We start from the raw sequence: 55,950 nt of genomic DNA on the forward strand, positions 1-55,950 counted from the left end.
TACTGGGCGATCGGCGGCACCGATCCCGCGCTGCACGCCGGGGCGCTGCGCCGGGGATCCCTCTCGGAGGACGTCCCGGTCAATCACAGCGCCACCTTCGCCCCCGTTCTCCAGCCGACACTGGACACCGGCGTCGCCGCCCTGACGGTGGCAGCCCTCGCCTGGCTGGGCCACTGAGACCGGCGGGGTCCCTGGCGTCGGCCCCGGGTCCTCAGCCCTCGGCTCCCGGCTGTCGGCGCTCGGCTCTCGGCTCGGCCATGTCGGCGGAGGGGTGCGGTCGGATGTGGGTACCCGCCTGTCGCACGGCCGGAAGGGCGCGGTGGGCGCCGTGTCCGCAGACCGGACGGCCCGGGAACGACGAGGGGACGGCAGCATGAACACCACGCGGGTGGTGTCGGAGCCCGACTTCCCGCAGGCGGTGCTGCGCGACGCGGGCGTCGGCGTCCTCACCACGGACGGCTCCGGCCGCATCACGTACGTCAACCCGTGGGCCGAGCGCCTGCTGGGCCGGACGGCGGGGGCGATGCTCGGCCACGACGTGCACGACCTGCTGCACCGCGACGCCGACGGCGGCCCGGTCCCCCGGGAGCAGTGCACGATGCTCGCCCCGCTGGACCGCGGCGGGGCCGCCGACGAGGACGGCCCGGCCGCCGAGGAGGGCAACCGCGAGTACCTCCTGCGGGCCGACGGCTCGGTCATGCCCGTCCACTGGGCGACGACGCCGCTGCGGACGGCGGGCCGCCCGGACGGCCTGGTGCTGGCGTTCAGCGACTACACCGCGGAGCGCGAGGCGGAGGAGCAGGCGGCGGCGCACACCGCCGGGCTGGAGGCGCTGACCGGCCGGCTGCACCTGATGGAGGACGCCTCCGAGGTCCTGATGTCCCCCGACGACGCCCCGGCCCGGATCCGCCGGCTGCTGCGGCTGCTGGTCCCGGCGCTGGGCGAGTGGGCCGCCGTCGACGTGTACTCCGAACAGGACGGATCGCTGGAACGCGTCGCCGTCCGCAGCCGTACCCACCCCCGCCGGACGCGCCGGCTGGAAGGATCCCTGCCGCCCGGGGTCCGCCCGCCGGCGATCCGGGCCACCGGGGACGACGAGCCCGTCCGGGTCGACGCGGAGGAACTGCGCGCCGACCCGGACGGGCCGTTCGCCGCCACCCACCGGCCCCTGTTCGAGCGGCTCGGCGGTCACACGGCCGTCGCCGTGCCGCTGCGGGCCCGGCGGCGCCCCTACGGCCTGCTGACCGTGGCCCGCACCTCGCGCGCGCCCGCTCCGACAGACGAGGAGGTGCGGGTGCTCGCCGACCTCGGCCGGCGTCTGGCCCTGGTGCTGGACAACGCGCGGCTCTACCACGAGCAGCGCAACGTCGCCGAGACCATGCAGCGCCAGCTGCTCACGCCGCTCCCGCAGGTGGACCACCTGCGGATGGCCGCCCGGTACGTGCCCGCCCAGAGCGCGCTGGAGGTGGGCGGCGACTGGTACGACGCCTTCCTGCTCGCCAACGGTGTCATGGCGCTGGTCATCGGGGACGTCGTCGGCCACGACCTGGAGGCGGCCTCCCACATGGCGGAGGTGCGCAACATGCTGCGCGCCCTGGCCTGGGACCGGCAGGCGCCGCCCAGCACGATCGTGCACGGCGTGGACGAGGCGGTGACCAACACCAGCGACGCGCCCATGGCCACGCTGGTCTTCGCCCGCATCGAGGGCCCCGTCGGGGGACCCTGGCAACTGCACTGGTCGAACGCGGGGCACCCTCCGCCGCTCCTGGTCACCCCGGAGGGCGGGACGCGCTACCTCACCGACGGCCACGGACCCCTGATCGGCATGAGCGCCGCCCTCCGTCTGGGCCTGCGCTGGCCCGACGCCCGCCAGGATCTGCCCCCGGGGTCCACCCTGCTGCTGTACACCGACGGTCTCGTGGAGAGCCGGGGCCGCCCGATCGACCTCGGCATGGCCACTCTGCGCCACCACGCCTCCATGCTGGCCCGGCACACCGTGGACGACTTCTGCGACGCCCTGCTGGACCGCATCGCCCCCAGCGGCGACGACACCGCCCTGCTCGCCCTGCGGGTGCCCGAGGCCGGCATGGGCACCCCCGGCGACCGCCACCCGCCCCCTCCCCCGCAGTCCCCCCGCAGCCCCGCCGCCCCGCACCGCGCCGCCCCGGGCTCCACCCAGGAACACCCCCGCGTGCAGGACCCCACCCACGCCCCGGGGACCCCCGGGGCGGAGTGAGCGACCTCCGCAACGGGCCCTGTTTGCCGGCCGGTTGACCGCACCCGCGGCCGCGGCTCCACTACGCTCGTGCAGGGGGTGTTGATGTGGATGCCGGGACGGTGGCTCTGCGGGTAGGGTCGGCGGCGATCACACCGCTGGTCAGGAAACTGTTCCGGGGTGACCAGCCCGGCGCGGGCCTGGTGGCCGAGCCGGTGCGCATCGGGTCGCTGGTCTCCTTCCGGGGGGAGAAGCGTTCACTGACCGCCGAGGATCTCGAGAAGCTGGTGCGGCGGCTGCTTCAGCGGGCCGTCGAAGCGGCCGGCCCCCGCGAGACACCGGCACCCGGCGAGCACGAGGCGGTGGTGCAGGCCCTTACACGCTCCCTGCTCCGGCTCGGCGACCTGGAGATGGACGACGTCCAGGCCGTGGCCCTGGGACCCGAGAAGCTGGCGGACGCCCTGAACGCCCGTCCCCCGCTCGGTCTGTCCGCCGACGCCGAGCAGCTCCACGACCAGTTGCTGCGGGTCGCCTGCCTGCACATCGTCGACTTCTTCACCAGGCGTTCCACGTTCGTGGCCCGGACCCTCGTGGAGGAGGCCCGGCAGACCCGGCTCCTGGTCGAGGCCGTCGACACCCTCGTCGGGCGGCTGCCCGCCCGGCAGGCCGAGGACGCCGATTTCGAGGACCGCTACCGCAGGCACCTCGTCCACCGGCACGGCCGGCTCACCATCTTCGGCATCGACATCGACGACGACTGGCCGCTGGACGACGCCTACCTGGGCCTGGAGGCCGTGGACGGCCGGGCCCGGCAAGCGGTCGCCGAGCCGGAGGGCGGGCACGGCCGCCGAGCCGCCCTGCCCGAGCGTGCCGAGCAGGCGCTCGCGGGCCGGGAGAGGGTCCTGCTGCGGGGTGTCGCCGGGGCCGGGAAGACCACCCTGGTGCAGTGGCTGGCCGTCACCACCGCCGAGTGGCGCCCGAGCAGAAGCCTGGCCCACCTCCTCGGACGCGTCCCGTTCGTCCTGCCCCTGCGGTCCCTGACCCGCGCCGGGCGCGAACTGCCCGCGCCGGCCGAGTTCCTGACGGTGGTCGGCTGCCCGCACACGCCACCGGCCGGCTGGGCCGAACGTGTGCTGACCGCGGGGCGCGGCCTGCTCCTGGTGGACGGCATCGACGAGGTGCCGGAACCGCTGCGGGACGGCACCCGCCGGTGGCTGCGCGACCTGCTCGGCGCCTTCCCCGGCAACGTCTGCGTCGTCACGGCCCGGCCCTCGGCGGTCCGCGAGAACTGGCTGGAGGCCGACGGCTTCCACGAACTGTCCCTGGTGCCGATGAACGGCGAGGACGTCACCACCTTCATCCACCGCTGGCACGCGGCGGCCGGGAGCGACCGTCAGGAGGCTGACCGCCTGATCAGGGCGGTGCGCAGCAGACAGGATCTGTCCCGGCTGGCCACCAACCCCCTGATGTGCGGCCTGATCTGTGCCCTGCACCGCACCAGCCGGGGCTTCCTGCCCCGCGGGCGGGAGGAGTTGTACGAGGCGGGCCTGCGCATGCTGCTGGAACGGCGCGACCGGCAGCGGAGCGTCGACGACGGCACGCAGATGGACTACCGGTCCCAGGTGCTGCTCCTGGAGCGGCTGGCCTACTGGCTGATCCGCAACGGCCACTCCCAGATGGACCGTGAGGACGCCGTCGCCCTGATCGACCAGGTGCTGCCCGCCATGAACCGTGACGTGATCGGTCCGGCCTCCGCCGAGGAGGTCTTCCGGCGTCTGCTGACCCGTTCCGGCCTCCTGCGGGAACCCGCCGAGGGGGTGGTCGACTTCGTGCACCGCACCTTCCAGGACTATCTCGCGGCCCGGGCCGTCATCGAGCACCGCGACTTCCCCCTCCTGGTCCGCAACGCCCACCTGGACCAGTGGGAGGACGTCGTCCGCATGGCCGTGGCGCACGGCCGACCCGACGAGCGCAAACGCCTGCTCACGCAGTTGGTCAAGCGCGGCGACAAGGTACGCAGACACCGCGTGCGGCTGCATCTGCTCGCCATGGCCTGCCTGGAGCACGCCACCGAGCTGGATCCGGAGGTCCGCCGGGAGGTGGAGGGGCGCGCGGCGGCCCTGTTGCCGCCCAGGACCTACGACGAGGCGAAAGCCCTGGCCGACGTGGGGCACGTGGCGCTGGAACTTCTGCCGGGGCCTGAGGGGTTGACCGTCCAGGAGGCGGAGGCCGTCGTCCGGGTGGCCGTTCTGGTCGGGACGGACGCCGCGCTGCCGAAACTGGCGCAATTCCGCGACCACCCCTCCGCAGGCGTCCACAACCCGGTTTTCCTCGGGTGGGGGGACTTCGACCCCGCCCTCTACCAGCAGACAGTGCTGTCGGGCGTGTCGCTGGAGCACAAGCCGCATCTCCAGGTGCGCACGCACACCGAGCTGGCGGCCCTGGCCCGCTTCCTCAGCCACCCCTATCTGTCGCTGTTCGGCGACTTCACCGAGCAGGACATCACCGAGGCGCTGGGCGGCAAGCAGATCAGCGAGCTCTCCCTCGCCTGTGAACGCCTCACGGACGTCCGCTTCCTCACGCGGTTCCGCCCGCTGGACCGCCTCGCCCTGATCGAAGGCCCGGCCACGCTGACCGACCTCTCCCCCGTGGCGGAACTGGCCGTGACGAACCTGCTCCTGCGGCAGCTGCCGGGCGTCCGGGACTACCGCTGTCTGAACGCGCTCACCGGATTGCGCTACCTCTATGTGGGCGACGGCATGGTCTGCCGCGATCTGGGGTCTCTGCCGGCCGACGCTCCCCTGGAGGACCTGGGAATCCCCAGCAGTGTCACCGACCTCTCGGGGCTCCGGGCGGCCTGGCCGGGACTCACCTTCCTGCGCCTGATCGACACGGATGACGGGCCACCGCCACCGCCGCCCGCCGGGCTGCGGACCCTGGCCGACATGCCCGCGCTGACCAAGCTGCTGTTCAGTGCCCGTCTCCTGCCTGCGCTCGCCGCCGACGGCATCGTGCTGCCCCAGGTCGACACGCTCTGGCTCACCGAGACCGAGGACGGGCAGGACCTGCGTGAGGTCGTCGCCGTTTTCCCGCGGCTGCGGGACCTCTCGCTCCGGGCATGGGAGCGGCGGTCTGCGGTGGACGTGGAACCGCTGCGGGAGATCGGCTCCCTGCGCACCGTGAAGGCCGAGGGCCTGGTGCGTCTGGTCAACGCGGACCATCTCGACCAGGCGCCCGTGCAGCAGCCGCTCGAATCCCGGTACTGACGCAGCGCGCTGCCGACCCGCGCCTCGGACTCCGGGGCGGAGCAGCGGGCTCGCGCTCTTCCCTGCGCTTGCACACCGTCCCGACACCCCTCAGAAACTGGCCGGAAACCCACTCTTCACACAACCATTGACTATGGACATCCCTGTACCTACGATCTCGCTTGTACATGGTTGTCCATACACAAAGTGGTGTGCCGATGAAGATCGCGGTGGTCGGAAGCTATGGAGCCGGGCTCACCATGCGGGTGCCGAAGGCGCCTGCGGCGGGTGAGACGGTGTCGGGCGGCCTGTTCGACTCGGGCCCGGGTGGGAAGGGAAGCAATCAGGCCATCGGCGCCGCCCGGCTGGGTGCCGAGGTCTCGCTCCTGACCGCCGTCGGCGACGACGAGTTCGGCCGCTCGGCGCGCGAGCTGTGGCAGCACGAGGGCGTCGGCGCCGAGCACGTGGTGACCGCGCAGGCGCCCACCATGGTCGGCTTCATCATGGTCGAGCCGTCCGGGGAGAACCGCATCGCGATCGCGCCGGGCGCCCTGGACGAACTGGACGCCTCCGCCGTCGACGCGTTCCGCGCGGAGATCGCCTCCGCCGACGTCCTCGTCGTCTCCATGGAGATCCCCGAGGAGGCCGTGGTCGCCGCGCTGCGCGCCGGCCGCGAGACCGGCACCCGCACCCTGCTCAACCCGGCCCCCGCCCGGCCGCTCCCCGAGGAGTGCTGGCCGCTCATCGACGTCCTGACGCCCAACCAGACGGAGGCACCCGTGCTTCTCGGCCTCGGTGACGGGCACGGACTCGGCGACGAGCAACTGGCGGACGCCCTGCGCGAACGCACCGGCGGGACCGTCGTCATCACCCGCGGCGGCGCGGGCGCACTGGTCGCCCGCTCCTCCGGCACCAGCACGGTGCCCCCGCACCCGGCCCGGCAGGTCGTCGACACCACGGGCGCCGGAGACTCCTTCACCGCGGCCTTCGCGGTCGCCCTCGCCGAAGGACAACCCGTCGAACAGGCCGCGGAGTTCGCCGCCGTCGCGGGCTCCCACACCGTGACGATCGCGGGCGTCGTCCCCGCCCTCCCCACCAGAGCCCAGCTGAACGCCCTGATTGGAAACGCCTCGTGACCTCGACCCTTTCCAAGCCGCCGGTCCCTGCCCCGCCCTCCCCCGCCGAGAGCTCCGGGCGCTTCCCACACGCCCTGCGCAGGCTGCTGCACGCCCGGGAGTCCGGCGTCTTCGCCGCCCTCGTCGCGCTGTTCGTACTGGGCACCGTGCTCTCCCCGACGTTCGCCCAGTCCGACAACCTGCTGTCGGTGGGCCAGCAGATCGCCCAGATCGGCATCATGGCCATCGGGGTGACCTTCGTCATCCTCAACGGCGAGATCGACCTGTCCGTCGGCTCCATCTACGCGCTGTCCGCGATCTCCACCGGCATGCTCATCTCGGACGGCTGGAGCTGGCCGGTGGCCATGCTCGTGGGGCTGGCCGTGGGTGTCGTCGCCGGACTCCTGAACGGGCTGGCCGTGGTGGTGCTGGGGGTGCCGTCCTTCATCGTCACCCTGGGCACGCTGAGCGTGTTCCGCGGCGTCGCCCTGCTCATATCCGACGGCGCCCCGATCTCCCTCAGCTCCTCCCAGCCCGGCGTCGCGGAGTTCAACCTCCTCGGCCAGGGACGGCTGTTCGGGCTGATCCCCATGCAGTTCGTGTTCTTCGCCGTCGTCGCCGCCATCGGCGTGATCCTGCTGGCCCGTTCCCGCTTCGGCTTCAACACCTACGCGGTCGGCGGCAACCAGGAGGCCGCCCGGCTGGTCGGCGTCAACGTCAAACGGGTCAAGCTCACCGCGTTCGTCCTGTCCGGCTTCACCGCCGGCCTGGCCGGCGTCCTCGGCCTGTCCTTCCTCTCCTACGTGCAGGGCGTGACCGGCCAGGGTCTCGAACTCACCGTCATCTCGGCCGTCATCATCGGCGGCGCCGCCCTCTTCGGCGGGTCCGGCACGATGTGGGGCACCGTCATCGGTGTCGCCTTCATCGGCCTGCTCCAGAACATCCTCAACATCAAGGGCATCTCGTCCTTCTGGCAGACCGTCGTCACCGGTCTCGTCATCGTCGCCGCCGTCGCGGCCGACACCTGGCAGCGCAAGCGCAAGTCCCGCGCCTGACCGCCACCGCAGCCTCCCGCCCCGTACGGGCCGCCGCCGGAGCGTTCCGCCCTCCGCCGCGCCCGGCCCGCGTCGCACACCCCAAGGAGCCACGATGTCCTCGCGCACCCTCCGCAGATCCCTCGTCGCCGCCACGACCGCCGTCGCGGCCCTGTCCCTCAGCGCCTGCGGCGCCGTCACCGCGGCCGACTCCGGCGGCGCCGCCGACGGCTCGTTCGAGCTCGCCCCGTACATCCAGCAGCGGCTCGACGACGACAAGCCGATGCGTATCAAGCTGAGCTACCACGACCCGTCCCTCGCGTTCGCCACCCCGATCGGCGCGGGCATGGAGAAGGCGGGCAAGGAGTTCGGCGCCGACGTCGCCCTGATCGGCCCGACCGGCGGTGACGCGGCCAAGCAGGTCTCCGAGATCCAGACGCTCATCCAGCAGAAGGCCGTGGACGGGCTCGCCGTGTCGTCCGCGTCCAGCGACGCCCTCAAGCCGGTCATCAGCCAGGCCTACAAGGCCGGCATACCGATCATCTCCTTCAACACCGACAACCCCGACTCCGAGCAGATGGGCTTCGTCGGCCAGGACCTCAAGGGCTCCGGCAAGGCGCAGGCCGAGGAACTGCGCAAGAAGCTCGACGGCGACGTCAACGGCAAGTCCGTCGTCGTCTTCTCCGTGGACACCGGCGCCGGCTGGTCGCACGACCGGTTCAGCGGGTTCAAGGAGGGCCTGGACGGCAGCGGCCTGAAGATCGTCGGCCCGGTCAACGTGGGCAACGAGCCCAACAGCGCCTACAACACCGTGGAGTCGAGCATGTCCGGCCAGTCCGGTGTGGTCGCCGTCGCCGGCCTGGACTGCTGCTCCACCACGGCCGCCGCCAAGTGGGTCGCCCAGTCCGGCAAGGGCGACGCCATCACGATGGGCGGCTTCGACCTGCTGACCCAGACCGCCGAGTACATCGAGCGCGGCGTCCTGGACTTCACCATCAGCCAGAACCCGGCCGAGCAGGGCTACCAGGCCGTGAAGGTGCTGAACGACTTCCTCACCCAGGGCACCGAGATCAAGGGCGTGGACACCGGGGCGCAGTTCATCACCCGCGACAACCTCGCCGACGCGACCGTGGAGGACTGATGACCGCCGCACCCCGCGACGCCGCTCCCGGGGGCCCGGACCGCACGACGGACCCGGGCACCGCCGGCCCGGCCGTCCGCATCCGGGGCCTGACCCGCAACTTCGGCCCGGTCCGCGCCCTGCGCGACGTCTCCTTCGACGTCCCCGAGGGCGAGGTCACGGCCCTGCTGGGGGAGAACGGCGCCGGAAAGTCGACCCTGTTGAAGATCCTGGCGGGTCTCCAGCCGCCCAGTGGGGGCAGTGTCACCGTCTTCGGCGAGGAGGTCTCCTCGTACGAGCCCAGCACCATGCTCGGCCGGCACGGTGTGGCCATCGTGCCGCAGGAGCTGTCGCTGCTGCTCGACCGCACGGTGGCGGAGAACGTGCTCAGCGGGGTCGAACCCGGTCACCGCTGGTTCCCCTCCCGGCGGCGCATGCTGGACCGCACCGCCGAACTCCTCACCGAACTCGACCTCGACCTGGACCCGAACGCCTCCGTGCGGACCCTGGACCTGGCCACCCAGCAGCTCATCGTGGTGGCCCGGTCCGTCGCCCGGGGCTGCCGCGTCCTCATCCTGGACGAGCCGACGGCCATGCTCACCCCCGCCGAGGCGGACCGGCTGTTCGCCCTCATGGCCAGGCTGAAGGCGGCCGGGACGACCATGCTCTACGTCTCGCACCGCATGCCCGAGGTGTTCCAGCTCGCCGACCACATCCAGGTGCTGCGGGACGGCGCCCACGTGGCGTCCTGGCGGGCCGAGGAGACCGACCCCGACCGGGCGGTCGCCGCGATGGTCGGCCGTGAGCTGGGCGGGTTCACCCGCCGCGCGGACCAGGGGTCCCGCCCGGACGCCTCCGCCGAACCGGCCCTGAAGGTCCGGGAACTGAGCGGCCGACGGCACCACGGGGTCTCCTTCGACCTGCGGCCGGGCGAGATCCTCGGGGTGGCCGGCCTGCCGGACTCCGGCCGGGTCGAGCTGCTGCACAACATCTTCGGCGGGGACCCGGGCACCGGCGGCAGCGTGGAACTGCTCGGCCGGCCCTACGAGCGGCGCAACCCGGTCTCCAGCGTCGAACGCCGGCTGGCGTTCGTGCCCGGGGAGCGCCGCGCGCAGGGCCTGCTCACGACCATGAGCGTCGGCGAGAACATCGGCGCGCTCACCGCGAAGACGTTCAGCCGCCTCGGACTCGTCCGGCGCCGCGCCTTCGACGAGGCGGCGGCCGAGCAGGCGCAGCGGCTGCGGGTGAAGACGGCCGGCCTCGGCCAGCCCATCACCAGCCTGTCCGGCGGCAATCAGCAGAAGGCGGTCCTGGGCCGCTGGCTGGCGATCGACCCCGGGGTGCTGATCCTGGACGAGCCCACCCGGGGCGTGGACATCGGCGCCAAGGCGGAGATCTACGCGCAGTTGTCCGCGCTCGCGGACAGGGGTCTGGCGATCCTCTGCTCGTCCTCCGACCTGCCCGAACTGCTCACCCTGACCGACCGCATCGCGGTGATGAGCCAGGGCCGTCTGGTGGCCGTGGTCGACACCGCGGAGGCCACCGAGGAGTCCGTGATGACCCTGGCCACCGGCGCGACCCCGGCCGCCGCCTAGGCACCCGCCCGATCCTTCCGGGCCTGGCCCGTCCCAGGACCCGGCGCACCACGCGGGCCGCCCGACGGCCCGCTCGAGAAAGGCAGAACGACCATGAAGCGCTCCGGCATCCTCAACGCCGAACTGAGCGGCGTCCTGGCCACCCTCGGCCACACCGACCTGCTGCTCGTCGTGGACGCGGGCTTCCCCGTGCCGCGCGACGCCCACCGCATCGACCTCGCCCTGGCCGAGAACCTGCCCGACCTGCGTACGGTCCTCGACCTGATCGCCGACGAACTCGTCGTCGAGGGCGTGGTCCGCGCGGAGGACGTCCCCACCCACAACCCCCGTCTCGACGCGTGGCTCCAGGAACGCTTCACCGGCGCCGAGTTCACCACCCGGCCGCACGCCGAGGTGCTCGGCGGCCTGGCCCGCCAGGCCAAGGCCGTCGTGCGCACCGGTGCCTTCGAACCGTGGGGCAACATCGGCCTGTACTGCGGTGTCGACGCCCCGCGCTGGTTCGGCCGCAAGGACATCGTCGTGCCGGAGGAGTACGCGTCCAGGCTCTGACGCCCCGCGAGTCCCCCCGAGCCGGGCACTCGTGCCCGTCCCGGTCACCCGGCGGCGCCCTCCACGAAGAACCCGGCGGCCGGACCGCCGGATCCCCGCCGCCCACCACCCCCTAGGGAGAACCCCGTGTCCAGTACCACCACCTCCAACCCCGCCGATCTCGACCTCACCCCGGCCGAGCTGGCGTCGTACATCCAGCACACGAAGATCGACCCGGACGCGACGCGCGACGAGATGGTCGCCCACGCCCGTGAGGCCGTCACCCACGGCTTCAACGCCGCGATGGTGCCCGCTTCCTGGCTGCCCGTCGTCGTCGCCGAGCTCAAGGGCACCGGGGTCGAGGTCGCCACGGCCCTGGACTTCCCGACCGTCGGCGTCATGACCAGCGCCGGCAAGGCCGCCGAGGCCGAGGAGATCGCCCGGCTGGGCGCGGACCAGCTCGACATCGGCGTGCAGATCGGCTGGCTCAAGAGCGGCCGCTACGACGACTTCCGCGACGACATCGCGGGCGTCGTCAAGGCCTCCGGCCTGCCCGTGAAGGTCATGCTGGAACTGCCGCTGCTCACCGACGCGGAGAAGGAGGCCGCCGTCGAACTCGCCATGGAGGCCGGTGCCTCGTTCCTGAAGAACGCCAGCAGCGGACAGATCGAAACTGCGAATCCGACGAGTGTTCGTTACCTTGTTGACCGGGCACGGGCCGGGGTCCGGGTCAAGGCCTCCGGTTCGATCAAGAGCTACGGTCAGGGGCTCGAACTGCTGAGGGCGGGCGCCTCCCTGCTGGGGACGAGCGCCGGTCTGGCCATCATCACCGACAGCGGGGACGAGTCCACCGTCAGCTACTGAGCGGACACCACCGCCGCGCCCCGGCCGCCCACCGCGGCCGGGGCCCGGCCCTGACGTCCGGAGCGACACGGGTCCTCCGGTGAGAGCGGAGAAGGAGATGCGACGACGGTGACGGCCGACGAACGGACACCCCCGGGCATCAAACGGGACGTCCCCACGGCGATCCACGTCCAGATCTCGGAACACATCCGGCTGCGCATCGCCAGCGGTGAATGGCCGGCGCACTACCGCCTCAAGAGCGAGCCGGAACTCGCCCAGGAGTTCGGCGTGAGCCGCGGCACCCTGCGGCGGGCCCTGACCACGCTCATCGAGGAGGGCCTGCTGCGGCAGGTGCGCGGGCGGGGCACCTTCGTCACCTCCACGACGATCGAACCCGCGATCGCCCAGAAGCTGAGCACCCTCTCCGAGGACTTCGCCAGTCAGGGCATCGTCACCACGACGTCGGTGCGCGAGTGCTCCCTGATCGTCCCGCCGCGGCCGGTGGCCGCCCTCCTGGACGTCACGCCGGGCACCCACGTGCTGCGCCTGGTGCGGGTCCGCCGCACCGACCAGGGGCCGGTCGCCCTGCTGTTCAACTTCGTCCGCACCGACCTCGCGCCCGGTATCGAGGAGGTGGACTTCACGTCCGCCAGCCTCTTCGGCACCCTGGAGGGCACGTACGGGCTGAAGATCGCCACCGCCCGCCGCACCTTCAGCGCCGAGGCGGCCACCACCGACGTCGCCACCGCCCTGGAACTGGACGAGGGCGCCCCGGTGCAGTACCTCCAGCAGGTCACCTACCTGGCCGACGACCGGCCGGTGGAGTACTCCGACGTGTGGATCCACAGCGGACGCCTGCGGGTCACCTCGCTGCTGCTGCGCCGCTGACCCCGCCGGCGCCGGCCCGCCTCCCGCCGCCGCAGGGCCTCCTGCGGCGGCGGGAGGGCTCAGGCCAAGGTGGAGTACAACGCGTTCTTCGCAGCATGCCCCGGCCGACAGCTACTCGACCGAATCTCGAACAAGTGGGTCGTCCTGATCCTGTGTGCGCTGGGCGGCGACCACAACCCCGGACCCTCCGGTGCAGCAGACGCAGACGCCCCGAAGGCGATGCGTCAAGAAGACCGTGACCACACAGGCCGGCGACCTCGAGCTCGCGATCCCGAGACTGCGGGCCGGAAGCTTCTTCCCCAGCCCGCTGGAACGCCGGCGGCGCATCGACCACGCCCTCTTACGCGGTCATCATGGAGGCATACGTCCACGGCGTCTCCGCCCGCCCCGTCGACGACCTCGTCAAAGCCCTCGGCTCGTTGAACCGAAACTGCATCAGATGCCCACACACGGGCTATAGGAGAGACGCGCCTTCGCCGGAACTTCGCCATGAGCACGAGATCCTGAGGCCATGAAGCCGACGGACAGCGATGCCTGGTACCTGGTGGGACTGTTCGCGCTCACGGTTGCTACTGGCCTCGTGGACGCCGTCAGCTACCTGGCGCTGGACCACGCCTTCACCGGGAACATGACCGGAAATGTACTGTTCGTCGGCTTCGGGCTCGCCGGGGCCGGGGAAGTGCCGCTGCTGAACAACGCGGTCGCCCTGGTGGGGTTCCTCGCCGGCGCAGTCGTTGCAGGACGCCGCGTGCACGGGCGCACGCACGTCACGCGCCTGCCCACCGCTCACCTGCTCGTCCTGTCCGGCACCGCTGCCACGGTCCTCGTGATCGGAGTCGCCTGGCTGCTGCTGGGCGCTCCGGCCGGAGGATGGCTGATCGGGCTCACGGCTCTGCTCGCCGTGGCGATGGGTATGCAGGCGGTGGTCGCCCGCGGGGCACGGATCCCCGACGTCACCACGGTGGTCATCACGAGCACGCTGGTGAACTTCGCGCTGGACAGCCCGCTCGCCGGCGGCACCGGCGACAAGTGGGTCCGCCGCGCGGGAGCGGTTGTCTCGATGGGTGCAGGAGGCGCTCTCGGCGCGCTGCTGATCAGCGCCTGGTCCGGAGCCGGCGCGCTTCTCGTGGCCGGTGCGTGCATGACCCTCGGGGCAATCGGGCTCGGGGTGGCGCGGCACCGGGAGGGAGGCCGGGCGGCCAGCACTCCAACGATCCCCGAACGACCCGGATGAGAAGCCGGACGATGAACGACAAGGAGTCAGAAAGGGACTGCTGCAGGGTTGGGTGACACCTGACCTGGCTTGCTGAAGCGGCCTGGAAGGATGCTGCAGTGCCCAAGCCCTGTCCGAAGGAGTACCGCGAGGACGTCGTGCGGTTCGCGCGCAACCGCGAGCCCGGCGTCACGCTGGAACAGATCGCCGCCGGGGGGTATCAGTCCAACGCGTCCGTGCGGCGCCCGGATTCCCGGCCGTCCCCGCCGAGACGTCGGCCCCCGTCGACGGCAGCGGCGGTGCCGGCGCGGTCCGGACGGGTGACCGGCTCAGTCGGTTGCCGGCTCACCTGCAGTCCCTCGCGTCGGACGAACCGCTCCGTGTGGTCGGCGACCAGGGTCCGCAACCTCCGGGATGCGTCCCGGCCCGCGGCCTCGACCCGCAGCGTCAGCACACCGGGTGCAGCCTGCGGACCGGGCGGACGCACCATGACGTGACCAGGGCGCGGGCGGGGGCCCGGACCCCGGGCCTGCCGTACGGTCAGGTCAGCCGTGAACGCCGGTCAGCGGACCCTCCCCCGCGGCTTCAGCGGCAGCGGCGGCAGTTCGGGGGCCGGCAGCGGAGCCCCGTCGTATCCCTTCACCTCTCCGAACCGCGTGCCTTCCATCCAGTCCCGGCGGGCCTGTTCGATCTCCTCCTGGGTGCGGCCGATCCAGTTCCAGAACATGATCAGCTCCTCCTCGAACGGCTCGCCGCCGAGGAGCATCAGGCCGGCGTCCGACTCGGCGCGCAGGGGGAGTTCGGTGCGGCCGCAGCCGAGGTAGAGCATGGAGCCGGGCAGGACCGGGACGCCGTCCACGTGGGCCTCGCCGGACATGGAGAGCACGGCGTACTCGAAGTCGGGCTCCAGGGGCAGGCGGACGTCCGCGCCGCGGGCGAGGGCGAGGTCGGCGCCGACGATGGGGGTGTAGGCGGTGCCGGGCGAGGCGGCGCCGTCGAGGGTGCCGAGGATCAGGGTGGCCTCGACGCCCGGGGCGGTGACGACGGGCAGGTCGGTGTGGTGCTCGAAGCGCGGGTCGGTGTGGCGGTGGCCGTCGGGGAGGGCGACCCACAGCTGGGCGCCGTGCAGGAAGCGTGCGTGCGGGCGGGGGCTCTCCTCGGAGTGGCTGATCGCCCGGCCGGAGGTCATCAGGCCGAGTTCGCGGGGGCGGATCGTCTGCAGGCTGCCCGTGGAGTCGCGGTGCAGCACCTCGCCCTCGTGCAGCCAGCTCACCGTCTGCAGACCCATGTGCGGGTGCGGGGGCACCTGCATGCCGGGCTCGTCGGCGATGTCGTCGGGGCCGTAGTGGTCGACGAAGCACCACGCGCCGACCATGCGGCGGCCCAGGTTGGGCAGCAGCCGCCGGACCTCGGTGGACTCGCCGAGGGGGACGTGCCGGGGGCTCAGGAGTTCGCGCACGGGCTCCGCCACCACGAAGCCTCGGCCGCCGCACAGGGCGGGGACCGCCTCCCGCTCGAGATTGCTCATGGCGCCAAACCTAGCCCGGGAATGCTCCCGCGTCAGGCGTCGGACGCCGTCACGCACCGGAGGAGTGGCACGGGGAGCCCGAAGGGGTGGTGGAATTTTCAACCACCCGGGTCGGTTGTCGCCCCCGAAGGAGGTCACGTGAAGACCATGTACTACGACCACGGAACACCCGCCGAGCGCTGGGAGCGCGCCGGGATGTTCTTCGACGCCAAGGACTACACGCGCGCCGCGTACGTCCTGGGCCGCCTGGTCGAGGAGGTGCCGGAGCAGACCGGTCCCCGGCTGATGCTGGCACGGGCCTACTACCACTCGGCTCAGCTGCGCCGCGCCGAGGCCGAGTTGCGGACCATCGTGGACCGTGACCCGGTCGAGGGCTACGCCCGGCTGCTGCTCGGCCGTACCCTCCAGCGGCAGGGCCGGGACGCGGAGGCCGAGTCCCACCTGCGGATCGCCTCGGCGCTCGCCGGCGAGTTCGACGACGCCGGCCGGGAGTGAGCGGACCTCCGCGCTGACGCCCCCGCACGCGAGTACCGGTGCCCGGTTCCCCTCGGGGAGCCGGGCACCGGTACGTCGGGTTGTGGCCAGTCCTGTGGCCGGGCGGGGCATGGGCACGTGGGACCCTGACGGGATGGAGACGTCGAGTGAGCGCGCGCCGCTGGCCGAGCGGGTGGAGGAACTTCTCGCCCTGAACGGGCCGTTGCCCATCGTCGCGGCCGGCGATCCGGTGCTGCGACGGGCCGCCGACCCGTTCGACGGCCAGTTGGAACCCGGCCTGCTGGCCCGGTTCGTGGCGGCGCTGCGCCTGACCATGCGGGCCGCGCCGGGGGTCGGTCTGGCCGCGCCGCAGGTCGGGGTGGGGCTGCGGATCGCGGTGATCGAGGATCCCGCGCCGGTTCCGGAGGAGGTGGGGCGGGTCCGCGGGCGGGTGCCGCAGCCGTTCCGGGTGCTGGTCAACCCGTCGTACACGCCGGTCGGTTCCGGGCGGGCCGCCTTCTTCGAGGGCTGTCTCAGCGTGCCCGGCTACCAGGCGGTGGTGGCACGTCCCACGGTGGTGCGGCTGACGGGGCAGGACGAGCACGGGCGGGCACTGGACGAGGTGTTCTCCGGGTGGCCCGCGCGGATCGTCCAGCACGAGACGGACCATCTCGACGGCACCCTGTACCTGGACCGCGCCGAGCCGCGGTCGCTGTCGTCGCAGCAGGCGGTGGCGGACCGCTGGGCGCAGCCGTCACCGGAACGGGCGGCCCGCGCCCTGGGGTTCGACCTGCCGTGACGTCCGGGCGACCGGCGCGTCCGGGGCGGGCGACCGGCACGTCCGGGGCGGGCGACCGGCACGTCCGGGGCGGGCGACCGGCACGTCCGGGGGGCGCGGTCCGGCGCCGGTCAGCCGCCCGTCCGGTCGTGTCCCGCCACTCCCCCACCCGGTCCGCGCCCCGGCCCACAGGTGGCCGCCGGTTCGTGGCCGCCGCCCCGTACGGCCCGCGCGCCTCAGGCGTCCCGGTACGCCTCCAGCAGCCGCAGCCACACCTCACTGACCGTCGGGTACGAGGGCACCGCGTGCCAGAGCCGGCCGACCGGGACGCGGGCGGCGACGGCGATGGTGGCCGCGTGGATCATCTCGCCGACGCCGGGGCCGACGAGGGTGAGGCCGCGCAGGACCTCGTCCTCCAGGTCGACGACCATGCGCGCACGGCCCGTGTAGCCGTCGCCGTACAGCCCGGCACCGGCGATGGAGCCCAGGTCGACGTCGACGGCGCGCACCCGGTGGCCGGCCCGTTCGGCCTCCGCCAGGGAGAGGCCTACGGAGGCCGCCTCCGGGTCGGTGAAGACGACCTGGGGGACGGTGGCGTGGTCGGCGGTGGCGGCGTGCGCGCCCCACGGTCCGGTGTCGACCGGCCCGCCCGAGGCCCGGGCGGCGATGGCGGCGCCCGCGATGCGGGCCTGGTACTTGCCCTGGTGGGTGAGGAGGGCGCGGTGGTTGACGTCGCCGACGCCGTACAGCCAGTCGTGGCCGGTCACCCGGAGGCTGTCGTCGACGGGGAGCCAGGAGCCGGGTTCCAGTCCGATCGTCTCCAGGCCGATGTCGTCTGTGCGCGGGGCGCGTCCGGTGGCGAAGAGGATTTCGTCGGCCTCGATGCGCTCCCCGGTGTCGGTGCCGACGACGACGGTGCCGTCCTGGCGCCGGACGGAGGTCACGGACGTCCCGGTGCGGATGTCGGCGCCTGCCGCGGTGAGCGCCTCGGCGACCAGTTCCCCGGCGAACGGCTCCATGCGGGACAGCAGGCCCTTGCCGCGCACCAGGACGGTGACGCGGGAGCCGAGCCCCTGCCAGGCGGTGGCCATCTCGGTGGCGACGACACCGCCGCCGACCACGACGAGCCGTCCGGGCACGCTCTTGGAACTGGTGGCTTCCCGGCTGGTCCAGGGTGAGACGTCGGCGAGTCCGGGCAGGTCGGGCAGGAGGGCGCGGCTTCCGGTGCAGACGGCGACGGCGTGCCGCGCCGTGAGGACCTGTTCCCCGCCGTCGGGCCCGGTGACGGTCACCGTGCGCTCCCCGGTGATCCGGCCCCGGCCGCGGTACAGGTCGGCGCCGGTGCTCTCCAGCCAGTCGACCTGTCCGTCGTCGTTCCAGTCGCTGGTGAACCCGTCCCGGCGGGCGAGGACGGCGGCCGCGTCCAGGGGGTCCTGGACGGCGTGGCTCAGTCCGGGCAGCCGGCGGGCGTCGGCCTGGGCGAGGACCGGCCGCAGGAGGGCCTTGCTGGGCATGCACGCCCAGTAGGAGCACTCGCCGCCCACCAGCTCGCTCTCCACGACCGCCGTGGACAGACCCGCGGCGCGCGTGCGGTCGGCGACGTTCTCCCCCACGGGTCCGGCACCGAGGACCACGACGTCGTAGGTGTTGGATCGTGCTGGCGTTTGCGTCATGACGTCAGTCTGGTGGGTGGTGTGCGTGCGGGCCACATGGGTAGGGGCGCGGAATACGTGACCGGTCGGCCGTGTTGACCGCGAGACCCCGCCCCAGAAATCCAGGAAGTAGGAACACACCCATGAGCAGCACCGTGGAGCTCACCAAGGAGAACTTCGACCAGATGGTCACGGACAACGAGTTCGTCCTGATCGACTTCTGGGCGGACTGGTGCGGACCGTGCCGTCAGTTCGCACCCGTGTACGAGAAGGCCGCCGAGGACAACCCGGACCTGGTGTTCGGCAAGGTCGACACCGAGGCGCAGCCGGAGCTGGCCGCCGCGTTCGGCATCCAGTCGATTCCGACTCTGATGATCGTCCGCGACCAGGTGGCCGTGTTCGCCCAGCCGGGTGCCCTCCCGGAGGCGGCCCTGACCGACGTCATCGGGCAGGCCCGCAAGCTGGACATGGACGAGGTCCGCAAGGCGGTCGCCGAGCAGCAGGCGCAGAGCGGCGAGGGACAGGCTCCCGGCCAGGGCGCGTGAGCCCACACCCCGGGCGGCACCCGGCCCGGCGGAAGGCACCGTCCCGCGGGCGCGCCGAGGGCTGAGCCCCGGCGGGGCGCGTGACGACAGCCCGAGCCCCGGCGGGGGGGTGACGACAGCCCGGCCGACTGCCCCTCCGGCACCGGCCCCGTCGCGGGCCTGCGGCCTGCGGGCCTGCGGGCTGCGCCGGACGGGCTGGAGGGCGAGGGGCGGGCGGCCTGGGGCCGCCCGGCACCCGGCCGTCAGCAGCCCTCTCCCCCGCCCGCGCCGCCGCTCATCGCGGGCCGCGCGGCCGGCTCATCCGGACTCCCGGTGCACCGCCGTCGCCTCTCAGCCGGACTCCCGGTCGTCCCTCAGCTGGACTCCCGGTGCACCACCGTCGCCCCCAGCACCTTGTGCGCCTCGGGGGTCGCGGACGGGTCCCGCACCGCGCGGTCGACCCAGTCGGCCAGGTCCCGGCCGGACGGCAGTTCCAGGTGAACGGTGCTCAGCCGGGGGCGCAGCAGGCGGCCCAGCATGAGGTTGTCGGCGCCGACGACGGCCGTCTCCTCGGGGACGCGGACGCCCGCGTCCTGCAGGGCGCGCAGCAGCAGCATCGCGTACTCGTCGTTGTACGTGAACACACTGTCGAGGCCGAGGTCCCGCCAGCGGGCGGCGAGCCCGGCCGCCTCGTCCTCGTCGAGGGCGAGGGGAAGCTCCGTGACGGTGGCGTCGGTACCGCGCAGCGCCTCCCGCACCCCGCTCAGGCGCGGCGCGGAGAACGTCTCCAGCCCGGCCTCCCGGGGCAGCACCACACCGACGCGGCGCCGGCCGCGGTCGAAGAGATGCGCGCCCGCACTGTGCCCGACCACGTCGTGGTCCATGAGCAGGGCGTGTGCGCCCTCCACGGTCTCGGGGCCGAGTGTGACGACGGCCCGGGCGCCGGAGCGTTTGAGGACCTCCACGCCGCGCGGCCCCAGCCCGGAGCCCGGGACGAGGACGGCGACCGGCCGCAGTTCGGCCCAGGCGCGGGCCGCCTCGTCGTCGTGGGCGCCGACCGTGCCGTACTGCACGACGGTGTAGTCGAGGCGGGACAGCGAGACCTGGAGATCGGTGATGAACCGGCTGTAGAGCGGCCCGACGGGGAAGTCCGGCGCGGGCATCAGCACCATGCGGCTGTGGCCGGCGCGCAGGCTGCGGGCGGCGGCGTGCGGCACGTAGCCGAGCTCCTTCGCGGCCTCGCGCACGCGACGCCGGGTGGGCTCACTGATCCGGACCGCTCCGGCGTTGTTCAGGACGTAGGAGACGGTGGCACGCGAGACGCCCGCGAGGCGGGCCACATCGGCGCTCGTGGGGACGGAGCGCATGGGTCCGGCAGGCGCGGGCGTGGGCGTCGGGGGAATCTTCACCATGACGACGGCATCCTTGCAGAAGCCCGAACGCGGCCTGCGGCGGGGTGAGTTGAACGGTCCGTCGGGTCACTTCCGCGCAGCTCGCGCGGGCAGCCACGAAGAGCCCGCCGGGCCGGTCAGTCCTGGTGGCCGGCGCCCTCGGTCCCCGCGGCACCGGCGGCCTGCACGGGAGCGGCGCCGTCCGCGGAAGCGGTGGCACCCGCGGCGCCCGTGGCGTGCCCGGTGGCGGTGACGCGGTCGACCAGGTCCTTCCAAGCCGCTTCGAGGCGGGCCAGGGGCATGCCGCACTGCCGGGTCAGGTGATGGATCAGCGCGGCGTCGAGCTGCGCCATCAGGGTGTGGGCCAGCAGCTCGCAGTCCGCGTCCGGGACGGCCTCGCGCAGCAGCAGCGTGACGTGCTGGTGCAGGACACGGCGCGCCGGGTGCACGAAGCGGCGGCCGGCGTCGGCCTCGGCGGCCAGTTGCAGGTCGAGTTCCTCGACCCCGCGGCGGAGTACGGCGGCGCCGAAGGCCCGCAGCCGTTCGGCGGGCGGGGCGCCGGGGCCGAGCGGTGGCGGTCCGGTGAGGAAGGCGGTCTGGAGCTTCCTCTCGGAGTGGTCGAGCAGCGCCGACAGCAGGCCGGTGCGGTCGCCGAACCGGCGGAAGACGGTGCCCTTGCCCACATGGGCGGCGACGGCCACGGCTTCCATGGTGAGGCCGTCCGCGCCGCGCTCGGCCACCAGGCGGGCGGCCGCCTCCAGCAGGCGCGCCCGGTTGCGTGCGGCGTCGGCACGCAGGCAGGTCTCCTCGGCGCCGAGGCCGAGCTGCAGCAACTCCTGCGGCTCGATGGGCTCCTGGGGGGCCGGAACGGGCGGCCGGGCGGTGGACATGAAGCCAGGGTAAAGCATCGGGAAGAAACTGGACCGCGGTCCGGTTAGGGTGCTAGAACATTAACCGGACCCCGGTCCGGATGCTCCGCCCGAGTTCCCTTTCCTGTTTCTCAAGACCACCCCCTGGGAGTACGTCATGTCCGCTCGCATCCTCGCTCTCGTCGGCAGCCTGCGCGCCGGTTCGCACAACCGGCAGCTGGCCGAGACGGCCGTGAAGCTGGCCCCCGCCGGCGCCGAGGTCGCGCTCTACGAGGGGCTCGCCGAGATCCCCTTCTACAATGAGGACATCGACGCGGAGGGCAGCGTCCCGGCGGCCGCCGCCCGCCTGCGTGAGGCCGCCGGCGGCGCCGACGCCCTGCTGCTGTTCACCCCCGAGTACAACGGCACCATCCCCGCCGTCCTGAAGAACGCCATCGACTGGCTGTCCCGTCCGTTCGGCGCCGGCGCCCTCTCCGGCAAGCCGGTCGCGGTGATCGGCACCGCCTTCGGCCAGTACGGGGGCGTGTGGGCGCAGGACGAGGCCCGCAAGGCCGTGGGCATCGCGGGCGGCACGGTGGTCGAGGACATCAAGCTGTCCATCCCCGGCTCCGTCACCCGCTTCGCCGAGCTGCACCCGGCCGACGACTCCGAGGTCGTCGGGCAGCTGACCGACGTCGTCACGCGCCTCCAGGACCGGGCCACCACTCCGGCAGCCGCCTGACCGGCACGCACGCACGACCGGAGCGACGCTGCACGAGCGGCGCACCCCGGCCGACCCGCACGACCCGAAGGGGCCGGAGCACCCGCTCCGGCCCCTTCGTCCCGTCCGGCGCCCCGCGGCCGTGTCGCGGCGCGCGGGGGCGGGTGTCCTCCGCGGCCCGCCGCCCGATCAGGCCACCACCGTCGCCGCCAGCTCCCGGAGATCCGCCAGGGCAGCGGCCACCGCCGGGCGGGTCTCGTCGCCGCCGCGCGTGCAGGTCAGCAGCTTGCGGTGCGGGTCGCCCGAGCAGCGCACCCGCGTGACGGGCAGGTGGTCCGTCAGCCGGGCCAGCCGCGGGATCAGGGCCACCCCGAGGCCGTGGGCGACGAGATGGGCGGTGACGTTCCAGTCCAGCGCGTGGTGGACGACGTCGGGGGTGAACCCGGCCGCCCCGCAGGCCGACATCACGTGCGGCCGGCAGGGGCTCTCCGGCACCGGCGCGATCCACTGCTCGCGGGCCGCCTCCGCGAGGTCGATCCGCTCCCGCCCGGCCAGGTGATGGCCGTCGGGGACGACCAGGTCGAAGGGGTCGTCGAGCAGCGGCTGCTGGTCGAACCGCTCGTCGCCCGGCGGCGGATTGCGCGGGGTGGCCTCCACGACCGCGAGATCGGTGGCCCCCTCGAACAGCAGGTCGAAGCTCTCCGGTACGCCGGCCTCCTGGATGCGCACCGACAGCCGCGGATGCCGCTCGCCCAGCCGGGCGGCCATCGGCGCCAGCAGCACCGACACGGCGACCGGGAACCCGGTCACCCGCAGCAGCCCGGCGGGGGCGCCGTGGTCGGCCCGCAGGTCCCGCTCGGCCTGCTCCCAGCGCGCCTGGATGGCGTCGGCGTGCGCGAGCAGGCTCTCCGCGGCCGGGGTGAGCCGCACACCGCGCCCCTGCGGCTCCAGCAGGACCACGTCCAGTTCGCGTGCCAGCTGACGGATCTGCTGGGAGGCCGCGGACGGGGTGAAGTGCAGCGCGCGGGCGGCCGCGGTGACCGTGCCGTAGTGGGCCACCGCCCTCAGGACGTGCAGCCTGCGCAGATCAATCATGAAGGTCACGCTTCACGGTCAGGTCCATAAAGTCAACCTGGACGTGAACGGACCGGACGGCGCACGCTGGCTGTGTCGCGACGAGAGGCCGTACCCGTGAAGGAAGAACAGTCAAGGAGCCGACATGACCAGCACGGCCGGCAGCCCGCGTGGGACGGGCGCCCTCGGCACCGCCTGCCCGTTCTGCGGATGGCCCGACGGCGCCGAGCCGTTCCGGGTGGTATCGCGTCACCTCACCGGGGCCGGCAGCACGCTGTGGACGCGCTGCGGCTGCGGTTCGCTCCAGGTCAGGGTCACCGACGACCGGGGCACGCGTATCGTCTCCCGCAGCAGGCCCGCGGACGCCGGAACCGGCCGCACGGGCCGCTGAGAGCGGGCGGGACGGGCCTTCTGCGCCCGCCGTCCGCCGCACGGGCGGAGCGGATCGGGGCGGCGGGTCCCGGGAGAGCGGGAGGCATGGGAGCGCAGCGGTACCCCTTGGCGGGCGTCACGGTGGTCAGTCTGGAGCAGGCCGTGGCCGCTCCCTACGCCACCCGCCAGCTCGCCGATCTCGGCGCCCGGGTGATCAAGGTGGAGCGGCCGGGCGGGGGCGACTTCGCCCGCCGCTACGACACGACCGTGCACGGTCAGTCCAGCTACTTCGTCTGGCTCAACCGGTCCAAGGAGTCCCTCACCCTGAACCTCAAGGACCCGCGGGGCCGGGAGATCCTGCACCGGCTGCTCGACGACGCCGACGTCTTCGTGCACAACCTCGCGCCCGGCGCCGTCGGCCGGCTCGGTCTGGGCACCGCCGACGTCACCCGGGACCGCCCCCGGCTGATCCCCTGCACCGTCTCCGGCTACGGCACCAGCGGGCCGTGGGCCGACCGCAAGGCGTACGACCTGCTGGTGCAGTGCCAGACCGGGCTGGTGTCCCTTACCGGGACCGCGGAGGAGACCGCGCGGACGGGCATCTCGGTCGCCGACATCGCCGCCGGGATGTACGCGTACAGCGGCGTCCTCACCGCGCTCTACACCCGGGCGACCACGGGAGAGGCGCACCCGGTGGAGGTGTCCCTGTTCGAGGCGCTCGCCGAGTGGATGGGCCAGCCCGCCTACTACACCCGGTACGGCGGCAGCCAGCCGCCCCGGCTGGGCACGCAGCACGCCACCATCGCCCCCTACGGGACGTTCCGCGCCGCCGACGGCCGCGAGGTGCTGTTCTCCGTCCAGAACGAGCGCGAGTGGGCGGTGCTGTGCACGGAGTTCCTGGGCAGCCCCGGCCTGGCGGACGATCCCCGGTTCGCGACCGGCCCGGACCGGGTGGCGCACCGCGAGGAACTCAACGCGCTGATCGCCGAGCGCTGCGCCCGCTCCGGCGCCGACGAACTGCTGAAGGACCTCGAATCGATCGGTATCGCCTGCGCGGGGGTCAACGACGTCGCCGCCTTCCTCGACCACCCGGTGCTGGCCGCCCGGGACCGGTGGCGCGAGGTGGCGGTGCCGGGCGGCACGGTCGAGGCCCTGCTGCCGCCCGCCGACCTCGCGGGGACGCCGGCCCGCATGGACCCGGTCCCGGCGGTGGGCGAGCACACGGAGGCGATCCTGACGGGGCTCGGTCACTCGGCCGAGTCGATCGGGCGGCTGCGCGCGGACGGGGTGGTCTGAGCACACGGCGGGACGGTCCGGGCCGGCCGGGGCGGGGGGCGTCGTAGGCGGGGGTCCCCGTCTCGTCCGGCCGTCCGCGGGGCGCCCGGTCACCGCCGGGCCGACGTGACCTGCCGCCGTACACCGACGCATGCGCGCCGACAGCCAAGCCCTCGCAGTGCCGCCACGGAGGAGGCGCCGTCACCTGCCCCATCCGGCAGAGCACGGGGCGCCGTCGCGCCCACCACGTCCCGCCGCCCGCCGGGCGCCCGGCCACTGCCGGGCCGACGTGGCCGGCCGCCGTACGCCGGCCGGTCAGGCCCCGCCAGTGCCGCCCCGGCGGGAACCCTCACCCGTGGCACCCGGTCCGGCGGCCGGGTGGAGGGCGGCCAGGACGTCCTCGTCGGACAGCTGGGCGAAGTCGTCGTACCACTCGCCGACCGCCAGGAACCCGGCGGGCCGGTGCAGGCAGACCACGTCGTCCGCCTCACCGGCCAGAGACACGGCGCCCTCCGGCGAGCAGACCGGCACCGCGAGCACGATCCGCGCGGGTGCCCGGCGCCGTACGGAGCGCAGGGCGGCACGGGCCGTGGCACCGGTCGCCAGCCCGTCGTCGACGACGATCACCGTGCGGCCCGCCGGGTCGGGGGCCGCCCGGCCCTGCCGGTAGACGCGTTCACGGCGGCGCAGTTCGGCGCGCTCCCGCTCGACGACGGCCGTGAGGTCGCCCGGGCCGAGGCCGAGCATGCGCAGGGTGCGCGGGTCGAACAGCGGGACGCCGTCACCGGCCAGCGCGCCCACGGCGAACTCCTCGTGCGACGGTGCGCCGATCTTGCGGACGACGATCACGTCGAGGGGAGCGCCGAGGGCGTCGGCGACCTCCCGGGCCACGGCCACGCCGCCGCGGGGCAGGGCCAGGACGACGGGGTCGGGCAGGGCGCCCTCGTCGGCCAGGGCGCGCAGCCGCCGGGCCAGCGCGCGTCCGGCCTGGCGGCGATCGGAGAACCGCACCTCCCTCTCCTCCTCCCGGGCGGCGTCAGTGGGTGGGGGCCGCCCGGCCGATGCCCTGCAGGGCGGAGTGCGGGCGGTCGGCGGTGGCGAGGTCGCCCAGGCTGACCATGCCCACGGGGCAGCCGCCGCGTTCGACGACGGGAAGGCGGCGCACGGCGTGCTGCCGCATGAGGTCGGCCGCGTGCTCGGTGGTGTCGTCGGGGCTGAGCGTCACCAGGGGCGGACGGGTGCAGACGGAGCCGACCGTGGTCTCGTGCGGATCGCGTCCCTCGGCCACGGTCCGCAGCACGATGTCGCGGTCGGTGAGGACCCCGAAGAGATCGCAGTCGTAGGCCACCAGGACGTCGCCGACGTCCCGCTCGCGCATCAGGTGGGCCGCCCGCGCCACCGTGGTCATGGGCTCCACGGACGTGGTGTCCGACGACATCACGTCCCGTATCAGCCGGGTCATGGGTACCTCCGGGGGCTGGTCCGGCGAGTGGTCCGTGTCCGCCGCGTAGCCCTCCGGGCGCCGGATAAACGGAGGGCCGGGCCGCGTGCGCGGGCGGCCCGGCCCTCCGCCCTCGCCGCGGGGGGACGCAGCACCCGGCCGGGCCGGCGCTGTGCCGTCGCCGACCGGGTGCCGTGAGGTTCTACCGGGCCGCTCCCGGGACCTCCTCGGTGACACCGTTCAGCGGTGAGGCAGGGTCGGTGCCGTACGGGCGGGTCAGCACCTCCAGGCCGTGCCCGGCGGGGTCACGGAAGTAGACGCCCCGGCCGCCGTCGTCACGGTTGATCCGGCCCGGACGGCGGCCGTGCGGGTCGGCCTGGACGGGGACTCCGTCGGCCACGAGACGGCCGAGGACCGCGTCGAACTCCTCCTCGGTGACGAGGAACGCGTAGTGCTGTACGGGGATGTCGTGATCGACGGTGGCGAAGTCCAGCGTGACGCCGTTGGCGGTGGTGACCGGCAGGAACGGTCCGGCAGGTTCCCCGACGTCGAGCCCCAGGACGTGGGCCACGAAACGGGCGGACCTCTCCCGGTCACGGGTCAGGACGATGGTGTGGTTGAACTCGACAGACATGTCGACAATGCCTCCATGGGCATCCGCGGCGCCTCCATGCCTCACCCGGCCGGTGACCGGCACGCGATGCCGCGCGAGGGAGCATAGACACGCCGGCCGGAGGCGGTCGAGCCCTTTTCCCCGGCGCGCGGACGGTGCGGCACGGTCCTGACATCGGTCAGGGACCCGTCGGCCGCGGCGTTCCCCACGGTGCTGGACACCGGCCCACCGGGACGAACCGCCCCGGGACCGCCGGACGTCCGCAGTCACCGTCCATTGTTTCCGGGGGACTTCTCACCCCGGTCGGTCGCCCGGCAGTCCAGGCGTCCCCTACGGGTCGGCCGGCTCGCTCACCGGGGCCCTTCACTCTCCCGGGCGGTCTCCTCCACACGGGCGGCCACCCAGGTCAGGAAGGCTCGCACGTCGGCCGCCGGCAGGGGGCGGGCGGCGCGGCGCGGACGGTCGTAGCCGGCCAGCGCGTCCTCGATCAGCGGCCGGAAGGCGGGTTCGGTCTCCGCGACGGCGTGCCCCGCGCGCCGCTTGGCCGTCCAGCGGCCGGTGCGGCAGAACACCACGCTGCGGCAGCCGTTGAGCACCCTGTTGTCGGCCAGGTGGCCTTCGCCGTCGGCGTGTTCACGGACCGAGGCGCGCAGCGCCCGCAGCAGGTCGGGGCGGTCCGGCTCGGCGATCACCTCCCGCGCCGGCCGGCCGTGCAGGCGGAGCCCGGCGCGGGCGGCGACGGAGCGGTCGATGACGTACCAGAAGGGCGCGGACCCGTCCGGGTCGAAGCTCACCTTCTCCGGCAGGCCCGGGCCGGTGTTGAGGTCGAGCAGGTAGCCGGCCCGGGCGGACGGGCGGGCGGCGAAGCCGGCGCCGTAGACGACGAGTTCGAGCCCCGCCGCGGGGCACGGCAGGACCGGGTGGGCGAGGGCGGCGGCCAGTTCGGCCAGGGCAGGACGGGGCAGCGAGGGGTCCACGACGACCGTCACGTCGATGTCACTGCGCCCGTGCCGGTAGTCGCCGAGCGCGAGGGACCCGACGGCGAGCACGCTCACCGGGCGGGGACCGCAGACCGTACGAATGCGGTCGACCAGTTCCGTCAGATAGGGGCGGACCTGCGGCGGGAGGAGTGCGCCCGCCGGTGACCCGGAAGGGGCGGCGGAGCCGGACTCCAAAGGAGCGGAAGCCGGAGGGGCGGAAGCCGGGGGCGGGGGCTCGGGGCCGTCCGCCCCGGGGTCCGCCGGGCTCACGGGCCGTCCGCCCGGCCGTCGACCGCGTCCAACGCCCCGTCCTCCGCCGCGTCGTCCGTGTCGGTCCACAGGTCGTCGCTGTCGCACACCCGGGCGCCCATGTTGCGCTCCATCATGCGCAGGGCGGCGTCCGCGAGGTCGGCGTGGATGTGGGCGACGGCGTCCCGGGGGACGACCACCTGGAAGTGGCGGATGTGCGCGTCGAGCGACGAGTAGAGCACGCACTGCTCGGTCACCTGGCCGCAGAGCACCAGCCGCTCGATGCCCTGCTGGTTGAGGAGGTAGCCGAGCGGGGTCTCGAAGAAGATCGAGTGGCGGGCCTTGACGACGAACAGGGAGGAGTCGTCGGGACGCAGCGGCTCCACCAGCCGGGCGTGCGGCCCGGACAGCGCGCTGTCGAGCAACTCGCCGTGGTGGGAGCGCCATTCGCCGAAGTTGTCGTTGACGTAGATGACCGGGACGTCCCTCTTCCTGGCCCGCTCCAGCAGGCCGGCGACGACCGGTACTACGGACTCAGCCGAGGGCAGCAGCAGCTCGGCGTCCGGGTGGTCGTACGTGTTGATCATGTCGATGACGATGAGCGCGCTCTTGGGCATGTGACCAGGGTTCCCCGTGCGCGGGGATCGAGCGACCCGAGTGCGGGGGGCGCGCCGGCGCCGGCCAGGGCTCACCGCGTTCTCCGTATGGCAGGGCTGCCGAGGCGGGGCGGCACGGCCCCGCGGGTCAGCCGCCCGCGGTGGCCGCGGTGCGGGCGGCGGCGGCCGCGCGGCGGGCGAGGGCGCGGCGGACACCGGTGGCGGTGTAGGCCAGGGCGGCGGCGGACACCAGGCCCAGCAGGATCAGGCCGAGCGCGTAGTCGTCGTAGGCGCCGTACACCGAGCCCATGACCAGCGGCGGGAGGAAGCCGCCGAGGCCGCCCGCGGCGCCCACGACGCCGGTGACCGAGCCGACCTGGCCCGCCGGGGTCATCAGGGCCACCAGCGCGAACACCGCGCCGCTGCCCGCGCCGAGCGCCGCCGCCATGGCCAGGAAGGCGATGGTGCCGACCGGGGCCAGCGGGGGCGTGGCGGCCTGGACGAAGGCGCCGGCGACGACGGTGCCGAGGGCGCCGACGAGGACCCGTACGGGCCCGATGCGGTCCGACAGCCAGCCGCCCACCGGCCGCATGGCCACCGCCAGCAGCACGAACCCCGCCATGCGGTTCGCGGCGTCGGTGTGGGTCAGCCCGTAGCCGGACTTGAGGTAGGTCGGCAGGTAGACGGAGAAGGCGACGTAGCCGCCGAAGGCGACCGCGTACAGGGCGGACGCCTGCCAGGTGACCGGCAGCCGGACCGTGCTCGCCAGGCGGCGTGCCAGCGGCTCCGCGGGCACCGCGCGCCCCGGTGCGTCCCTCAGCAGCAGCCAGGCGGCGACGGCGTAGACCGCCAGCACGACGGCGGTCAGGACGAACGGGGTCGCCGTGCCGTTCGCGTCGACCAGTTTCACCGTGGTCAGCGCGCTGATCGCGGTGCCGCCCATGCCCATGCCGAAGATCCCGATCGCCAGGCCGCGCCGCTCGGGCGGGAACCAGGCGTTGACGAAGGGCACGCCGATCGCGAAGGCGGTGCCGCCGACGCCGAGGAAGAAGCCGCCGATCAGCAGGGCGGAGAGCGAGGAGTGTCCGGCGAGGCCGAGGTAGAGGACCGGCACGATGGTCACCGCGGACACGAGCGGGAACATCGCCCGGCCGCCGAACCGGTCGGTCAGCGCGCCGACGGGGATCCGGCCCAGGGAGCCGACCACGACGGGCACGGCCACCAGGAGCGACGACTCGAACGACGACAGGGCGAGCTCGTCGTGGAACCTCGGACCCAGCGGGCTCAGCAGCGCCCACGCCCAGAAGTTCACGGCGAAGCCGACGGTCGCCAGGGCCAGCATCAGCCAGGCGCGCCCGGGGACGCGGGCGGGGGCGGTCTTCTCCGTGGCTCTCGTCGACGGCTTCGGCATGCCGTCCTCCCTCGTCGTCTGCGGGATGTCCGCGCCGGCCGCGCACCGTCCGCGGTGAGCCGGCCGGAGGACCGGCCGACAGGGCGCTCGCGCCTTCCCTCACACGATGACGGCCCGGCCCCGTGCGCACCATGGGGCCGTTCTTCCCGGGGGCCCGCCGAAGGGCCCCGGGGGACGGGGCCCGACCGTCCCCGTCGAACCCCGCCGGGTCCCGGGTTGCCCACCGGAGCCCGTTCATGCGGACGGCGGGAGTCGAGCCGCCGCGATGCCGGGCCCGTAGCGCCGCCACGGCCCCCAGAGCGGCGAGCGAGCGTCGCCCGCGTGGCTCAGCCGGGCGACGGCCGGGCGCGGGGCGTACGGACACGGGGCGTCCGGGCGCCCTCGGGGCCGTAGCCGAAGCGGATCAGCAGGTGCGGACTGCACCGTCGCCGGGGCCCGGCGACGGCCGCCCGGAGGTCGGGCCACTCCATCGCCTGGTGCAGGATCGAGGTGCGCACGCCGTGCGCGGTGGCCACCAGCAGGGTCCGTTCCAGGGCCTGCCCCGCCCGCAGCCAGTCCTCCCGCCGGTCCCGGGCCGTCCACAGGAGCCCGACCTGGGCGTGCCGTTCGAACCGCAGGGCGGGCAGCACCAGTCCCGGCAGGGGGCCCGTGAAGTCGCGCATCGGCATACGTCCGTCCGTGTCCCGGGGGGCGACCGCGGGCAACGGCATGCCGTACGGGACGCCGGTGCCGGGGGCCGTGACCCAGGCCCTGGTCTCGGCGGTGCGGCCGGGGTGAGCCCGGTTGCGGGCCTCGCCGGCACCGGTCAGCCGGAGCAGGCGGCGGGTTCCGGGGATGTCCGGCACGTCCAGGCGGGCGCCCTCGGCACGGGCGGCGGCGACCATCTCGGCGACGATCCCGTCGGGCACCGGGCGGCCGGTGAACGGCATCCGGCTGGTGTGCCGCCGCCCCACCGCCTCGTGCAGCGCGGCCAGGCCGGGAGGCGGCCCGTCGGCCGGCTCGGCCAGCAGCACGGTGGCCAGCAGGTCCGGCTCGTACGGGTCGGGCAGCAGGCGCACCACCGGGTCCCAGCCCTCGTGGGCGGCGGCGACCCGCAGGTTGAGCACGGCCGCCCCCACCGAGAGGTACTGCGCCCGCGCCTGCGGATCGGCCAGCGGCAGGATCCGGCGGCGGTCGGCCCGCACCTCCACGGTGCCGGTGGCCGCGTCCAGGCCGAACCGCCACGGCTGGGTGTTGTGGATCGAGGGTGCCGCGACCGCGGCGGTGAGCAGTGCCTCGACGACCGTCGCGTCCACGGGTCGACTCTGCTGCATGTCGGCTCCTCCTCCCTTCCTCCCGCACGGCCCACCCTGCGCCGCGTACGCGCCGGGGACGAGGGTCGACCGGTGCCGCTCCGGGGGGCCACTTGGCCCCCCGGCCGCACGTCCGAGGCCGGCGGGGCCGGGTACGGGGCAGGCGGGACCGGCCGGGAGGGCGGCGCGTCGACGGTGCCGTGGTCCTGGGACACGGGAAGACACGGACCCGGCGGACGGAGACGGCCGTCCCTGAATCCCTCCCGGCCGGCCGCACCCAGCATCCCGGGGCCGCGGCGGGCGGGCACAGGGCCGAAGGGCCCGGACCACAGGACGGTGGTCCCGGCGCGGGGTGTCCGTCGGTCCTCCGGCCGGTGCTCAAGTCGCCGTGGTGTGCCGTACGGTACGGCTGTGACCGCGTACAGCCCCGAAAGCGTCCCGGGCCGCCTCGGCCCCTCCGCCACCACCGAGGCCGCACCTCATGAGGTGGGGCCGGTGCGTACCGAGTACGCGCCCGTGCACGACGGCGACCCGGATCCCGGGGAGATCGTCTGGACCTGGGTGCCCTACGAGGAGCGTGACGGCCGGGGCAAGGACCGGCCGGTGCTGGTCGTCGCGCGGGAGGCGGGCGGGACCGTCCTCGCGGTGCAGTTGTCGAGCAGGCCCCACCAGGGGGACCGGGACTGGGTGCCGATCGGCTCCGGGCCGTGGGACCGCTCGGGCCGGGACTCGTGGGTCGGGATCGACCGGGTGCTGCGGCTGCACGAGGAGGGCATGCGGCGGGAGGCGTGCGCCCTGGACCGGATGCGGTTCGACCTCGTCCGGAAGCGGCTGCGGGAGCGGTACGGCTGGAGCTGACCGGGCTCGCGCGGATGCCGCCCGGGCCCCGGGCGCCCCGCGCGGCCGGGCTGCGCCCCGGTCAGGGGCGGGCCGCGGCCTCCGGGTGGTGCGCTGCCCCCGGGTGGTCCGCTGCCTCCGGGTGGTCCGCTGCCTCCGCGGAGACCGCCAGGCCGGCGAAGGCGTCCTCGAACGCCGCCCGGGTCCGCCCCGCCGGAGTGCGGTCCAGGATCGCGAGGACCACGTGTTCGAACGCCCCGGCGAAACGCCCCCCGGGCCCGATCAGGGCCCGGAACGCGCCGGCCACCTGGACGGGGTCGTTGCGGAAGACGCCGCAGCCCCAGGCGCCGAGCACCAGGCGCCGGTGACCGACGGCCGCCGCCGTCTCCAGCACGCGCCCGGCGCGCTCGGCGAGGATGCCGGGGATCTCGGCGGCCCGCTCCGGTGTCCGGCGCAGGATCACGCCCGCGTTGGGGGCGGGCGAGGTGAGGAAGCCGGTGGTGAACGGCTCGTCGAGCAGCCGTCCGCGGTCGTCGCGGAAGACGGGCACGGCGGGCGAGTGGATGACGCGGTCGGTGTAGAACGGGTCGCGGTGGGCGCGGTGGTGGGCGTAGAACTCCGGCGCCCGCAGCAGGCAGGTGTACAGCGCGGAGGCGCGGCAGAGGGCCTCCTCCTGGGCCTGGGCGCCGTTGAGGTAGCCGCCGCCGGGGTTGCGGGCGGAGGCGAAGTTCAGGACGGCGGTCCCGTCGCCCGGGGCGGCCTGCCCGCTGCCGGGCCGGGCCGGTGCGGCGGCCAGCCGCCGGGCGGCCTGCAGGCTGCTCTCGCCGGTGACCTCGATGCGTGTGGCCGTGGCCCTCGGGGCCGGGGCGGGGACCGGCTGCGGCCCGAACATGCGGGTGCCCTCCCGCGCGGCCTCGGCGGCCGCAGCGATGCGGTGCTCGCGGCCGTCCGGTGCGCGGTAGCAGCCCGCCGCGACGATGTTCTCCGTGTCGCGTGCGAGGCCGCGCAGACGCGCGCTCACGCCGCGACCCCCGTACGCGCCGTGACCGCACGCCGCGCGGTCTCCCCCGTTGGTGCCATGCGGGAATCCTGGGCGATCCGGGCGGTGCGGTGCAACGGAATTTTCCCCTCCCGCCGACGCCGCGGGACGGACGGAAATCCCGCCGCGAACGGGCGGAACACGCGGAGGAAAGGCCGTGTACGCCCCTTCAGGCACTCTTGTGTCCTGGCGGTACCAGGGGTTTGAGTGGACGGATCGAAGCCGGTCCGGGGGGCTCGGATCCCCGACCGGTGGCATCGTGGACCCTCAGGAGGAGTCCGATATGTCCGATCCAGCAGGTGGCACCGGCGCCCCGCGCGCCGTGGTCACGGAAGCCGACGCGGAAGCCCTGGTACGAGGCATCTGCTTCAAGACGGGACCGCCGCGCCGCCTGGGCGTCGAGGTGGAATGGCTGGTCCACGAGCTGCGGGAACCGCGGCTCCCCGTCACACCCGAACGACTCGAAGCGGCCTACGAGGCCCTGCGGCCCGTGCCCCTGAGGTCCGCGCTCACCGTGGAACCCGGCGGTCAGCTGGAGCTGAGCTCGCCGCCCGCCGCCACGCTGATGGAGTGCGTCACCACCGTCTCCGCCGACCTGGACGCCGTCCGCGCGGTCCTGCGCCGGGACGGTCTGTGCCTCGTCGGACTGGGCCACGACCCCTGGCACACCCCGCGCCGCTTCCTGCGCGCGCCGCGCTACGACGCCATGGAGGCCTGCCTCGACCGTGCCGGGCCCGCCGGCCGGTCCATGATGTGCACCTCCGCGTCCGTGCAGGTGTGCGTCGACGCCGGGCACGAGGAGCCGGGACCACTCGGTCACATCCGGCGCTGGTGGCTGTCCCACCTGCTGGGCGCGGTGCTGGTCGCCGTGTTCGCGAACTCGCCGCTGGCCGGCGACCGGCCGACCGGCTGGCGGTCGACCCGGCAGCTGCGCTGGGAGCAGATCGGCCGGGACCGTGCGGGCGGGCCCGCGCTGGACGCGGATCCGCGCGGCGCGTGGGCCCGGCACGTCCTGGACGCGCCGGTGATGTGCGTACGGCAGGACGACGGGCGGCCCTGGGACGTGCCGGAGCGGCTGACGTTCCGCGAGTGGACCCGGTCGCGGGTGCCGCGGGCGCCGACCCGGGACGACCTCGACTACCACGCCACGACGCTGTTCCCGCCGGTGCGGCCGCGCGGCCACCTGGAGCTGCGGATGATGGACGCCCAGCCGGGCGACGACGGGTGGATCGTGCCGCTCGCCGTGACCGCCGCCCTGTTCGACGATCCGCAGGCCAGCGAGACGGTCTACCGGGCGGTGAAACCGCTGGCCGAGCGGACCCTGGGCCTGCCCGCGCCGCACAATCCGCTGTGGCGGGACGCGGCCCGTACCGGCCTGGCCGACCCGGAACTGCGCGAGGCGGCGGTGGTCTGCTTCGCGGCGGCCCTGGAGGCGCTGCCCCGGCTGGGCGCGACGACGGAGGTGGTCGACGCCGTCGCCGCCTTCCGGGAGCGCTATACCGCCCGGGGCCGATGTCCGGCCGACGACCTGCTCGACGCGTCCCTGCGCACCCTCCCCTCCGGTCTGTCCGGCCCTCCGGGCGACGGCCTGCCCGGTCCTGGGGGCGCCGCCTCGCCCCCCGCCCGGCCGGCCCCCTCGCCCGCCGGCCCGCCCGCCGCCCCGGACGCCACGGCGTACGACGACGGCCCGCCGGCCGGCGCACCCGGCGGCAGGGCTCCGCACCCTCCGCTCGACGGCCCGCCGCGGCAGGAGCCGCTTCCGCACGGGAAGGACACCCGCTCATGACCGACCCCGCCCTCGACGCCGGTACGACGCGCGAGCGCGCGGTCGCCTCGCTCGTCGCCGCCCGGGACCGCACCACGCTGCTCACCAGCTGCGTCGACGGACCCGACCTGACCGCGCAGCACTCGCCGCTGATGTCGCCGCTGGTGTGGGACCTCGCGCACATCGGCAACCAGGAGGAACAGTGGCTGCTGCGGGCCGTGGCCGGGCAGGAGGCGCTGCGCCCCGAGATCGACAGCATCTACGACGCCTTCGAGCATCCCCGCGCCGAACGCCCGCGCCTGCCGCTGCTGCCTCCGGAGGAGGCCCGCAGGTACGCCGCCGAGGTGCGGGCCCGGGCCCTGGACGTGCTGGACCGGGCCGCGTTCACCGGCACGCGGCTCACCGAGGCCGGGTTCGCCTTCGGGATGATCGCCCAGCACGAACAGCAGCACGACGAGACCATGCTGATCACCCATCAGCTGCGGCGCGGCCCGCAGGCGCTGACCGCACCGGATCCGGAGCCGGTCCCCCTGTACACCGGGCCGTCCGAAGTCCTGGTGCCGGGCGGGCCGTTCACCATGGGCACCTCGACCGAGCCGTGGGCGCTGGACAACGAACGCCCGGCGCACCGGCGGGAGGTGGCGGCGTTCCGCATCGACACCACCCCGGTGACGAACGGGGCGTACCAGGCGTTCATCGAGGACGGCGGCTACGACGACCCGCGCTGGTGGACGGCCGACGGCTGGGCCCACGTCCGCAGGACGGGCCTGACCGCCCCGCTGTTCTGGCAGCGGGACGGACGGCAGTGGCTGCGGCGCCGCTTCGGCGTCACCGAGGTCGTCCCGGCGGACGAGCCGGTGCTGCACGTGTGCTGGTACGAGGCCGACGCCTTCGCCCGGTGGGCCGGACGGCGGCTGCCGACCGAGGCCGAGTGGGAGAAGGCGGCGCGCCACGACCCGGCGGGCGACCGGTCGAGGCGCTACCCGTGGGGGGACGCGGAACCGGGGCCCGAGCACGCCAACCTCGGTCAGCGCCATCTGCGTCCGGCGCCCGCCGGCAGCTATCCGGCCGGTGCGTCCCCGCTCGGGGTGCTCCAGCTGATCGGTGACGTGTGGGAGTGGACGGCCGGCGACTTCCTGCCGTACCCCGGATTCCGGGCGTTCCCGTACCGGGAGTACTCGGAGGTGTTCTTCGGGCCGGAGTACAAGGTGCTGCGGGGCGGTTCGTTCGCCGTGGACCCGGTGGCCTGCCGGGGCACGTTCCGCAACTGGGACCTGCCGGTGCGGCGGCAGATCTTCTCCGGTTTCCGCACGGCCCGTTCGGTGGAGGGCGCCTGATGTGCCGTCACCTCGCCTACGTCGGGCCCGAGTCGCGGGTCGGCGACCTGCTGGTGGATCCGCCGCACGGCCTGTACCGGCAGTCCTGGGCGCCCCGGCGGCAACGGTACGGGACGGTCAACGCCGACGGCTTCGGGGTCGGCTGGTACGCGCCGGACGACCCGGTGCCGGCCCGTTACCGCCGGGCCGGACCCGTGTGGGCCGACCTGTCGTTCGCGGATCTCGCCCGGGTGGTGCGCACGCGGGCGCTGCTCGCGGCCGTGCGGGACGCGACGCTGTCGGGTGCCGACGCGGAGGCCGCCGCCGCCCCGTTCACCACGGGCGCCTGGCTGTTCAGCCACAACGGCGCGGTGCCGGGCTGGCCGGACTCGCTCGCGCCGCTGGTGCCCACGCTGCCCGCCGGCGACCTGCTGTCCCTGGAGGCCCGCAACGACTCGGCGTTCGTGTGGGCGCTCGTGCTGGCCCGGCTGCGGGCCGGGGACGCCGAGGGGCAGGCCCTGGCCGACACGGTGGTGGAGGTCGCCGCGGCGGCCCCCGCCGCCCGGCTCAACCTGCTGCTCACCAACGGTGACACCATCACCGCGACGGCTTGGGGCGACACCCTGTGGTACCTGTCGCGGCCCGGTGGTGGCACGGTGGTGGCGTCCGAGCCCTACGACGACGATCCGCACTGGTGCGAGGTGCCGGACCGCACGCTGCTGGCGGCGAGCGGCACCGATGTGCTGCTCACCCCCCTCAAGGAGCCGGCGGCCGCCCCGCTCCCCGACGCCTCGCACTCCCCCGGCACCACCCCCGACCACCCCACCGAGGAGCCCCGCACGTGAGTCCGTTCCAGCTGACCCGCACCCTCCCCGAGGACGCCACGGACGCGGCGCTGCGCGCCGACGTCCGCAGCGGCCTGACCGCCAGTCCGCGGACGCTGCCTCCGAAGTGGTTCTACGACGCGCACGGCAGCGAGCTGTTCGAGCGGATCACCGAACTGCCCGAGTACTACCCCACCCGCGCCGAGCGGGAGATCCTGCTCGCCCGGTCCGGGGAGACAGCCGCCGCCTCCGGCGCACGCACCTTGGTCGAACTGGGCTCGGGTTCCTCTCAGAAGACGCGGCACCTGCTCGACGCGCTGACCGGCCTGCACACCTACGTCCCCGTCGACGTCAGCGAGAGCGCGCTGACCCGGGCCGGGCAGGCGCTGGCGGCCGAGCGGCCCGGGCTGCGGGTGCACGCGCTGATCGCCGACTTCACCACGTCGCTGACGCTGCCCGAGTCGCCCGGCCCGCGGCTGGTGGCGTTCCTCGGCGGCACCGTCGGCAACCTGCTGCCCGACGAGCGGGCCGCGTTCCTGTCCTCCCTGCGTGCCCTGCTGGCCCCCGGCGACACGCTGCTGCTCGGCACGGACCTGGTCAAGGACGAGGAAGTGCTGGTCCGGGCCTACGACGACGCGGCCGGGGTGACGGCCGCGTTCAACAAGAACGTCCTGGCGGTGATCAACCGCGAGCTGGGCGCCGACTTCGACCCGGCCGCGTTCGCCCACGTGGCGGTGTGGGATCCCGAGCGCGAGTGGATCGAGATGCGGCTGCGGTCCCGTACCGCGCAGACGGTGAAGATCCCGGGCGTGGGTCTCGTCGTCGACTTCGCGGAGGGCGAGGAGCTGCGCACCGAGGTGTCCGCCAAGTTCCGCAAGGAGGGCGTGCGGGCCGAACTCTCCGCCGCCGGGTTCGCGTTGTCGCGGTGGTGGACCGACGAACAGGGCCGCTTCGCGCTGTCGCTGAGTGTGGTGCGCGACGACGGGTGACCGGGCCGGCCGGGCCGGCCCGGCCGGCGGGTCACCGGGCGCCGTAGGACAGGGCGTCGGTGATGCGCCGTGAGGCACGTCGTGCCTCCTCGGCCGGGTCGGCCCCGGTGAGCACCTTCGTCATGAAGTCCTTGATCGGGTTGTCGGCCTCGACCCGGCCCCATCCGGGGGTGCTCGGGGTCGCCCGGCCCCGGGCGGCACCGGCCGCCATGGCCGCGACGGCCTCCTCCCCGGCGACCGCACCGGCGAGGGTGGTCTTGTTGGGGACGTAGTTCATGGTGCGGGCCAGGTCGGTGTTCCACTTGGTGCCGACGAGGTCGGAGACCACCGCGATGGCGGCCTCCCGCTGGTCGGTGACGGCCGGGATCACGAGGTCGGAGCCGCCGGTGAAGACGGCGCCCGGCCGGCCCGCCGTCCGGCCGGGCACCGGGAAGTAGCCCAGCTCGTCCTCCAGGTCGGGGTTCTCCTGCAGGACGGCCCGCACCACGCCGGGGACCGCCACGATCTGCGCCACCTCCTCCCGGGCGAACACGCCGGCCTGGGGCGGGTGTTCCTCGTCGGCGTCGAGGGGTCCGTCGCCGAGGGCCTGCAGGCGGCGGTAGAAGTCCATGCCGCGCAGGGCCGCGGGGCTGTCCAGGGTGCCGCGCCAGCCGCCGTCGCGTTCCTCGGCGAGTTCGCCGCCCTCCTCCCAGATGAACCCGGAGAGGGTGTACCAGTCCTGTCCGGCGAGGTAGATGCCCTGGGTGCGGCCGGTGTTGAGCTTCTCGGTGACGGCGAGCCACTCGTCGCGGGTCTTGGGCGGTGCGGTGATGCCCGCCTGCCGGAAGAGGTCCTTGCGGTGGATGACGACCCGGTTGGCCGCGTACCAGGGGATGCCGTACTGGTGGGAGCTCCACTGCCCCGGTTCGGCGAGGCCGGGCAGCCAGTCCTCCCGGCCCCAGTCGCGCAGGGACTCCAGAGTGAGGTCGAGCAGTTCGTCGCCCTCGGCGTACTGGGCGACCTGGGTGTTGCCCACCTCGATGACGTCGGGCCCGCCCGGCTTCTTGTCCTTCAGGGCGCGCTGCACCTTCTCGCCGATGCCGGTCCACTCCTGGACGCGGATGTCGACGTCGACGTCGGGGTGCCGGCGTTCGAAGTCCTCGGTGAAACGGTCCAGGTAGTCCTGGGAGGCGCTGTGCTGCATCAGCCAGACCGTGACGGTACGCCGTTCGGACCCGGATCCGCCGGGCATCAGGCCGCAGCCGGCCAGAAGAGTGGCTGACACACAGAGGAGGGCGAGCGGACGAGGTCTCACGGAGGGTCCTGTTCTGTCTGACGGGACAGTGCGGGGCCCGGCGTGGGGGGACGAGCGGTGCTCGGACGGGTACCGGCATCTTGGTATGGACCAATGAGAACGGTCAAGGGCGGTGGGTACCCGTCCGCTGTCTCGCGCTCCGCCGCGCCGTGGGGCACGGTGGAGTGACCTGTGTTGCAGGCGGTGTCCGCGCCGGGACGCGGAGCCGCCACGGAGAGGAGCCCCCCGCATGTCGAACCACACCTACCGCGTCACCGAGATCGTCGGCACCTCGCACGACGGCGTCGATCAGGCCATCCGCAACGGCATCGGCCGGGCCGCGGAAACCCTGCGCAACCTGGACTGGTTCGAGGTGACCCAGGTGCGCGGACAGATCGAGGAGGGGGAGATCAAGCACTACCAGGTGGGTCTGAAGGTCGGCTTCCGACTGGAGGGCTCGGAATAGACCGTCCCACCGGTGTGTCCGGTGGCGGAGCGGAACCCGGGGCGCGCCCGGCTCAGGTGCGCCCCTCCCGCTCCTGAGCCGCCTTCAGGTCGCCCGAGGGGGCCGCCCACCGGGCGTGGAGCACGGTGAACCCGGCCCGCCGGGCGTCCTCGCAGACCAGCTCGTCGTCGTCCACCAGGACCCGGACCTCGCGGCCCCGCGCGAGGCGGCGCAGCACGGCCAGCTTGGTGACCCGGGCGGGCCGGCGGTCGGCGTTGCCGCGCATGTGCAGCGGGCCCTCGGGCAGCCCTTGGGCGGCGAGCCAGTCCAGTGTGTCGCGGCGGCAGCGCTCGGGGCGTCCCGTGAGGTAGACGATCTCGCATTCGCGCGCGCTCTCGTGCACCAGCGCGATACCCTCCGCGAGGGGCGGGTCGTGGGGGGCGCCGGCGAAGAAGGCGTCCCAGTCGCGCGGCCTGCGCTCCAGGAACCGCTGACGGTGTGCGGTGTCGGCGAGGGTGTTGTCCAGGTCGAACACGGCCAACGGGCGGCGGCTGCTGTGCGTCACACGCCCAGCCTAGAGGCCGGCCGCCCCGTCCCGCCGCCCCACCCGGAGGCCCCCGGCCGGCGGGGCCGGCCGGGAATGAAGGGCACACGCAGGCGTTGAATCCGGTGTGACCTCCTTGCTCGCGCGCACCCGCTTCTCCGTCCTGGACCGCTCCCGCACCCGGGAGGGACACACCGATGCCGAGGCGCTGCGCGACACCGTGCGGCTGGCGCAGGAGGCCGAGCGGCTGGGCTATCACCGGTTCTGGGTGTCGGAGCACCACGGCGTGCCGGGGGTCGCCGGCTCCGCGCCGACCGTGCTGGCCGCCGCCGTCGCCGGGGCGACCCGCACGATCAGGGTGGGGACCGGCGGCGTGATGCTGCCCAACCACCGACCGCTGGTCGTCGCCGAGCAGTTCGGGGTGCTGGAGGCCCTGTACCCGGGCCGCATCGACATGGGGCTGGGCCGCTCCGTCGGCTTCACCGACGGGGTGCGCAGGGCGCTGGGCCGGGACAAGGAGGACGCCGAGGACTTCGGGGCGCAGATCGAGGAGCTGCTGGGCTGGTTCCGGGGCACCTCCCCCACCGGTGTGCACGCGCGCCCCGCGGAGGGCCTGGTCGTGCCGCCGTTCGTGCTGGCCGTGGGAGAGGGCGCCCGGGTGGCCGCACGGGCCGGGCTGCCGATGGTCATCGGCGACCTGCGGGACCGGGACCGGATGCGCCGCGGTGTCGACCGCTACCGCGCGGAGTTCAGGCCCTCACCGTGGGCGGACGAGCCCTTCGTGGTGATCTCCGGGACGGTCGCGGTGGCCGGCGACCCCGCGAGCGCGCGGCGGCTGCTGGTGCCCGAGGCGTGGTCCATGGCGCACGCCCGCACCCGCGGCACGTTCCCGCCCCTGCCGCCCGCCGAGCGGGTCGAGGCCATGACGATGACCGCCAGGGAGCAGGACCTGTTCACCTCCGGGCTCGCCGGGCACATCGCCGGGACGGAGGAACAGGTGGCGGCCGGACTGGAGTCGGTGCTGAAGGACACGGGCGCCGAGGAGGTGCTGGTGACCACCAGCACCTACGACCGTGACGCGCTGCTGGACTCCTACCGGCGGCTGGCCGCCGTCGTGGGCACGGTCGACGGCGCACACCGGTGACACCGCACCGGCGGGCGCCGTCGGCCGCCGGTCACTCCGTGCGGCGCTGGTTGTGCGGCAGGTCCTCGACACCCTCCGCCTCGATGCGTTCCTTGCGCACCTGGCCGCGGACCGTCTCCTCCTCGGTCTGCTCCTCGGTGGTCAGGCGTACCCGTTCCACCGGGACGGCCTCGGTCTCCACCACCGGCCGTTCCTCATGGAGGGTGACCTCGTGCTCGGCCTCGCCGATCTCCGGGCCGGAGAGTGCTTCGCCGCGGTTCTCGTCGGTGATGGGCTCCCGTTCGACGCGGACCTCCTCGTGGCGCACGGGTACGGTCTGCTGGACCTCCTCGGTGACCACGTACTTGCGCAGCCTGGCCCGGCCGCTCTCGCGCCGCTCGACGCCGACGTGCATCTCCTCCTCGGACCGCGTCATGGCGTCGTCGCCCCGCATGCCCGTCCCGCGCTCGGCGGTACCGGGCGCTCCGGCCGTACCGGCCATGCCCGCCGTACCGGCCGTACCGGCCGCCATGCCGCCCTCACCGGTCTCCCCGGTGTCGTCGGACAGCACGTTGTCCCAGTTGACGCCGTAGTAGTCGTACAGGCGGTGCTCCTCGGACGCCGACAGGTGGCCGCCCGCGTCGACATCCACCTTCGGGGCGCCCTTGACCTTGTCCTTCCCGTACGGGACCTCGAGGTGGTCCTCGACCAGGGAGGCGTCGTGGATGGGGACGAACGACTCGCTGGAGCCGAACATGCCCGTCTTGACGCTCACCCACTCGGGGCGCCCGGTCATGTCGTCGAAGAAGACGTGCTTGGCATCACCGATCTTGTTGCCGTCACCGTCGTAGACGGGGTGATCCAGAAGGATCGGGATCTCATCGCGGGTGATCATCTGACTTCACCCTCCTTTCGGAGCTACTCCCTTCCGGTTCTCCGGCAAACCAGTACAGAAACTGACATGTGGAACAAAGAGCACTTAATTTCTCGCAGTGCTCACCTGCGGCGACCGCTCCCGACCGCGCGTCGGGCGGCGTACGCCAGGTCGCGGCGGTCCGTGTGCGGGCCCGGCGGCAGCGGGGCGCACATCTCGACCTCCGCGATCAGCCCCCGGGCCGAGACGACCCGCCACACGCAGCGCAGCAGGGTGTCGTCGCCGACGAACGCGGCGGCCGTGGTGGGGGTTTCCCGAGGACCGAGGTAGCGGATACGGACCGGCTGCACCGGTACCCGAGCGTCGAGCGCCGCCTGGAACACCGCGTGCCGGAACGGGCCCCGCTCCCGGCCGCACCAGGTGCTGCCCTCGGGGAAGGCGGCGACCGCCCCGCCCGCCCGCAGCACTCCCGCGATCCGCTCCACCGTGCCGGGCAGGGCGCGCAGCCGGTCCCGGTCCAGGAACAGCACTCCGCCGCGTGCCGCCAGCGGGCCGGCCACCGGCCAGCGACGGATCTCGGCCTTGGCGACCATGCGCGCCGGGCGGACCGCGGCCAGCAGCGGGACGTCCAGCCAGGACACGTGCGGGGCGACGAGCAGCAGGCCGCCCGACGGCGCGGCGCGGCCCGCGATCCGTACCCGCACGCCGGCCGCCCGCACGACCCACCGGCACCAGCGGCGCACCGCCGCGGCCGGGACGCGCCGGCCGCACGGCAGCAGCGCCGCCCCGGCCGCCACCAGCGTCAGGACCGCGGCCAGCCGCAGCACCGCCCGCACCACGCCGGCCCGGTCCGCCGTGCCGCGCACGCAGTCCCGCGGGGTGCACGGCGCGACGGGCAGCCAGGCGCTCACCGCGCCGGGGCGAGCGACAGGAAGTGCCGCAGGTAGCGCGGGCCGACCCGGTTCATCGGCAGCAGCACGTACAGGTCGGCCACGCCGAAGTCGACGTCGTGCGCGGGCTCCCCGCAGACCCAGGCGCCCAGGCGCAGATAGCCGCGCAGCAGGGCGGGCAGGGCGCTGCGGGCGGCGGGCGCGTCCGCCGCCACGGGCCGCCAGGGGAGCAGGGGCCGGACGCGGTACTCCTCGGGCGCCAGGTGCCGTCCGCGGACGGCGGCCCAGGCGGCGGAGGCGAGGGCCCCGCCGTCGGCCAGCGGCAGGGAGCAGCAGCCGGCCAGCCAGGCGTGGCCGCGGTCGGTCATGTAGCGGGCGATCCCGGCCCAGATGAGGCCGATGACGGCTCCGTCGCGGTGGTCGGGGTGCACGCAGGAACGTCCGACCTCGACCAGGCCGGGCCGTATCGCGTCGAGCCGCGACAGGTCGAACTCGCTGTCCGCGTACAGCCGTCCGGCGACCGCCGCGCGTTCCGGCGGCAGCAGCCGGTAGGTGCCGACGACCCGGCCGGTCGTCGCCTCGCGGACCAGCAGGTGGTCGCAGTAGGCGTCGAACGGGTCGATGTCGTGGCCGGGCTGCGGGGTGGCCAGCAGGGCGCCCATCTCCCCGGCGAAGACGTCGTGCCGCAGCCGCTGCGCGGCCCGTACGTCCTCCTCGTCGCGGGCGAGGGCGACGGTGTAGCGGGCCGGGGCGGCGGGCGGGGCGGGGTCGGGAACGGTCAGCACGGTCATGGCGTCTCCTGGTCACGCGCCGGGGCGGGGCCCCTGCTGCGGAGCCCGGGGCCGGGGTACACCCCAGTTCTGCCGACCGGGGTTGGCGGGTGCGTGACCGGAGGCGGGAGCGCGGGTGTGGGACGGCTGAATGCCCGGGGCCGGCGCCGCCGCCACGGCCCGGACGGGCGGGCAGGCCGGCGGGTGGGCAGGCAGGCGGGCCGGCGGGTGGGCGGGCAGGCGGGCGGGCACGGGAAACACGAGACGGGACCGGGGATGAGCACCACTCCCGGTCCCGTCCGTCCGCCCGCTCGGCGAACGCAGTGGGGCGGCGTTACCGCTTGGCCGCCTTGCGGGTGGCGCGCAGCCACTCCTTGTTCATGCCGGTGATGGAGGTGAGCGGGATGCCCTTCGGGCAGGCGGTGGCGCACTCGCCGGCGAGGGTGCAGCCGCCGAAGCCCTCCTCGTCCATCTGCGCCACCATGTCCAGGACGCGGGTCTCGCGTTCGGGGGCGCCCTGCGGCAGCACGTTGAGGTGGTTGACCTTCGCCGAGGTGAACAGCATCGCCGCGCCGTTGGGGCAGGCGGCGACGCAGGCGCCGCAGCCGATGCACTCGGCGTTCTCGAAGGCGAGGTCGGCGTCCGGCTTCGGCACCGGGGTGGCGTGCGCCTCCGGCGCGGAGCCGGTGGGCGCGGTGATGTAGCCGCCGGCCTGGATGATCCGGTCGAAGGCCGACCGGTCGACCACCAGGTCCTTGATCACCGGGAAGGCGGCGGCCCGCCACGGCTCGATGTCGATGGTGTCGCCGTCCTGGAAGGACCGCATGTGCAGTTGGCAGGTGGTGGTGCGCTCGGGCCCGTGGGCGTCGCCGTTGATGACGAGCGAACAGGCGCCGCAGATGCCCTCGCGGCAGTCGTGGTCGAAGGCGACCGGGTCCTCGCCCTTGAGGATGAGCTCCTCGTTGAGGGTGTCGAGCATCTCCAGGAAGGACATGTCGGCGGAGATGCCGTCCACCTCGTACGTGGACATGGTGCCTTCGGCGTCGGCGTTCTTCTGCCGCCAGACGCGCAGGGTGAGCTTCATGCGTAGCTCCGCTGGGTGGGGTGGACGTACTCGAAGACGAGGTCTTCCTTGTGCAGGGTGGGGGCGGTGCCCGTACCGGTGAACTCCCAGGCGGCGGCGTAGGAGAACTCCTGGTCCTTGCGTTCGGCCTCGCCGTCGGGGCTCTGCGACTCCTCGCGGAAGTGACCGCCGCAGGACTCGGTGCGGTGCAGTGCGTCGAGGCACATCAGCTCGGCGAGTTCGAGGTAGTCGACGATGCGGTTGGCCTTCTCCAGCGACTGGTTGAACTCCTCGCCGGTGCCGGGGACCCTGATCCGCCGCCAGAACTCCTCGCGGATCTGCGGGATGCGCTCCAGCGCCTTGCGCAGGCCCGTCTCGTTGCGGGCCATGCCGCAGAACTCCCACATCAGTTCGCCGAGTTCGCGGTGGAAGGAGTCCGGGGTGCGGTCCCCGTCGACGGACAGCAGCAGGTTGAGCCGGTCCTCCGTCTCGGCGAGCGCCTCCTGCACCGCCGGGTGGCCCGCGTCGACCTCCTCCTTGTGCGGGTTGCGGGCGAGGTAGTCGTTGATGGTGGCCGGCAGGACGAAGTAGCCGTCCGCCAGGCCCTGCATCAGCGCGGAGGCGCCGAGCCGGTTGGCGCCGTGGTCGGAGAAGTTGGCCTCGCCGATCGCGAACAGGCCCGGGACGGTGGTCTGGAGGTCGTAGTCGACCCACAGGCCGCCCATCGTGTAGTGCACGGCGGGATAGATCCGCATCGGCACCTGGTACGGATCCTCGTCGGTGATCCGCTGGTACATCTCGAACAGGTTGCCGTACTTGGCCTCGACGGCCCTCCGGCCCATCCGCTGGATGGCGTCCGCGAAGTCCAGGTAGACGCCCTGGCCGCCGGGGCCCACGCCGCGGCCCTCGTCGCAGACGTTCTTGGCGGCGCGGGAGGCGATGTCCCGGGGGACGAGGTTGCCGAAGGAGGGGTAGATGCGCTCCAGGTAGTAGTCGCGCTCGTCCTCGGGGATCTGCGCGGGCGGGCGGGTGTCGCCCTTGGCCTTCGGCACCCAGATCCGGCCGTCGTTGCGCAGCGACTCGCTCATCAGGGTCAGCTTGGACTGGTGGTCGCCGGTGCGCGGGATGCAGGTGGGGTGGATCTGGGTGAAGCAGGGGTTGGCGAAGTACGCGCCGCGCCGGTGCGCCCGCCAGACGGCGGTCGCGTTGGAGTTCATGGCGTTGGTCGACAGGTAGAAGACGTTGCCGTAGCCGCCGGTGGCGAGGACGACGGCGTCCGCGAAGTACGTGTCGATCCTCCCGGTGATCAGGTCGCGGGCGACGATGCCGCGGGCCCGGCCGTCGACGACGATCAGGTCGAGCATCTCGGTGCGCGGGTGCATCTCGACGTTCCCGGCGGCGATCTGCCGGGACAGGGCCTGGTAGGCGCCGAGCAGGAGCTGCTGGCCCGTCTGGCCGCGGGCGTAGAAGGTGCGGGAGACCTGGACGCCGCCGAAGGAGCGGGTGTCGAGCAGGCCGCCGTACTCGCGGGCGAAGGGCACGCCCTGGGCGACGCACTGGTCGATGATCTCCACCGAGATCTCGGCCAGGCGGTGCACGTTGGACTCGCGGGAGCGGAAGTCGCCGCCCTTGACGGTGTCGTAGAAGAGGCGGTGGACCGAGTCGCCGTCGTTGCGGTAGTTCTTGGCGGCGTTGATGCCGCCCTGCGCGGCGATGGAGTGGGCGCGGCGCGGGGAGTCCGTGTAGCAGAACTGGATGACGCGGTAGCCCTGTTCGGCGAGCGTGGCGCCGGCCGAGCCGCCCGCGAGTCCGGTGCCGACGACGATGACGGTCTGCTTGCGCCGGTTGGCGGGGTTGACCAGCTTCGCCTCGAAGCGGCGCTTGTCCCAGCGTTCGTGGATGGGGCCCGCGGGGGCCTTGGTGTCGGCGATCCGGCCGCCGGTCCGGTAGTCGGCGTACGAGGTCATATCAGCTCACCACTCCGGTCATGACGCCCACGGGCACGGCGATGAATCCGGCCGTGAGCAGCAGCGCGAGTACGTTGGCGGCGGTCTTCAGGGCGCGGTCGCGGGCCCTGCTGCCGACGCCGAGGGTCTGGGCGGCACTCCAGAAGCCGTGCCGGATGTGCAGGCCGAGCGCGAGCATCGCGACGATGTAGATGACGTTGCCGTACGAGGTGGAGAAGGTGTCCACGACGTTCTGGTAGGGCTTGCCGGACTCGAAGCCGCCGGTGTGCACGTGGCCGGTGGTCAGGTCCAGGATGTGCCAGACGATGAACAGGCCGAGGATGATCCCGCCCCAGCGCATGGTGCGGGTGGCGTAGCTCGTCCGGGCCTTCTTGTGCACGTACTTGTGGGGGCGCGCCTTGATGTCGCGGCGGCTGAGCTGGTACGCGGAGACCGCGTGGGCGACGACCGCGACGACCAGGACGACGCGGACCACCCACAGCGTCCACTCGTAGTGCATGAACGGTTCGCCCAGGGTGCGCAGCCAGTGGGCGTAGTGGTTGAAGTCACCGGGCCCGAAGAAGATCTTCAGGTTTCCGGTCATGTGGACGACCAGGTACAGCAGCATGATCAGGCCGCTGACCGCCATCACCGTCTTCTTGCCGACGGTCGAGTCCCACACGCTGCGTGCCATGGACGGCCGTTTGTCCGTCCGCGTTGCCAGAGCCATGTCATCAGACGCTAGGGCCGAAGGACCCCATCGGTCCAAGACATGGTGCGGCTCGTTTCGATAGGGGATGCCTATGCCGAGGTCTAGGATGGGGCCATGCAGTTCCAGCAGCTCCAGTACTTCGTGGCCGTCGCCGAGACCCGGCACTTCACCCGGGCCGCCGAGCTGGTCCATGTCGCGCAGCCGTCGCTGTCGCAGCAGATCAAGGCCCTGGAGCGGGAACTGGGCGCCGACCTGTTCCTGCGGGCGCGCGGCAACATCACCCTGACCGCCGCGGGCGAGGCGCTGCTGCCGCTGGCCCGGCGGATCCTGGCGGACGCCGACACCGCCCGGCACGAGGTGCAGGAGCTGGTGCAGCTGCGCAGCGGCCGGGTGCGGCTGGGCGCCACCCCGAGCCTGTGCACGGGCCTGCTCCCGGACGTGCTGCGCGCCTTCCACGACCGCTATCCGGGCATCCGCCTGCTGATCGAGGAGGGCGGCTCGCACGACCTGGTGCGGGAGCTGGCCCGCGGCGCCCTCGACCTCGCCCTCGTCGTGCTGCCGCTGCCCTCCCCCTCCCCCGCGCTCACCACGGTGGAACTGCTGCGCGAGGACCTGGTGGTGGTCTCCTCCCCGGACGCTCCCGCGCCCGGCCGGGGCGGACGGTCGGTGCGCATCGCGGACCTGGAGGGTGAGCGCCTGGTGATGTTCCGGCACGGCTACGACCTGCGGGAACTGACGGTGGCCGCGTGCCGGGCGGAGGGCTTCGAGCCGGAGTTCGCGGTGGAGGGCGGCGAGATGGACGCGGTGCTGGGCTTCGCCCGGGCCGGCCTGGGGGTGGCCGTCGTGCCCCGCATGGTGGCCGCGCGCTCCGGCCAGGGCCTGCGCGTCACGCCGCTGGCCGGTCCCGGCCTGGACCGCACCATCGCCCTGGCCCACCGCAGCGACGTGGCCCCGCCGAGGGCGGCCCGCGAACTCCAGCGGATGCTGCTGGAGCGCTGAGGACGGCCCGCCCGCGAACGGCGGCCCGGTCAGGCGCCGGTGTGGAGGTGGGCGGCCCAGCGGGTCGGCGCGGCCGGGTAGGCGTCGCGGACGGCGCGCACGGCGGTGTTCAGGGCGGCGGCCGAGGCGGAGGCGTCCGGGGGGCGCGTGCCGCGGTCGGTGAGGGCCGCGTAGACCTCCTGGGCCATGCCGGGCGTGTCCGGGGCCCGCCACAGGGTGCCGATCACCGAGCGGAAGCCCGCCAGCTGGAAGGCGGCCGCCAGGTGCATCGGCTCGTCGGGCAGGCCGGGGTGCGGCTCGGCGGTGCTGCAGGCCGAGAGGAAGGCGAGGACTCCGTGGTCCAGCGGGGACTCCTGGATCCGCGTGGCCGGCAGCGTCCCGCCCGAGGACAGGTGCAGTCCGCCGCCGCGCAGGAGCGCCAGTGACGCGTCGTTGTCGCCGTGGCAGGCGAAGTGCACGACAGTGTGCTCGGCCAGGGCCGCCTCGACCGCGTCCGCCCCGGCCTCCTCGTCGAGCAGGAGGCGGGCGCCGGGCACGGCGGCGAGGACGGCCTCGGCCTCCCGGTGCGCCTGTGGCAGCGGCGGCAGCCCCGGGGCGTCCCGCACGGCCACCACCAGAGCACCGGGCCGTCCCGCGCCGGGCGGCCGGTCCGGGGCGCCCCGCAGGGAGCGGGCGAGAGCCGCCAGGGTCGGCGTGTAGGAGGGGATCACCCGGTCCATGACGGTGGGCGGCGGTCCCGGGGCGCCGGGCGGCCGCGGGCGGGTGTGGTGGCCGGCGGCGTGCAGCGGCAGGCGCACGACGGACCCGACCGGACACCACCACAGCCGCGGCCTCCCGGTGTCCGGCCGGTCCGTCCCCGGCACCCGGGCCAGCACCGGGGAGGCGACCTCGTCCCACAGCCACTCCAGGACGGTGTGCAGATCTCTCTGGGCCGCCGCCCGGAGGTGGTGGGGGAGGCGGACGTCGGTGGCGTCCCGCACGGCCCGCTCCGTGAGCGCGGCGCGCTCCTCGACGGCCCCGGTGGTCAGGCCCGGCAGCGGGATGTGGACGACGTCCTGGCAGGGGTCGGCCGGTACGAGCAGGGCGTGGCCCCCGTCCGGGTGTGCCAGCACGTGCGCGACCGGCCGACCTGCGAGGCGGCTGCGCAGATCGGTGAAGGCGGGCTGCCGGGTCGCCTCGGCGAACTCGGGTGTGGCGGCGAAGCGTTCGAGGAGGGCCTCGCGTTCGGCGGCGAGCCGGCGGGTGCGGGCGGCCACGTGCGGGCCCGGGTCCCAGGACGTCTCGTCCCGCGTCACGGTCCGGCCGAAGGACCGCCGCTGCGTCGACTTCACCTCCACGGCGGCGACGTTGGCGAAGAAGTCGGCCCCGGACAGGGCCGAGTCGATCCGCGCCAGCCGCTCCGCGGCCACGGGATCCACCGACTCCAGCAGGGTGCGCAGGCGCCGGCCGGCCATGGCCTCGGAGTAGAGGACGGCACGGCCGCGTTCCAGCAGTTCCACCGCGTACGCGGGCCGGCCGCAGCGGATCGCGGCGACCGCCGCCTGCGCGGCCAGACGCGGGGCCCGGCGGGCGGTGCCCTTGCGGACCGGCCCCGTCAGCCATCGCCGGGCGATGCGGGGCATCTGGGCCAGGGCGTCCTCCAGCGCCCGCAGTGCCAGGTGCGGATCGTTCCCGGCCAGCGCGAGCCGGGCACGCTGCTGCTGCACTTCGACCCGCCTCCCGATGGGCAGGTTCTCGTCCGCGGCGACCGCGTCCCACGCGGCCAGCGCCTCCGCGCGCAGGGTGGCGGCCTCCCCGTCCTCCCCGGCCAGGTCGTGCAGCACCGTGCAGGGCCGGGCGAGCAGCATCCGGCGTTCGGTGCGGAACGGATCGTCGGACGGGGTGAGCCGCACCGCCTCCCTGGCCAGGGCGACGGCCTCGACCAGTCCGCCGCGGTCACCGGTCTCCTCGTACCGCACGTGCAGCACCTGGCTGAGGGAGCTGATGAACCGCGCGTGGTCCGGGTGGGCGGGAGGCAGCATGGCCAGGCCCGACCGGTAGAGCCGCTCGGCCTCGTCCAGCCGTTCAGCGGCCCGGTCGCCCCCGGTCCTCCAGCGGAGCAGCGTCGAGGCCAGGTTGAAGATCAGCTCGTGCTTGTTCGGATGGTCCCACGGCAGGCTGTCCGCCGCCGCGCGGGCCACGGCGACTGCCTCGGTGCCCCGTGCGGGCTCGTCCAGCACCACGGCCGCCTCGTCGAGGAGGCCGGCCAGGGTCGACAGGCGGAACGGGCGGAAGGGCGCGTCGGCGGGGGTCAGTTCGAGCGCCCGCCGCTGGAGGGCCACCGTCTCGGGCAGCAGCGAGCTGTCCCCCAGCACGTTGGCCGTGTCGAACAACAGGCTCGCCAGATCGTCCAGTCGCGCGGGGGTGTCCGGCTCCCCGGGCGGCAGGGCGGCGGCGGCCTGCCGGACGAGCCCCACCGTCTCGTCGGCCAGGACGTCGTCGAGTTCCTCGGAGCCGTTGGCGGCGAGCCACACGGTGGACCGGGCGAGAGCGGCCAGGGCCCGCCCGGCGAGGCGGTGCCCCGGGGGTGCCGCGTCCGACGCGAGCAGGGCCCGGGTGCGTGCCCGCTGCAGCGAGGCGTCCGGTCCGCCGTCCCCGCAGACCAGGACCTCGGCCTCCGCGGCCAGCACCAGCGCGGCCGTCCGGTCCTCGTGCCCGTGCGGGATCGCGTCGACCAGGGCGAGCGCGGCCCGCAGGCGCTCGGCGGGTGCGGCGCCGGGGTCGTCGGCGGTGCGCCACCAGGCGTGCAGCCGTTCGCCTGGGGGCGCGTCCGGCTGAGCGCCTGCGTCGAGCAGGGCGTCGACGGTGGCGCCACCCAGTTCGGTGCGCGCGCGTTCCCGCAGGCCGGCGAGCTGCTCGCGGTGTTCGGGGGCGCGCCGGTCGGCGTCGTCCGTGGCCCGGTCCAGGTCGCGGGCCGCCGCCACCGCGTCGGCCAGCGCGGTCGGCGGCCCGCCGTGCTCGTACCAACGGACCAGCGTCGTCACCAGGCCGGCCAGCGGCTCCAGGTCGGCCGGGGCCGTCCGGGCGGCGGCCTCGGCCGCCCGCCGCAGGTCCTCCACGGCCCGCTCCAGTCCCGCCGGGTCGGCGTCGGGGTCGTGCAGGAAGGCGGCGCAGCGGCCCTTCAGCAGCAAGCGGCCGGCGAGGTGCGGGTCGCCGGACCCGGCCCGCTGCGCGCTCTGCCGCGCCGCGTCGGCGGCACACCGCTCGGCCTCCACCGGGAACGAGCGGTGGCCGCCCAGTTCGCCGACGGCCAGCAGCATCCGGGCCCGGTCGGTGAGCAGCGCGGCCTTCTCCCGCGATGACGTGCCCTCCGCGCGGAGCAGCTTCGCCTGGAGTCCCAGCAGGGTGTCGAGCGCGGAGAAGTCCCGGGCTGCCTCGAACCGCTCCATGAGGAACAGGAGTTGGTCCGTCAGGGCCGCTCCCAGGGTGACCGTCTCCTCCTCCGCGCCCGGGTGCCGTGCCCTGCGGCGTCCCCGCCGCCCGCGTCCGGCGGCCCGCCCGACCCGGGCGAGCAGCGGCCCGGGCAACGGCGGCAGGCCCGGCGGTACGGCGTGCAGGGCGGCGGCGAGGTGCGTCGCGGCACGGTACTCGGGCAGTCCGGCCACGCCGGGCAGGTGCCGGTACCGGTGCCAGCGCACCAGGGCGAGCCGGGCGGTCGTGGCGGCGTCGGGGCCGGGCGCCGGCGGCCAGGCGGCGGGAGGGAGCGGGGGCAGGTCCCGGGCGTCGCCGGTGCGCAGGTACCGGGCCAGGCCGGGACCGAGCATGTCCGCCACCGCCATCGCACCACACCTCCACGTGTCACAACGCCCGCCGGTGCCTTCCGGTTCCGTGTTGTCGCGGCTCAACGACCGTGGGTGACGGGTAGGTTGAGGCCGATGCGCGGGACGGGACGGACCTGAACGGGAAACGGAGGCGTGATGGACGAGGTCGCGGAGCGGCTGGCCCGGCTGTGCGTCCAGGCCGGCGACGACGGACTGCGGCTCAGTGCCGAACGGTTCGGGGTGGGCGCGGAGCTGACCCGGCTCGTCGCGGCCGCACGGGCGGGCGACCACGGCGCCTCGGTCACTGCCGACCTGGACGCGCTGGACGACGCGTTCGCCCGTCACGGCATCGACGGACTGACCCTCGGGGACCGTTCCTTCGAGCCGCTGCGGGGCGGGCGGCCGCGCCCGGTGGTGACGGTGTGGGCGTGCCCGGCGGGCATCGCCTGTTCCCGTCTGGAGCCGCAGGAGCCGGGCCGGCGGGGGCGGGCGGAGCGACCGCGCTGCGGGCTTGCGGGGTTGCCGCTGGTGTCGCGGAAGTTCCGGCTGTGAGCACCGTCCTGACCGAGCTGGGCAAGCATCTGGCGGGCCGCTGGGCCGCCCTGCTGCTCCTGCCCGGCGCCCTCTACGTGTGCGTCGTGACGGGGGCGGTCGTGCTCGGCCACGCGCATGCCCTGGACCCCTCGGTGGCGGCCGACTGGCTGGACCGGGTGGCGGTGGCCCCGGCCAGTGGCCGGTTCGGCACGGTGCTGATCGCGGCGGCGGCGTTCACCGCCGTCGCCGCGGCGGCGGGCCTGGCCGCCTCCGCCGTCGCCCGGGGCGCGGAATGGGTCTGGTGGGCCTCGGGCGAGGAGCCGGTGCTGCGCCGGCTCGCCGCGCGCCGGACGCGGCGCTGGGAGCGCGCCGAGGACGCGGTGCGGTCCGCGCTGCGGGAGTTCACCCGCTCGGGCGCGGCGCCCCGCGAGGCCGCGGCCCTGCGGGCGGCGATCCTGAGGCGGGACGCGATCTGCCCCGAGCCGGCCGCGCGGCCCACGTGGATCGGCGACCGCCTGCACGCGGTGGACCAGCGGGTCCACGACAGCTACCGCCTGGATCTGACGGCCGCCTGGCCCCGGTTGTGGCTGATGCTCCCGGACGGGGCGCGCACCGAACTGGCCGGCGCGCGGGCGAACGTCGGTGCCGCCGCCCGCCTGCTGGCCTGGGGGCTGCTGTACCTGCTGCCGGCCCTGCTGTGGTGGCCGGCGGCCGTGCTCGCCGCGGGCGTGCTGGTGACGGCACGTCACCGGGCGCGGGCGGCGGTCGCCGTCCAGGCCGACCTGATCGAGGCGGCGGTCGACCTCTACGGCCGGGAGCTGGTGCTGCTGCTGGGGGTCGACTGCCCGGGGCGCCTGACCCGCGAGGCGGGCGAGGCGGCGACGAGCATGCTGCGCAAGGACCGCACGGACCGCTCACGCCTCGAGGGGTGACGGAGCGGGGCGGCGTTCGAGGCCGTGGAACGTGGACACGATGACGTGCGGTGCGCCGGGGAACATCACCGTGAAGCCGTCCCTGCGGCCGCTGAGCCGCCGCGGCGGGCCGGGAACGTCCGACAGGACGACTGGGGTGTGGGGCGTGGCGCGCAGCAGGCGGTCGTGCCGGGCCCGGTCGCGTGCGGACATCAGGCGGCGGTCGACGGCCAGCGACGGCGGGTCGCTGAGCCGGGGCCAGTGCTCGTGGTGGATGTGGACCCTGACCCGCAGGCGTCCCTCACCCAGCGCGTGCTCCGCCTCGGCCAGGTGCTCGGCGAGCGCCCCGACGGCGTCCGCGACGCGGTCACAGGTCTCGCTCAGGTCGAGGCCCTCCTGGTAGGGGGCCTCGCGGTTGCGGGGGCCGATGACCCGTCCCCGGATGCCGAGGTCCTCGTCGTGGACCTCGTGGCCGTCGGCGAGGCCGGTCCGGTCGCCGCTGTGCGTGCCGAGGGTGAGGTCCGCACCGTACCGGCTCGCGGTCATCGCCACGGGGAAGAGACCCGTGTAGCGCAGGGTGCGGGCGCAGCCGAGGAGGACGGCCGGGACCGGCAGGCCCGGGACGCCTTTCATCAGCCGCACCGCCTCCGGCCGCCGGCCGAGCAGGTCCAGGACGTGGGCGTGGTCGCGGCGGATGGCGCGGGTGGCCTCGTGGTCGGGGCCGAAGGTCTCCTCGCACCGGGCGAGCAGCACCGGGTACTCGCGTGCCGCGGCGGCCGCGTCGCCCCTGCGGACCATCACGATCAGGGCGTTGTTGGCGGCGTTCAGGGTCAGCGGGTGGGCGGGGCCGAGCAGTTGGGTGCGGTGGGTGTGCACGGTGCCGAGCAGGCCCAGGGCGTCGTCCCAACGGCCGAGGTCGCGCAGCACCAGGGCGAGGTTGTTGAGACAGACCAGGGTGAACAGGTGGGTGCTGCCGAACCTTCGCGACAGCCCCTGGAAGGCGAGCTCGTACTGCTCCTCCGCCTCGCGGAGCCGCCCTTCGCTGTGCAGGGCGCCCGCGAGGTCGTGCCGGGCGGTGGTGGTCTCCAGCGCGAACGCGCCGTGCCGCGTCTCCAGGCGCCCGACGCGCTCGCGCAGCTGGGTCACCGAACCCTCGGACACCGGCCGGTCCTTCCTCCCCGGACCGCGGGACGCCACGGCCGCGGGCTCACGGATGCGTCTTCCCCGGACCAGGAGTACGCCGCCCCGCCCGGGGTGGTTCCCCGTGGGCCGCCGCTTCACTCGTACGGGTCGGCCGGAACCGCCGGTTCACCGATCGTGCGCGGCAACACCTCGCCCAGGCAACGGCGTTGGACCGTCCACCGCTCCCCCGCTCAGCCCGTCGCGTCCGCCAGGGCCAGCTCGTGCAGGCGCTCCGGCGGGCCGGGCCGGGCGTAGTACCAGCCCTGGGCCGTGTCGCAGCCGAGTATCCGCAGTTGCTCGGCCTGGGCGCCGGTCTCCACGCCCTCCACGGTGACCCCGAGGTCGAGGCTGTGGGCGAGGGAGACGATGCCCTCGACGATCTTGAGGTCGACCGGGTCGGCCGGGAACTGCTGCATGCTCTGCGTGAAGGAACGGTCCAGCTTGAGGATGCTCACCGGGAGGCGGCGCAGGTTGGCGAGGTTGGAGTAGCCGGTGCCGAAGTCGTCCAGGGCGATGTCGACGCCCATCTCGGCCAGCCGGCGCAGCGGTTTGAGCAGGTCGTCGTCGGCGCCGATGAGCGCCGACTCGGTCACCTCCAGGCACAGCGCGTCGGGGGCCACGCCGGCGCGTTCCAGGATGTCCACGGTGTCCTGGACCAGCCCCGGATGGGTGAGCTGGCAGGGCGAGAGGTTGACGTTGATGCGCAGCGGGCCGGCGAGGCCCGCCCCGCCGTGCCGTTCCTGCCAGTCACGGGCCTGCCGCACCGACTGCTCCAGCACCCAGCGGCCCAGCGGCACGATGAGGCCGGTGTGCTCGGCGAGCGGGATGAACCGGTCCGGGGAGAGCACGCCGTGCTGCGGGTGGAGCCAGCGCACCAGGGCTTCGGCGCCCCGCACACTGCCGTCGCCGAGGTGCACCAGCGGCTGGTACTCGATGAAGAACTCGCCGCGCTCCAGTGCCGCCGGCAGGGCGGTGGTCAGCCCGTGGCGGGTGATCGCGCGGGCGTCGGCCTCCGGGTCGGCGAGCTCGAAGCGGTTGCCGCCCGCCGACTTGGCGCGGTACATCGTGATGTCCGCGCTGCGCAGCACCTCCGCCGCGC

51 protein-coding genes and 2 pseudogenes (2 of these 53 running past the window's edge) are annotated in these 55,950 nt (G+C 74.3%); 29 read left to right on the forward strand and 24 right to left on the reverse strand.

The window, feature by feature from the left end; genetic code table 11:
• From ACIRPP_RS09460 to ACIRPP_RS09520, 13 genes and pseudogenes are all read left to right on the forward strand, one after another.
• Positions 1–177, forward strand: the end of a protein-coding gene (locus tag ACIRPP_RS09460; protein ID WP_403639437.1) for an amidohydrolase. It extends 1,098 nt beyond the left edge of the window; 177 of the gene's 1,275 nt are visible here — the last part of the coding sequence; its start codon lies off the left edge, out of view; it ends in the stop codon at positions 175–177.
• 196 nt (positions 178–373) lie between these two features.
• Positions 374–2,236 carry a SpoIIE family protein phosphatase gene (locus ACIRPP_RS09465; protein ID WP_403639439.1) on the forward strand — a complete coding sequence of 621 codons (1,863 nt, stop codon included), beginning with the start codon at positions 374–376 and terminating at the stop codon, positions 2,234–2,236.
• A gap of 101 nt (positions 2,237–2,337) precedes the next feature.
• Positions 2,338–5,481, forward strand: a complete 3,144-nt coding sequence (locus ACIRPP_RS09470) for an NACHT domain-containing protein (RefSeq protein ID WP_403639441.1) — start codon at positions 2,338–2,340, stop codon at positions 5,479–5,481.
• 197 nt (positions 5,482–5,678) lie between these two features.
• Complete coding sequence (locus ACIRPP_RS09475) at positions 5,679–6,596, forward strand: ribokinase (RefSeq protein ID WP_403640083.1); 918 nt, start codon at positions 5,679–5,681, stop codon at positions 6,594–6,596.
• Positions 6,593–7,630 carry an ABC transporter permease gene (locus ACIRPP_RS09480; protein WP_164345520.1) on the forward strand — a complete coding sequence of 346 codons (1,038 nt, stop codon included), beginning with the start codon at positions 6,593–6,595 and terminating at the stop codon, positions 7,628–7,630. The genes ACIRPP_RS09475 and ACIRPP_RS09480 overlap by 4 nt, the downstream gene beginning before the upstream one ends.
• 94 nt (positions 7,631–7,724) lie before the next feature.
• Entirely contained in the window at positions 7,725–8,750 is a 1,026-nt protein-coding gene (locus ACIRPP_RS09485) for a sugar ABC transporter substrate-binding protein (RefSeq protein ID WP_403639443.1), read from the forward strand.
• Positions 8,750–10,324 carry a sugar ABC transporter ATP-binding protein gene (locus ACIRPP_RS09490; protein ID WP_403639445.1) on the forward strand — a complete coding sequence of 525 codons (1,575 nt, stop codon included), beginning with the start codon at positions 8,750–8,752 and terminating at the stop codon, positions 10,322–10,324. The genes ACIRPP_RS09485 and ACIRPP_RS09490 overlap by 1 nt, the downstream gene beginning before the upstream one ends.
• 93 nt (positions 10,325–10,417) lie before the next feature.
• A complete protein-coding gene (rbsD, locus tag ACIRPP_RS09495; protein WP_403639447.1) occupies positions 10,418–10,873 on the forward strand; it encodes a D-ribose pyranase in 456 nt (151 codons plus the stop codon).
• 126 nt (positions 10,874–10,999) lie between these two features.
• Positions 11,000–11,716, forward strand: a complete 717-nt coding sequence (deoC, locus tag ACIRPP_RS09500; protein ID WP_403639449.1) for a deoxyribose-phosphate aldolase — start codon at positions 11,000–11,002, stop codon at positions 11,714–11,716.
• Between the two features lie 108 nt (positions 11,717–11,824).
• Positions 11,825–12,583, forward strand: coding sequence for a GntR family transcriptional regulator (locus tag ACIRPP_RS09505; protein WP_164333381.1), 759 nt, complete (start codon positions 11,825–11,827; stop codon positions 12,581–12,583).
• Positions 12,584–12,652: 69 nt separating this feature from the next.
• Positions 12,653–12,817, forward strand: a pseudogene (locus ACIRPP_RS09510) (transcriptional regulator); the annotation flags it as partial.
• A gap of 7 nt (positions 12,818–12,824) precedes the next feature.
• Positions 12,825–12,999 (forward strand): annotated as a pseudogene (locus tag ACIRPP_RS09515) (transposase); the annotation flags it as partial.
• A gap of 95 nt (positions 13,000–13,094) precedes the next feature.
• Positions 13,095–13,817, forward strand: a complete 723-nt coding sequence (locus ACIRPP_RS09520; protein ID WP_403639452.1) for a YoaK family protein — start codon at positions 13,095–13,097, stop codon at positions 13,815–13,817.
• A gap of 541 nt (positions 13,818–14,358) precedes the next feature.
• On the opposite strand, the gene ACIRPP_RS09525 is transcribed toward ACIRPP_RS09520, so the two are convergent.
• On the reverse strand, positions 14,359–15,324 hold the full coding sequence (locus ACIRPP_RS09525) for a pirin family protein (RefSeq protein WP_403639453.1): 966 nt from the start codon (positions 15,322–15,324) through the stop codon (positions 14,359–14,361).
• Positions 15,325–15,462: 138 nt separating this feature from the next.
• Between ACIRPP_RS09525 and ACIRPP_RS09530 the strand changes: the two genes are divergently transcribed.
• Positions 15,463–15,819, forward strand: coding sequence for a tetratricopeptide repeat protein (locus ACIRPP_RS09530; protein ID WP_403639455.1), 357 nt, complete (start codon positions 15,463–15,465; stop codon positions 15,817–15,819).
• A 133-nt stretch (positions 15,820–15,952) separates the two neighbouring features.
• Positions 15,953–16,597 carry a peptide deformylase gene (locus ACIRPP_RS09535; protein ID WP_403639457.1) on the forward strand — a complete coding sequence of 215 codons (645 nt, stop codon included), beginning with the start codon at positions 15,953–15,955 and terminating at the stop codon, positions 16,595–16,597.
• Positions 16,598–16,812: 215 nt separating this feature from the next.
• Here ACIRPP_RS09535 and ACIRPP_RS09540 read toward each other — a convergent pair whose 3' ends face one another.
• The gene (locus ACIRPP_RS09540) at positions 16,813–18,249 is read right to left on the reverse strand and encodes a dihydrolipoyl dehydrogenase family protein (RefSeq protein WP_403639458.1); all 1,437 of its coding nucleotides are present in this window, start codon (positions 18,247–18,249) and stop codon (positions 16,813–16,815) included.
• 122 nt (positions 18,250–18,371) lie between these two features.
• On the opposite strand from ACIRPP_RS09540, the gene trxA reads away from it, so the two are divergent.
• On the forward strand, positions 18,372–18,773 hold the full coding sequence (gene trxA, locus ACIRPP_RS09545) for a thioredoxin (protein WP_403639460.1): 402 nt from the start codon (positions 18,372–18,374) through the stop codon (positions 18,771–18,773).
• A 353-nt stretch (positions 18,774–19,126) separates the two neighbouring features.
• Here trxA and ACIRPP_RS09550 read toward each other — a convergent pair whose 3' ends face one another.
• Both ACIRPP_RS09550 and ACIRPP_RS09555 read right to left on the reverse strand, forming a co-directional pair.
• A complete protein-coding gene (locus ACIRPP_RS09550) occupies positions 19,127–20,164 on the reverse strand; it encodes a LacI family DNA-binding transcriptional regulator (RefSeq protein WP_403639462.1) in 1,038 nt (345 codons plus the stop codon).
• A gap of 116 nt (positions 20,165–20,280) precedes the next feature.
• On the reverse strand, positions 20,281–21,033 hold the full coding sequence (locus ACIRPP_RS09555) for a TetR/AcrR family transcriptional regulator (RefSeq protein WP_403639464.1): 753 nt from the start codon (positions 21,031–21,033) through the stop codon (positions 20,281–20,283).
• Positions 21,034–21,169: 136 nt separating this feature from the next.
• Between ACIRPP_RS09555 and ACIRPP_RS09560 the strand changes: the two genes are divergently transcribed.
• A complete protein-coding gene (locus ACIRPP_RS09560) occupies positions 21,170–21,733 on the forward strand; it encodes an NAD(P)H-dependent oxidoreductase (protein WP_403639466.1) in 564 nt (187 codons plus the stop codon).
• 168 nt (positions 21,734–21,901) lie between these two features.
• Here the strand turns inward: ACIRPP_RS09560 and ACIRPP_RS09565 are convergent, their stop codons facing one another.
• Positions 21,902–22,807, reverse strand: a complete 906-nt coding sequence (locus ACIRPP_RS09565; protein WP_403639468.1) for a LysR family transcriptional regulator — start codon at positions 22,805–22,807, stop codon at positions 21,902–21,904.
• 124 nt (positions 22,808–22,931) lie between these two features.
• Here ACIRPP_RS09565 and ACIRPP_RS09570 point away from each other — a divergent pair, with 124 nt between their 5' ends.
• On the forward strand, positions 22,932–23,177 hold the full coding sequence (locus tag ACIRPP_RS09570; RefSeq protein ID WP_403639470.1) for a hypothetical protein: 246 nt from the start codon (positions 22,932–22,934) through the stop codon (positions 23,175–23,177).
• A gap of 86 nt (positions 23,178–23,263) precedes the next feature.
• Positions 23,264–24,454, forward strand: coding sequence for a CaiB/BaiF CoA transferase family protein (locus tag ACIRPP_RS09575; RefSeq protein ID WP_403639471.1), 1,191 nt, complete (start codon positions 23,264–23,266; stop codon positions 24,452–24,454).
• 294 nt (positions 24,455–24,748) lie between these two features.
• Here ACIRPP_RS09575 and ACIRPP_RS09580 read toward each other — a convergent pair whose 3' ends face one another.
• From ACIRPP_RS09580 to ACIRPP_RS09610, 7 genes are all read right to left on the reverse strand, one after another.
• Positions 24,749–25,444, reverse strand: a complete 696-nt coding sequence (locus tag ACIRPP_RS09580; protein WP_403639473.1) for a phosphoribosyltransferase — start codon at positions 25,442–25,444, stop codon at positions 24,749–24,751.
• Positions 25,445–25,469: 25 nt separating this feature from the next.
• A complete protein-coding gene (locus ACIRPP_RS09585) occupies positions 25,470–25,895 on the reverse strand; it encodes a CBS domain-containing protein (protein ID WP_403639475.1) in 426 nt (141 codons plus the stop codon).
• Between the two features lie 181 nt (positions 25,896–26,076).
• On the reverse strand, positions 26,077–26,508 hold the full coding sequence (locus ACIRPP_RS09590) for a VOC family protein (protein WP_403639477.1): 432 nt from the start codon (positions 26,506–26,508) through the stop codon (positions 26,077–26,079).
• A gap of 329 nt (positions 26,509–26,837) precedes the next feature.
• On the reverse strand, positions 26,838–27,542 hold the full coding sequence (locus ACIRPP_RS09595) for an aminoglycoside adenylyltransferase domain-containing protein (protein WP_403639479.1): 705 nt from the start codon (positions 27,540–27,542) through the stop codon (positions 26,838–26,840).
• Between the two features lie 191 nt (positions 27,543–27,733).
• On the reverse strand, positions 27,734–28,333 hold the full coding sequence (locus ACIRPP_RS09600; RefSeq protein WP_403639481.1) for a cysteine hydrolase family protein: 600 nt from the start codon (positions 28,331–28,333) through the stop codon (positions 27,734–27,736).
• Between the two features lie 127 nt (positions 28,334–28,460).
• Positions 28,461–29,723 carry an MFS transporter gene (locus ACIRPP_RS09605; RefSeq protein WP_403639483.1) on the reverse strand — a complete coding sequence of 421 codons (1,263 nt, stop codon included), beginning with the start codon at positions 29,721–29,723 and terminating at the stop codon, positions 28,461–28,463.
• 326 nt (positions 29,724–30,049) lie between these two features.
• On the reverse strand, positions 30,050–31,036 hold the full coding sequence (locus tag ACIRPP_RS09610) for an Acg family FMN-binding oxidoreductase (protein WP_403639485.1): 987 nt from the start codon (positions 31,034–31,036) through the stop codon (positions 30,050–30,052).
• 390 nt (positions 31,037–31,426) lie between these two features.
• On the opposite strand from ACIRPP_RS09610, the gene ACIRPP_RS09615 reads away from it, so the two are divergent.
• The gene (locus ACIRPP_RS09615; RefSeq protein WP_403639488.1) at positions 31,427–31,873 is read left to right on the forward strand and encodes a type II toxin-antitoxin system PemK/MazF family toxin; all 447 of its coding nucleotides are present in this window, start codon (positions 31,427–31,429) and stop codon (positions 31,871–31,873) included.
• 61 nt (positions 31,874–31,934) lie between these two features.
• Here ACIRPP_RS09615 and ACIRPP_RS09620 read toward each other — a convergent pair whose 3' ends face one another.
• Positions 31,935–32,873 (reverse strand): TIGR02452 family protein, encoded by a 939-nt coding sequence (locus ACIRPP_RS09620; RefSeq protein ID WP_403639491.1) that lies wholly within the window; start codon positions 32,871–32,873, stop codon positions 31,935–31,937.
• A gap of 301 nt (positions 32,874–33,174) precedes the next feature.
• On the opposite strand from ACIRPP_RS09620, the gene egtA reads away from it, so the two are divergent.
• From egtA to egtD, 4 genes are read left to right on the forward strand one after another with little or no spacing between them, the layout of a single operon-like run.
• Positions 33,175–34,677, forward strand: coding sequence for an ergothioneine biosynthesis glutamate--cysteine ligase EgtA (gene egtA, locus ACIRPP_RS09625; RefSeq protein ID WP_403639494.1), 1,503 nt, complete (start codon positions 33,175–33,177; stop codon positions 34,675–34,677).
• Positions 34,674–35,993, forward strand: coding sequence for an ergothioneine biosynthesis protein EgtB (gene egtB, locus ACIRPP_RS09630; protein WP_403639496.1), 1,320 nt, complete (start codon positions 34,674–34,676; stop codon positions 35,991–35,993). The genes egtA and egtB overlap by 4 nt, the downstream gene beginning before the upstream one ends.
• The gene (egtC, locus tag ACIRPP_RS09635) at positions 35,993–36,817 is read left to right on the forward strand and encodes an ergothioneine biosynthesis protein EgtC (protein ID WP_403639499.1); all 825 of its coding nucleotides are present in this window, start codon (positions 35,993–35,995) and stop codon (positions 36,815–36,817) included. Before egtB ends, egtC begins: the two co-directional genes overlap by 1 nt.
• Positions 36,814–37,785, forward strand: a complete 972-nt coding sequence (gene egtD / locus ACIRPP_RS09640) for an L-histidine N(alpha)-methyltransferase (RefSeq protein WP_403639502.1) — start codon at positions 36,814–36,816, stop codon at positions 37,783–37,785. The genes egtC and egtD overlap by 4 nt, the downstream gene beginning before the upstream one ends.
• A 31-nt stretch (positions 37,786–37,816) precedes the next feature.
• On the opposite strand, the gene ACIRPP_RS09645 is transcribed toward egtD, so the two are convergent.
• Complete coding sequence (locus ACIRPP_RS09645) at positions 37,817–39,079, reverse strand: extracellular solute-binding protein (protein ID WP_403639505.1); 1,263 nt, start codon at positions 39,077–39,079, stop codon at positions 37,817–37,819.
• Positions 39,080–39,308: 229 nt separating this feature from the next.
• Here ACIRPP_RS09645 and ACIRPP_RS09650 point away from each other — a divergent pair, with 229 nt between their 5' ends.
• On the forward strand, positions 39,309–39,524 hold the full coding sequence (locus ACIRPP_RS09650; protein ID WP_403639507.1) for a dodecin: 216 nt from the start codon (positions 39,309–39,311) through the stop codon (positions 39,522–39,524).
• Positions 39,525–39,576: 52 nt separating this feature from the next.
• Here the strand turns inward: ACIRPP_RS09650 and ACIRPP_RS09655 are convergent, their stop codons facing one another.
• Positions 39,577–40,068 carry a hypothetical protein gene (locus ACIRPP_RS09655; protein WP_403639510.1) on the reverse strand — a complete coding sequence of 164 codons (492 nt, stop codon included), beginning with the start codon at positions 40,066–40,068 and terminating at the stop codon, positions 39,577–39,579.
• A 106-nt stretch (positions 40,069–40,174) separates the two neighbouring features.
• On the opposite strand from ACIRPP_RS09655, the gene ACIRPP_RS09660 reads away from it, so the two are divergent.
• A complete protein-coding gene (locus ACIRPP_RS09660; RefSeq protein ID WP_403639513.1) occupies positions 40,175–41,191 on the forward strand; it encodes an LLM class flavin-dependent oxidoreductase in 1,017 nt (338 codons plus the stop codon).
• 31 nt (positions 41,192–41,222) lie between these two features.
• Here ACIRPP_RS09660 and ACIRPP_RS09665 read toward each other — a convergent pair whose 3' ends face one another.
• From ACIRPP_RS09665 to ACIRPP_RS09690, 6 genes are all read right to left on the reverse strand, one after another.
• Positions 41,223–42,065, reverse strand: coding sequence for a DUF2382 domain-containing protein (locus tag ACIRPP_RS09665; protein WP_403639516.1), 843 nt, complete (start codon positions 42,063–42,065; stop codon positions 41,223–41,225).
• 101 nt (positions 42,066–42,166) lie between these two features.
• Entirely contained in the window at positions 42,167–42,955 is a 789-nt protein-coding gene (locus ACIRPP_RS09670) for a lysophospholipid acyltransferase family protein (RefSeq protein ID WP_403639518.1), read from the reverse strand.
• On the reverse strand, positions 42,952–43,725 hold the full coding sequence (locus ACIRPP_RS09675) for a GNAT family N-acetyltransferase (RefSeq protein ID WP_403639521.1): 774 nt from the start codon (positions 43,723–43,725) through the stop codon (positions 42,952–42,954). Before ACIRPP_RS09675 ends, ACIRPP_RS09670 begins: the two co-directional genes overlap by 4 nt.
• A gap of 313 nt (positions 43,726–44,038) precedes the next feature.
• Positions 44,039–44,788: a succinate dehydrogenase/fumarate reductase iron-sulfur subunit gene (locus tag ACIRPP_RS09680; protein WP_403639523.1), complete on the reverse strand. Its 750-nt coding sequence runs from the start codon at positions 44,786–44,788 to the stop codon at positions 44,039–44,041.
• Positions 44,785–46,734: a fumarate reductase/succinate dehydrogenase flavoprotein subunit gene (locus ACIRPP_RS09685; protein WP_403639526.1), complete on the reverse strand. Its 1,950-nt coding sequence runs from the start codon at positions 46,732–46,734 to the stop codon at positions 44,785–44,787. Before ACIRPP_RS09685 ends, ACIRPP_RS09680 begins: the two co-directional genes overlap by 4 nt.
• 1 nt (position 46,735) lies before the next feature.
• A complete protein-coding gene (locus ACIRPP_RS09690; protein WP_403640086.1) occupies positions 46,736–47,407 on the reverse strand; it encodes a succinate dehydrogenase in 672 nt (223 codons plus the stop codon).
• A 132-nt stretch (positions 47,408–47,539) separates the two neighbouring features.
• On the opposite strand from ACIRPP_RS09690, the gene ACIRPP_RS09695 reads away from it, so the two are divergent.
• Positions 47,540–48,424, forward strand: coding sequence for a LysR family transcriptional regulator (locus ACIRPP_RS09695; RefSeq protein ID WP_403639529.1), 885 nt, complete (start codon positions 47,540–47,542; stop codon positions 48,422–48,424).
• Between the two features lie 29 nt (positions 48,425–48,453).
• Here the strand turns inward: ACIRPP_RS09695 and ACIRPP_RS09700 are convergent, their stop codons facing one another.
• Positions 48,454–52,242 (reverse strand): CHAT domain-containing protein, encoded by a 3,789-nt coding sequence (locus ACIRPP_RS09700; RefSeq protein ID WP_403639532.1) that lies wholly within the window; start codon positions 52,240–52,242, stop codon positions 48,454–48,456.
• Positions 52,243–52,380: 138 nt separating this feature from the next.
• Here ACIRPP_RS09700 and ACIRPP_RS09705 point away from each other — a divergent pair, with 138 nt between their 5' ends.
• Together ACIRPP_RS09705 and ACIRPP_RS09710 are read left to right on the forward strand one after the other, a co-directional pair.
• The gene (locus ACIRPP_RS09705) at positions 52,381–52,776 is read left to right on the forward strand and encodes a hypothetical protein (RefSeq protein WP_403639534.1); all 396 of its coding nucleotides are present in this window, start codon (positions 52,381–52,383) and stop codon (positions 52,774–52,776) included.
• Positions 52,773–53,690, forward strand: a complete 918-nt coding sequence (locus tag ACIRPP_RS09710) for a hypothetical protein (RefSeq protein WP_403639537.1) — start codon at positions 52,773–52,775, stop codon at positions 53,688–53,690. Before ACIRPP_RS09705 ends, ACIRPP_RS09710 begins: the two co-directional genes overlap by 4 nt.
• Here ACIRPP_RS09710 and ACIRPP_RS09715 read toward each other — a convergent pair.
• Positions 53,673–54,830 (reverse strand): tetratricopeptide repeat protein, encoded by a 1,158-nt coding sequence (locus ACIRPP_RS09715; protein WP_403639540.1) that lies wholly within the window; start codon positions 54,828–54,830, stop codon positions 53,673–53,675. The genes ACIRPP_RS09710 and ACIRPP_RS09715 overlap by 18 nt on opposite strands.
• A 212-nt stretch (positions 54,831–55,042) precedes the next feature.
• Positions 55,043–55,950, reverse strand: partial view of a putative bifunctional diguanylate cyclase/phosphodiesterase gene (locus ACIRPP_RS09720; RefSeq protein WP_403639543.1) — the 3' portion only. The gene runs 1,237 nt beyond the window's last position; the window shows 908 of its 2,145 coding nt (coding positions 1,238–2,145); its start codon lies off the right edge, out of view; its stop codon occupies positions 55,043–55,045.

Source organism: Streptomyces sp. NPDC101219 (assembly GCF_044767675.1).
Classification (GTDB): domain Bacteria; phylum Actinomycetota; class Actinomycetes; order Streptomycetales; family Streptomycetaceae; genus Streptomyces.

What these genes read in the sequence shown, in the direction of transcription:
- ACIRPP_RS09465 (WP_403639439.1), top strand. Translation starts at nt 374, where the DNA reads ATGAACACCACGCGGGTGGTGTCGGAGCCCGACTTCCCGCAGGCGGTG.
- ACIRPP_RS09475 (WP_403640083.1), top strand. Translation starts at nt 5,679, where the DNA reads ATGAAGATCGCGGTGGTCGGAAGCTATGGAGCCGGGCTCACCATGCGG.
- ACIRPP_RS09485 (WP_403639443.1), top strand. Translation starts at nt 7,725, where the DNA reads ATGTCCTCGCGCACCCTCCGCAGATCCCTCGTCGCCGCCACGACCGCC.
- ACIRPP_RS09490 (WP_403639445.1), top strand. Translation starts at nt 8,750, where the DNA reads ATGACCGCCGCACCCCGCGACGCCGCTCCCGGGGGCCCGGACCGCACG.
- rbsD (WP_403639447.1), top strand. Translation starts at nt 10,418, where the DNA reads ATGAAGCGCTCCGGCATCCTCAACGCCGAACTGAGCGGCGTCCTGGCC.
- ACIRPP_RS09520 (WP_403639452.1), top strand. Translation starts at nt 13,095, where the DNA reads ATGAAGCCGACGGACAGCGATGCCTGGTACCTGGTGGGACTGTTCGCG.
- ACIRPP_RS09525 (WP_403639453.1), bottom strand. Translation starts at nt 15,324, where the DNA reads ATGAGCAATCTCGAGCGGGAGGCGGTCCCCGCCCTGTGCGGCGGCCGA.
- ACIRPP_RS09535 (WP_403639457.1), top strand. Translation starts at nt 15,953, where the DNA reads ATGGAGACGTCGAGTGAGCGCGCGCCGCTGGCCGAGCGGGTGGAGGAA.
- ACIRPP_RS09540 (WP_403639458.1), bottom strand. Translation starts at nt 18,249, where the DNA reads ATGACGCAAACGCCAGCACGATCCAACACCTACGACGTCGTGGTCCTC.
- trxA (WP_403639460.1), top strand. Translation starts at nt 18,372, where the DNA reads ATGAGCAGCACCGTGGAGCTCACCAAGGAGAACTTCGACCAGATGGTC.
- ACIRPP_RS09550 (WP_403639462.1), bottom strand. Translation starts at nt 20,164, where the DNA reads ATGGTGAAGATTCCCCCGACGCCCACGCCCGCGCCTGCCGGACCCATG.
- ACIRPP_RS09555 (WP_403639464.1), bottom strand. Translation starts at nt 21,033, where the DNA reads ATGTCCACCGCCCGGCCGCCCGTTCCGGCCCCCCAGGAGCCCATCGAG.
- ACIRPP_RS09560 (WP_403639466.1), top strand. Translation starts at nt 21,170, where the DNA reads ATGTCCGCTCGCATCCTCGCTCTCGTCGGCAGCCTGCGCGCCGGTTCG.
- ACIRPP_RS09565 (WP_403639468.1), bottom strand. Translation starts at nt 22,807, where the DNA reads ATGATTGATCTGCGCAGGCTGCACGTCCTGAGGGCGGTGGCCCACTAC.
- ACIRPP_RS09570 (WP_403639470.1), top strand. Translation starts at nt 22,932, where the DNA reads ATGACCAGCACGGCCGGCAGCCCGCGTGGGACGGGCGCCCTCGGCACC.
- ACIRPP_RS09575 (WP_403639471.1), top strand. Translation starts at nt 23,264, where the DNA reads ATGGGAGCGCAGCGGTACCCCTTGGCGGGCGTCACGGTGGTCAGTCTG.
- ACIRPP_RS09585 (WP_403639475.1), bottom strand. Translation starts at nt 25,895, where the DNA reads ATGACCCGGCTGATACGGGACGTGATGTCGTCGGACACCACGTCCGTG.
- ACIRPP_RS09590 (WP_403639477.1), bottom strand. Translation starts at nt 26,508, where the DNA reads ATGTCTGTCGAGTTCAACCACACCATCGTCCTGACCCGTGACCGGGAG.
- ACIRPP_RS09600 (WP_403639481.1), bottom strand. Translation starts at nt 28,333, where the DNA reads ATGCCCAAGAGCGCGCTCATCGTCATCGACATGATCAACACGTACGAC.
- ACIRPP_RS09605 (WP_403639483.1), bottom strand. Translation starts at nt 29,723, where the DNA reads ATGCCGAAGCCGTCGACGAGAGCCACGGAGAAGACCGCCCCCGCCCGC.
- ACIRPP_RS09610 (WP_403639485.1), bottom strand. Translation starts at nt 31,036, where the DNA reads ATGCAGCAGAGTCGACCCGTGGACGCGACGGTCGTCGAGGCACTGCTC.
- egtA (WP_403639494.1), top strand. Translation starts at nt 33,175, where the DNA reads ATGTCCGATCCAGCAGGTGGCACCGGCGCCCCGCGCGCCGTGGTCACG.
- egtB (WP_403639496.1), top strand. Translation starts at nt 34,674, where the DNA reads ATGACCGACCCCGCCCTCGACGCCGGTACGACGCGCGAGCGCGCGGTC.
- egtC (WP_403639499.1), top strand. Translation starts at nt 35,993, where the DNA reads ATGTGCCGTCACCTCGCCTACGTCGGGCCCGAGTCGCGGGTCGGCGAC.
- ACIRPP_RS09650 (WP_403639507.1), top strand. Translation starts at nt 39,309, where the DNA reads ATGTCGAACCACACCTACCGCGTCACCGAGATCGTCGGCACCTCGCAC.
- ACIRPP_RS09665 (WP_403639516.1), bottom strand. Translation starts at nt 42,065, where the DNA reads ATGATCACCCGCGATGAGATCCCGATCCTTCTGGATCACCCCGTCTAC.
- ACIRPP_RS09675 (WP_403639521.1), bottom strand. Translation starts at nt 43,725, where the DNA reads ATGACCGTGCTGACCGTTCCCGACCCCGCCCCGCCCGCCGCCCCGGCC.
- ACIRPP_RS09680 (WP_403639523.1), bottom strand. Translation starts at nt 44,788, where the DNA reads ATGAAGCTCACCCTGCGCGTCTGGCGGCAGAAGAACGCCGACGCCGAA.
- ACIRPP_RS09685 (WP_403639526.1), bottom strand. Translation starts at nt 46,734, where the DNA reads ATGACCTCGTACGCCGACTACCGGACCGGCGGCCGGATCGCCGACACC.
- ACIRPP_RS09690 (WP_403640086.1), bottom strand. Translation starts at nt 47,407, where the DNA reads ATGGCACGCAGCGTGTGGGACTCGACCGTCGGCAAGAAGACGGTGATG.
- ACIRPP_RS09695 (WP_403639529.1), top strand. Translation starts at nt 47,540, where the DNA reads ATGCAGTTCCAGCAGCTCCAGTACTTCGTGGCCGTCGCCGAGACCCGG.
- ACIRPP_RS09700 (WP_403639532.1), bottom strand. Translation starts at nt 52,242, where the DNA reads ATGGCGGTGGCGGACATGCTCGGTCCCGGCCTGGCCCGGTACCTGCGC.
- ACIRPP_RS09705 (WP_403639534.1), top strand. Translation starts at nt 52,381, where the DNA reads ATGGACGAGGTCGCGGAGCGGCTGGCCCGGCTGTGCGTCCAGGCCGGC.